At 37.3% G+C, this 57671-nt stretch carries 47 protein-coding genes and 5 pseudogenes (2 of these 52 cut by a window edge); 24 read left to right on the top strand and 28 right to left on the bottom strand.

Features of this window, described 5'->3' with window-relative positions; translation table 11 throughout:
• Positions 1-369, top strand: partial view of an Rpn family recombination-promoting nuclease/putative transposase gene (locus F6K18_RS14715; protein WP_287521838.1) — the 3' portion only. It extends 516 nt beyond the left edge of the window; only the last 369 of its 885 coding nucleotides appear in the window; the start codon falls outside the window, past its left edge; the stop codon is at positions 367-369.
• Positions 370-512: 143 nt separating this feature from the next.
• Here the strand turns inward: F6K18_RS14715 and F6K18_RS14710 are convergent, their stop codons facing one another.
• Complete coding sequence (locus F6K18_RS14710) at positions 513-1289, bottom strand: NAD-dependent epimerase/dehydratase family protein (protein ID WP_287521836.1); 777 nt, start codon at positions 1287-1289, stop codon at positions 513-515.
• 312 nt (positions 1290-1601) lie between these two features.
• On the opposite strand from F6K18_RS14710, the gene F6K18_RS14705 reads away from it, so the two are divergent.
• Positions 1602-1730: a hypothetical protein gene (locus F6K18_RS14705; RefSeq protein WP_275670290.1), complete on the top strand. Its 129-nt coding sequence runs from the start codon at positions 1602-1604 to the stop codon at positions 1728-1730.
• Between the two features lie 162 nt (positions 1731-1892).
• Here the strand turns inward: F6K18_RS14705 and tgt are convergent, their stop codons facing one another.
• Together tgt and F6K18_RS14695 are read right to left on the bottom strand one after the other, a co-directional pair.
• Positions 1893-2993, bottom strand: coding sequence for a tRNA guanosine(34) transglycosylase Tgt (gene tgt, locus F6K18_RS14700; protein ID WP_124143511.1), 1101 nt, complete (start codon positions 2991-2993; stop codon positions 1893-1895).
• A gap of 102 nt (positions 2994-3095) precedes the next feature.
• Positions 3096-3545, bottom strand: a complete 450-nt coding sequence (locus F6K18_RS14695) for a hypothetical protein (protein WP_124143512.1) — start codon at positions 3543-3545, stop codon at positions 3096-3098.
• Between the two features lie 463 nt (positions 3546-4008).
• Here F6K18_RS14695 and cobS point away from each other — a divergent pair, with 463 nt between their 5' ends.
• From cobS to F6K18_RS14670, 5 genes and pseudogenes are all read left to right on the top strand, one after another.
• Positions 4009-4776, top strand: a complete 768-nt coding sequence (gene cobS, locus F6K18_RS14690) for an adenosylcobinamide-GDP ribazoletransferase (RefSeq protein WP_240038789.1) — start codon at positions 4009-4011, stop codon at positions 4774-4776.
• 459 nt (positions 4777-5235) lie between these two features.
• Complete coding sequence (locus F6K18_RS14685) at positions 5236-5424, top strand: type II toxin-antitoxin system HicB family antitoxin (protein ID WP_124143514.1); 189 nt, start codon at positions 5236-5238, stop codon at positions 5422-5424.
• A 2-nt stretch (positions 5425-5426) separates the two neighbouring features.
• Entirely contained in the window at positions 5427-5723 is a 297-nt protein-coding gene (locus F6K18_RS14680) for a hypothetical protein (protein WP_124143515.1), read from the top strand.
• 82 nt (positions 5724-5805) lie between these two features.
• Positions 5806-5889, top strand: a pseudogene (locus F6K18_RS14675) (adenosylcobinamide-GDP ribazoletransferase); the annotation flags it as partial.
• A gap of 351 nt (positions 5890-6240) precedes the next feature.
• Positions 6241-6654 carry a hypothetical protein gene (locus F6K18_RS14670; RefSeq protein WP_124143516.1) on the top strand — a complete coding sequence of 138 codons (414 nt, stop codon included), beginning with the start codon at positions 6241-6243 and terminating at the stop codon, positions 6652-6654.
• Between the two features lie 102 nt (positions 6655-6756).
• Here F6K18_RS14670 and F6K18_RS14665 read toward each other — a convergent pair.
• From F6K18_RS14665 to F6K18_RS14650, 4 genes and pseudogenes are all read right to left on the bottom strand, one after another.
• Positions 6757-6894, bottom strand: a pseudogene (locus tag F6K18_RS14665) (zinc ribbon domain-containing protein); the annotation flags it as partial.
• Between the two features lie 214 nt (positions 6895-7108).
• Entirely contained in the window at positions 7109-8455 is a 1347-nt protein-coding gene (locus tag F6K18_RS14660; protein ID WP_287521834.1) for a hydrogenase, read from the bottom strand.
• Between the two features lie 226 nt (positions 8456-8681).
• Positions 8682-8882 carry a hypothetical protein gene (locus tag F6K18_RS14655; RefSeq protein ID WP_287521832.1) on the bottom strand — a complete coding sequence of 67 codons (201 nt, stop codon included), beginning with the start codon at positions 8880-8882 and terminating at the stop codon, positions 8682-8684.
• A gap of 227 nt (positions 8883-9109) precedes the next feature.
• Positions 9110-9250 (bottom strand): hypothetical protein, encoded by a 141-nt coding sequence (locus F6K18_RS14650; RefSeq protein ID WP_287521831.1) that lies wholly within the window; start codon positions 9248-9250, stop codon positions 9110-9112.
• Positions 9251-9328: 78 nt separating this feature from the next.
• Here F6K18_RS14650 and F6K18_RS14645 point away from each other — a divergent pair.
• Together F6K18_RS14645 and F6K18_RS14640 are read left to right on the top strand one after the other, a co-directional pair.
• Positions 9329-9526: pseudogene (locus F6K18_RS14645) on the top strand (transposase); the annotation flags it as partial.
• 617 nt (positions 9527-10143) lie between these two features.
• Positions 10144-12888 carry a bifunctional acetate--CoA ligase family protein/GNAT family N-acetyltransferase gene (locus F6K18_RS14640; protein WP_287521830.1) on the top strand — a complete coding sequence of 915 codons (2745 nt, stop codon included), beginning with the start codon at positions 10144-10146 and terminating at the stop codon, positions 12886-12888.
• A 636-nt stretch (positions 12889-13524) separates the two neighbouring features.
• Here the strand turns inward: F6K18_RS14640 and F6K18_RS14635 are convergent.
• From F6K18_RS14635 to F6K18_RS14620, 4 genes are all read right to left on the bottom strand, one after another.
• Positions 13525-14199, bottom strand: coding sequence for an endonuclease/exonuclease/phosphatase family protein (locus F6K18_RS14635; protein WP_287521829.1), 675 nt, complete (start codon positions 14197-14199; stop codon positions 13525-13527).
• Positions 14200-14441: 242 nt separating this feature from the next.
• Positions 14442-14774, bottom strand: coding sequence for a GNAT family N-acetyltransferase (locus F6K18_RS14630; RefSeq protein WP_287521828.1), 333 nt, complete (start codon positions 14772-14774; stop codon positions 14442-14444).
• Positions 14775-14889: 115 nt separating this feature from the next.
• Positions 14890-16743 (bottom strand): hypothetical protein, encoded by a 1854-nt coding sequence (locus tag F6K18_RS14625; RefSeq protein WP_287521827.1) that lies wholly within the window; start codon positions 16741-16743, stop codon positions 14890-14892.
• Between the two features lie 24 nt (positions 16744-16767).
• Positions 16768-17163, bottom strand: coding sequence for a hypothetical protein (locus F6K18_RS14620; protein ID WP_287521826.1), 396 nt, complete (start codon positions 17161-17163; stop codon positions 16768-16770).
• 479 nt (positions 17164-17642) lie between these two features.
• Between F6K18_RS14620 and F6K18_RS14615 the strand changes: the two genes are divergently transcribed.
• Positions 17643-18872, top strand: a complete 1230-nt coding sequence (locus tag F6K18_RS14615; RefSeq protein WP_287521824.1) for a damage-control phosphatase ARMT1 family protein — start codon at positions 17643-17645, stop codon at positions 18870-18872.
• Between the two features lie 87 nt (positions 18873-18959).
• Positions 18960-19226 carry a hypothetical protein gene (locus F6K18_RS14610; RefSeq protein ID WP_287521822.1) on the top strand — a complete coding sequence of 89 codons (267 nt, stop codon included), beginning with the start codon at positions 18960-18962 and terminating at the stop codon, positions 19224-19226.
• Positions 19227-19240: 14 nt separating this feature from the next.
• Here F6K18_RS14610 and F6K18_RS14605 read toward each other — a convergent pair.
• Both F6K18_RS14605 and F6K18_RS14600 read right to left on the bottom strand, forming a co-directional pair.
• Positions 19241-19327 (bottom strand): annotated as a pseudogene (locus F6K18_RS14605) (hypothetical protein); the annotation flags it as partial.
• A gap of 52 nt (positions 19328-19379) precedes the next feature.
• On the bottom strand, positions 19380-20159 hold the full coding sequence (locus tag F6K18_RS14600; protein WP_287521821.1) for a hypothetical protein: 780 nt from the start codon (positions 20157-20159) through the stop codon (positions 19380-19382).
• 260 nt (positions 20160-20419) lie between these two features.
• On the opposite strand from F6K18_RS14600, the gene F6K18_RS14595 reads away from it, so the two are divergent.
• Complete coding sequence (locus tag F6K18_RS14595; RefSeq protein WP_124143528.1) at positions 20420-21586, top strand: pyridoxal phosphate-dependent aminotransferase; 1167 nt, start codon at positions 20420-20422, stop codon at positions 21584-21586.
• A 214-nt stretch (positions 21587-21800) separates the two neighbouring features.
• Here F6K18_RS14595 and F6K18_RS14590 read toward each other — a convergent pair whose 3' ends face one another.
• Positions 21801-22097: an acylphosphatase gene (locus F6K18_RS14590; protein ID WP_124154917.1), complete on the bottom strand. Its 297-nt coding sequence runs from the start codon at positions 22095-22097 to the stop codon at positions 21801-21803.
• A gap of 213 nt (positions 22098-22310) precedes the next feature.
• Between F6K18_RS14590 and F6K18_RS14585 the strand changes: the two genes are divergently transcribed.
• A complete protein-coding gene (locus F6K18_RS14585) occupies positions 22311-23210 on the top strand; it encodes a hypothetical protein (RefSeq protein ID WP_287521820.1) in 900 nt (299 codons plus the stop codon).
• A 1302-nt stretch (positions 23211-24512) separates the two neighbouring features.
• Here F6K18_RS14585 and F6K18_RS14580 read toward each other — a convergent pair.
• Positions 24513-25739, bottom strand: coding sequence for a tetratricopeptide repeat-containing serine protease family protein (locus F6K18_RS14580; protein WP_287521819.1), 1227 nt, complete (start codon positions 25737-25739; stop codon positions 24513-24515).
• Between the two features lie 882 nt (positions 25740-26621).
• On the opposite strand from F6K18_RS14580, the gene F6K18_RS14575 reads away from it, so the two are divergent.
• Positions 26622-27110 (top strand): hypothetical protein, encoded by a 489-nt coding sequence (locus F6K18_RS14575; protein WP_287521818.1) that lies wholly within the window; start codon positions 26622-26624, stop codon positions 27108-27110.
• 252 nt (positions 27111-27362) lie between these two features.
• On the opposite strand, the gene F6K18_RS14570 is transcribed toward F6K18_RS14575, so the two are convergent.
• Both F6K18_RS14570 and F6K18_RS14565 read right to left on the bottom strand, forming a co-directional pair.
• On the bottom strand, positions 27363-28325 hold the full coding sequence (locus F6K18_RS14570; protein WP_287521817.1) for a pentapeptide repeat-containing protein: 963 nt from the start codon (positions 28323-28325) through the stop codon (positions 27363-27365).
• 209 nt (positions 28326-28534) lie between these two features.
• A complete protein-coding gene (locus F6K18_RS14565; RefSeq protein ID WP_287521816.1) occupies positions 28535-28870 on the bottom strand; it encodes a carbohydrate porin in 336 nt (111 codons plus the stop codon).
• On the opposite strand from F6K18_RS14565, the gene F6K18_RS14560 reads away from it, so the two are divergent.
• Entirely contained in the window at positions 28869-29036 is a 168-nt protein-coding gene (locus tag F6K18_RS14560; RefSeq protein ID WP_287239625.1) for a hypothetical protein, read from the top strand. The genes F6K18_RS14565 and F6K18_RS14560 overlap by 2 nt on opposite strands.
• Positions 29037-29625: 589 nt before the next feature.
• Here F6K18_RS14560 and F6K18_RS14555 read toward each other — a convergent pair.
• The gene (locus F6K18_RS14555; protein ID WP_287521814.1) at positions 29626-31272 is read right to left on the bottom strand and encodes an iron uptake porin; all 1647 of its coding nucleotides are present in this window, start codon (positions 31270-31272) and stop codon (positions 29626-29628) included.
• A 182-nt stretch (positions 31273-31454) separates the two neighbouring features.
• On the bottom strand, positions 31455-31580 hold the full coding sequence (locus F6K18_RS14550) for a hypothetical protein (RefSeq protein WP_287521812.1): 126 nt from the start codon (positions 31578-31580) through the stop codon (positions 31455-31457).
• An 896-nt stretch (positions 31581-32476) separates the two neighbouring features.
• Here F6K18_RS14550 and F6K18_RS14545 point away from each other — a divergent pair.
• The 4 genes from F6K18_RS14545 (at position 32477) to F6K18_RS14530 (ending at position 44471) form a co-directional block, all read left to right on the top strand.
• Positions 32477-34378 (top strand): efflux RND transporter periplasmic adaptor subunit, encoded by a 1902-nt coding sequence (locus F6K18_RS14545; RefSeq protein ID WP_287521811.1) that lies wholly within the window; start codon positions 32477-32479, stop codon positions 34376-34378.
• 376 nt (positions 34379-34754) lie between these two features.
• Positions 34755-37616: a CHAT domain-containing protein gene (locus F6K18_RS14540; protein WP_287521810.1), complete on the top strand. Its 2862-nt coding sequence runs from the start codon at positions 34755-34757 to the stop codon at positions 37614-37616.
• A gap of 539 nt (positions 37617-38155) precedes the next feature.
• Entirely contained in the window at positions 38156-41110 is a 2955-nt protein-coding gene (locus F6K18_RS14535; RefSeq protein WP_287521809.1) for a CHAT domain-containing protein, read from the top strand.
• A gap of 250 nt (positions 41111-41360) precedes the next feature.
• The gene (locus F6K18_RS14530; RefSeq protein WP_287521807.1) at positions 41361-44471 is read left to right on the top strand and encodes an efflux RND transporter permease subunit; all 3111 of its coding nucleotides are present in this window, start codon (positions 41361-41363) and stop codon (positions 44469-44471) included.
• A 537-nt stretch (positions 44472-45008) separates the two neighbouring features.
• Here the strand turns inward: F6K18_RS14530 and F6K18_RS14525 are convergent.
• The 5 genes and pseudogenes from F6K18_RS14525 to F6K18_RS14505 form a co-directional block, all read right to left on the bottom strand.
• Complete coding sequence (locus F6K18_RS14525) at positions 45009-46319, bottom strand: HEPN domain-containing protein (protein ID WP_287521806.1); 1311 nt, start codon at positions 46317-46319, stop codon at positions 45009-45011.
• A gap of 34 nt (positions 46320-46353) precedes the next feature.
• Positions 46354-46554: pseudogene (locus F6K18_RS14520) on the bottom strand (hypothetical protein); the annotation flags it as partial.
• A 24-nt stretch (positions 46555-46578) separates the two neighbouring features.
• The gene (locus tag F6K18_RS14515) at positions 46579-46767 is read right to left on the bottom strand and encodes a hypothetical protein (protein ID WP_287521804.1); all 189 of its coding nucleotides are present in this window, start codon (positions 46765-46767) and stop codon (positions 46579-46581) included.
• Complete coding sequence (locus tag F6K18_RS14510; RefSeq protein ID WP_287521802.1) at positions 46752-46970, bottom strand: CopG family transcriptional regulator; 219 nt, start codon at positions 46968-46970, stop codon at positions 46752-46754. The genes F6K18_RS14515 and F6K18_RS14510 overlap by 16 nt, the downstream gene beginning before the upstream one ends.
• 483 nt (positions 46971-47453) lie before the next feature.
• Complete coding sequence (locus F6K18_RS14505) at positions 47454-48092, bottom strand: peroxiredoxin-like family protein (protein WP_287521800.1); 639 nt, start codon at positions 48090-48092, stop codon at positions 47454-47456.
• Positions 48093-48164: 72 nt separating this feature from the next.
• Between F6K18_RS14505 and F6K18_RS14500 the strand changes: the two genes are divergently transcribed.
• On the top strand, positions 48165-48317 hold the full coding sequence (locus F6K18_RS14500) for a hypothetical protein (protein WP_287521798.1): 153 nt from the start codon (positions 48165-48167) through the stop codon (positions 48315-48317).
• A 248-nt stretch (positions 48318-48565) separates the two neighbouring features.
• Here F6K18_RS14500 and F6K18_RS14495 read toward each other — a convergent pair whose 3' ends face one another.
• The 4 genes from F6K18_RS14495 to F6K18_RS14480 all read right to left on the bottom strand — a co-directional run bounded on the left by F6K18_RS14495 (position 48566) and on the right by F6K18_RS14480 (position 54035).
• The gene (locus F6K18_RS14495; RefSeq protein ID WP_287521796.1) at positions 48566-49144 is read right to left on the bottom strand and encodes a TetR/AcrR family transcriptional regulator; all 579 of its coding nucleotides are present in this window, start codon (positions 49142-49144) and stop codon (positions 48566-48568) included.
• A gap of 1021 nt (positions 49145-50165) precedes the next feature.
• A complete protein-coding gene (locus F6K18_RS14490; RefSeq protein WP_287521795.1) occupies positions 50166-51272 on the bottom strand; it encodes an aldo/keto reductase in 1107 nt (368 codons plus the stop codon).
• 336 nt (positions 51273-51608) lie between these two features.
• On the bottom strand, positions 51609-52550 hold the full coding sequence (locus F6K18_RS14485; RefSeq protein WP_287521793.1) for a DUF3768 domain-containing protein: 942 nt from the start codon (positions 52548-52550) through the stop codon (positions 51609-51611).
• 1149 nt (positions 52551-53699) lie between these two features.
• Complete coding sequence (locus F6K18_RS14480) at positions 53700-54035, bottom strand: ribbon-helix-helix domain-containing protein (RefSeq protein WP_124144708.1); 336 nt, start codon at positions 54033-54035, stop codon at positions 53700-53702.
• A gap of 98 nt (positions 54036-54133) precedes the next feature.
• Here F6K18_RS14480 and F6K18_RS14475 point away from each other — a divergent pair, with 98 nt between their 5' ends.
• The 4 genes from F6K18_RS14475 to F6K18_RS36630 form a co-directional block, all read left to right on the top strand.
• Positions 54134-54385 carry a hypothetical protein gene (locus tag F6K18_RS14475; RefSeq protein ID WP_287521791.1) on the top strand — a complete coding sequence of 84 codons (252 nt, stop codon included), beginning with the start codon at positions 54134-54136 and terminating at the stop codon, positions 54383-54385.
• Between the two features lie 317 nt (positions 54386-54702).
• A complete protein-coding gene (locus F6K18_RS14470; protein ID WP_353735084.1) occupies positions 54703-55209 on the top strand; it encodes an HNH endonuclease in 507 nt (168 codons plus the stop codon).
• Between the two features lie 797 nt (positions 55210-56006).
• Positions 56007-56408 carry an alr0857 family protein gene (locus F6K18_RS14465; protein ID WP_287521788.1) on the top strand — a complete coding sequence of 134 codons (402 nt, stop codon included), beginning with the start codon at positions 56007-56009 and terminating at the stop codon, positions 56406-56408.
• A gap of 1139 nt (positions 56409-57547) precedes the next feature.
• On the top strand, positions 57548-57671 hold the 5' portion of the coding sequence (locus F6K18_RS36630; RefSeq protein ID WP_353735082.1) for a hypothetical protein. It continues 122 nt past the right edge of the window; only the first 124 of its 246 coding nucleotides appear in the window; the start codon lies at positions 57548-57550; the stop codon falls past the right edge of the window.

The raw sequence follows: 57671 nt of genomic DNA, 5'->3' as shown, positions 1-57671 counted from the left end.
AAATGGATATATTTTATTAAATCGGCTCCAAGTTTAGAAGTAATACCAGAATCATTAGAATCAGTATCAGAAATAGAAGCAGCATTAAATATAGCTAATCGAGCCAATTTAAACAATGCAGAATTAGAAGAATTAGAGCAACAGGAAAAATTGATTAGAGATAAGAAAGGACAAATTAGTTTAGCCAGAAAAGAAGGAATTGGAATATTAGTTAAACGTCAAATTCGTCGCAAGTTTGGCGAAATAGCTCCAGAAGTTCAGACTCAGATAGAGCAATTATCTTTGGAAAAATTAGATATTTTAGGTGATGAAATTTTTGATTTAGCAACAATAGCAGACTTGGAAAACTGGCTAGATAATAATGGATAATTGATCATGGATAATTGATCATGAAAAAGTTTTAAATCTCTAGTTTTCTATCTAACTCTCTAAAAAGGGGAACGGGCAAGATACCCATTCCACAAAACTACAAAACTATTAAAATCATCCCGCATTTTTGCAACGCCTAATAATCAAACAAACTTACTCCCTTTAGGCCAACCATACAATTGTAATCTGTAGAAAAAGTTGGGGAATAAAGCAAACAAATACTTAAAAATCTTAAATCCCAAAGGCTCATCGTAAGTTCCTACCCATTCCTGACTATTCTCAATCCAATTAACAATTTTCTCAGCTACCTTATCCCCAGACGGAGCAGAATTAACTCGATTAGCTCGAATCTTATAAGCTTTATCATTCAGACGATTCACTGGTGCCCAAGCAAACTTACCAGAAATAGCACCAGGGCGATACAACCGCAGGCGAATCATATTTTTACTGGAATGATAAACAATTGGCCCGACACCAGACCAATAATAATGCAAGGCAATTTTGCCAGAATGATAAACAGGTCCGAAACAAGAAGGACTTCCATCAGCAATTGACCCAATAGCAATCACATCCAAAGGTCTACTCCGGGGTAACTTAGCTGCTTCAGCACCTACAACCGCAGGCCAAGTATAATTCACCCGATTCATCGACTCTACCAACTCAACTATGGGAATTCCACCTTCTCCTACTTCCGTCTCAATTTGACCAGCATTCAAAATCACCACATCCGGGTCATACTCAAATAGTTTTCTGGCATCCTCAATAGTTTTCTGGGGAGAAACAAACAACTCATCAAAAAAATCTCCCTCTAAACTAGGTTGACGAGTCACACCAACAACCCGCCATCCCCGTGACTTATAAACTTTACCCATCGCACTACCCAAAGTGCCTGAAATTCCAGTAATTACAACAGTTTTCATTTAATTTGATCGTTAACTTGAGGACTTGCGCTCTCCGGTAACGGAATGTCGGGATGTTTCGTAGCATTCCGTAGGAAAACTAAAACCAGTAGATTATACAAAAAATATGTTAAAATATCAATATTTAGGGTTTGCTGAAAAAGTCTTTTAGTAGGGGTAGGAGACAGGAGACAGGAGACAGGAGGAACGGGGAATGAGCGAAGAGGTAGGAGCGGGCGTTTTGTAAGAATGATTTTTCTGCCACCATCATCCCAAAATACTAGCTTTTTGAGCTTTTTCCGCTGAAAAGCTGGCACTTTTTTAGACAAAAAAATGCTAAAACCTTTATCTGTCAATACTTTTAGATTTAATCAGCAAGCCCTATTTAGACATCTTTTATTTTTGATGGTTTGGGTACGTTACGCGATCGCGCTTCAACATCCTATTTTTCTCTATTATTGAGAACTACTAAGGGTCTCCAGGTTTTTTTATTCTGAAAAAGTGCAAGATTTGTAGATCTTTGTCGTCTCAAAATGCTAGTACCTTTCCCCTCCCCTGAGTATCAGACTTTTTCAGCAAACCCTAATAATAATTAATTATTAATTATTAATTATTAATTGTTTTTCAAAGCCAACCAGCAAACTCCGTAGTAAAGCGATCGCCCAAAATAGCATCTCGAATCCGCTGAGTAAAGCGAATTAATTCTGTGACATTATGAAGAGACAATAGAGTATAACCTAAAGACTCCTTCGCTCTTACCAAATGAGCTAGATAAGCTCGACTAAAATTTTGACAACAATAACAAGGGCAAGATTCATCAAGAGGGGTATAGTCTTCTCGAAACTTAGCATTTTTCAAATTCCACCTCTCCCCTCTAACCAAAGCCACCCCATGTCGTCCTAAGCGAGTCGGAATTACACAATCAAATAAATCTATGCCAGAAGCGATCGCTCTTACCATTTCTCGATAAGTGCCAACTCCCATCAAATAACGAGGTTTATCTTCTGGTAATAAAGGAGCTGTTACTTTAACTATATCATCTATTAGCTCACCAGGCTCTCCCACACTCACTCCACCAATAGCATAACCCGGTAAATCCAAATCTACCAACTGCCTTGCTGCTACAGAACGCAGATCGGGATAAACACCACCTTGAACAATACCAAACAAAGCCTGATCCTGACGCTGATGAGCCTCAATACAACGCTTCAACCATCGATAAGTACGATTTGTTGCCAACTCCACCTCTTCCCTACTCGCTGGGTAAGGTGGACATTCATCAAAAGCCATAATCACATCAGCTCCCAATTCATTCTGAATTTGGATCGAACGCTCTGGAGTTATATCAATAATACTACCATCACGAGGTGAGCGAAATTTAACACCTGTTTCACTAATAGTTCGGATTTCTCCTAAACTAAATACTTGGAAGCCCCCAGAATCAGTTAATATTGGCCCACTCCAGGCCATAAACTTATGTAGTCCACCAGCACCAGCTATAATACTTTCTCCTGGTTGTAAGTGAAGATGATAAGTATTTGCCAAGATCATCTGAGCACCCGCTTTCTCTAACTGAGTAGGTGTGAGAGTTTTGACAGTTGCTAAAGTCCCCACAGGCATAAATCTAGGTGTATCTACACTACCATGAGGAGTCAAAAAAACACCTGCACGAGCTTTTGTGTTGCTACAACAAGCCTGAAAATGAAAGGAAAAGTTTTGGGACATGATAGTTAGGTATTGGCAATTAAAAAATTCTAACTGTTTTCTCGAAACTGAGAACAAACAATTTATATGGTTTGCCTCATTCCCTATTTTTTTCCTTTCTGCTTAAAAGGGGCAATCATCATCATCAAACTGCATATCCCAATTAGATGACAAAACTTGATCCATTACTGCGTCAAAGGCTGCAGCATTTATATTTCTAGTAGTTTCTTCTTGAAGAGGGTTTGACAGAGGAATTAGTCTTAACTGACGTCCTTCAGTAATTAAATCAAAGTATGTTTCTTTCTTTGATGATTGTCCAAGTTCTAGGTAATCAAAACTAAGCACATTTAGGTATATTGAATGATTAGCAACTAAAGTTGACCGTTGACAATCCGCAAATACTTCTAGTATGTATCCTTCACCCCGGCTTTGAATCTGGCCATCTTGAGTATGGATATAGCGGACTCTACCTAAATCTATCAACAGTCTTTGCATATCACGTTTATTGACAACTATGCCAATGTCAATTATGCAAGGAGCAGATACTCTCTGGTCAAAATTATTGGAACTCATATAGCAAAAGCCTCTGAATTTGATAGAAATTTATCAGAACAGTTTTTTTTTATTCTGAGTTATTTAGATAGTGCTATTCTTGTTCCAATTCTGGCATAGTTTCTTGGAGTATGAACCAATAATATAGTAATCTGGTTTGGAATATGCACAAAATCTTATGTAAAAGGGAACAATTTATCTAACAACAGCTCATCTGGAGTAAGAGTTTCAGACTCTTAATCTATAGTTAAATTTTTTTATACATTCTATGAGTATATATATTTAACTATGTATGTATCCTGGAAATCTTTCAGGTCTATACAAAACTATTTTCCCAATATTAAATTTCTACCATACAAAACTCATTTTGTCTACTCCATTGTTGTTAATTTGATTTGAAACAAATGCAGCAAATATTATTTTTTTTGATACTATAGTTAACAACAAGAAGCCAAGCTCAGAAAATTTTGGGTGGTAAAAAATATTGCTCCAAGTAATTAGGAAAACTCTGACAAAACTCAGTGCTGGAATTGCATTTTACACCTGTTTACCGATTCCCCATACTTGGAACTTGGATTTTAATGGTATTGCTCGTTTCGCTCCTTTGATAGGATTGATAGTAGGGGGTATCCTTGGGGTAATCGATCTTGGATTACAAATTTTAGGAATGCCTATACTCACCAGATCTGCTGTAGCGATTATATCTGGAATTATTTTAACTGGTGGTTTACACTTGGATGGGGTGATGGATACTGCTGATGGGTTGGCAGTGCCAGACCAGAAACGACGACTGGAAGTAATGAGTGATAGTGCTACAGGAGCTTTTGGGGCAATGGCAGCGATCGCTCTATTGTTGCTAAAAATTACTGCTTTAACAGATTTAGATAGCGACCGTTTTTTAATACTAATGGGAGTAGCAGGTTGGGGGAGATGGGGACAGTTAGTAGCGATCGCTCGTTACCCCTATCTCAAACCTACTGGAAAAGGAGCATTTCACAAGGAGGCAAAATATTCGATTTGGGATTTTATCCAAAGTCTACTTTTATTAGTGAGTCTCAGTGGAATCCAAATTTTATTAAACCCTGAAAGTTGGTTAGTAGCTTCTGGGATGGCAATAGGAGGAATAGCGATCGCTCTGTTGACAGGTGCTTGGTTTAACCGTTGTTTGGGCGGTCATACTGGGGATACTTATGGTGCTGTGGTTGAATGGACAGAAGCGTTGTTATTGTGTTTATTGGTTACTTTAGAATAGCGATCGGTTATTAAATAAGGCAGCTATGCTGTTTGCGTAGCATTCCGTAGGAAAGGGAGAGAAAAGTTCAAAGGGAGAAGGTTTTTTGAGCACAGATTATCCGGACATGATATTACGTATAATCACCAGATATAGAACGCTATTGGTAGGGTGTATTAGCGGTAGCTTAACACACCAAAACCCTTATCTATTGTCAGTGCGTAAATCCTGTGTGTGTTTTAGTTGCTTTGGAATAGCGAACGGTATCAGTCCCCAAGCAAAGTGATCACAACCTGAAAAAAAACTGCTAAACTAGATAGATAAAAAAAGGCTTTTTAAAGATTAGACATCTCCAAAAACCAAAAATAAAATCAATTCTTATCCATAAATTATCAATTATTCCCCTCCTGGGAGGGGGAGGGGCGAGGGGTGGGTTGCCAGATGAGCTGTTGCCTCTTTTCTAGAGATGTCTATTGGAAAATGAGACAAATCAAACGACTAACAGCTATTATTGAGCGGGAGGGTGATGGATATGTATCTTTGTGTACGGAACTGTATATTGGCAGTCAAGGCGATACGACAGAAGAAGCGCGGTCTAATTTGATTGAAGCTTTAGAAATTTTTTTTGAGACTGCTGATGCTTCCGAGATTGAGCGTCGCTTGAAATAAAAATGTATAAAGACGTACAAACAATTTTCAACTCAATTCCTAATGAGGTTGCTTGGCAAAATATTGTACAATTTGAGCAGCTTGATGATCGCGTTGCTATAGCTAATGACTTTTATCCTAATATGGTTGGTGTCAATGATGGTTTTATTGAGTGGTGTCCTAATGATGAACCACCCAGCTATTTGGAAAGATTAATGTGGTGGTGGGTGGTTCGTCCAGATATGGGGGTGGCGTTTGCTCTTGAAGATCCTGTTGAATTGAAAAGAATTATTGGGAACTATATTTTGATAAATGAATAAAGTAATGTTGCATCCGCAACGCTTTCCTGCGGAATGCTGCGCAAACGCGAGCGCTTCTAAAATATGATTGCTTTGGGAAGGGGCGATCACTCTGTTGACAGGTGCTTGGTTTAACTATTGTTTGGGCGGTCATACTGGTGATACTTATGGTGCTGTGGTTGAATAGACTGAAGCATTATTATTGTGTGTGTTGGTGACTATGGAATAGCGGGTAGTGCATCAGTTTCTCACAAGAAGAAAATTATCGCTAGTGCTTTTCTCAAAAATATCAACGTGAAGAGTCTAGCAGTTGCTTTTTCATCTCATATAACATATAAGAGTTCTGATATTTGATACTTGTGCGGAATTTAAGCTATAGTCTGGAAGAGCCAAGGAAATAAAGGGTAAGCATTTCTACGGATTGAATAAAAACTATCTTGTTGATAGGGTAAATATGGATTTATGGAAAAATCGTGGATATCTTGGATCCATGGTGACAAAAAGTCTATGTTAAAGGACAACTCAAAGGTAAAGAACTATGAGTGATTTTCAGTCTTTAGATGCGGCTATTCCATTTTTTGGTCCTTTATGGACTGCGTGCTGGAAAGGAACATTTTCATGGTATCAATATGCAAGCAATCAACTTTTTACCTTTTTTCTTCCAGAAGGAGTAAAAGAGGGTAAGAAGGGAATTTATATGTACCATTTCGACAAGATGGCTGATGGTACTGAGTCAGTGAACAAATGTAATGTTGGTACAATAAGTGAAATCTCTTACCAAGATTCATCGCTGTCCTTTAGTGTTGGCAAAGGAGAGAATTACTATTGGCTTAATGTGTCGGTGAATTTAACGACGTATGAGACAAGTATTGAATTCCTGAATGAAAGTTCTAGTTCTCGTGAACCAATACAGGATGTTGAGATGTGTTACTTTTCTGGCAAGAAAGTTTAAGTACTGTCTTTAACCCTCATAAAGCTAATCAACGTCCTGTACAAGTACAATATTGGCATCAGAGATAGTGATAACGCCATCTCTGAGATCGAAGGCTACAGCCTACAAAGCTCTCAAGATTATGCTGAGAGCGCCTGCCCAATCTCCCAGTGCTTTATGACCGCAAGCCGGGCAAAAGTGAATTTTGGAGCCACCAAGTTTCTTGTGGATGTAAACACATTTGGGAGAAGTTTTGCTAGTATAAACCTCATTATATCATGTTCCCCCGGAGGGGGAGCTACGCTAACGGATAATCAGTTATCAAAAAACTTCTGGCCTTGAAGCTTTCTTTCCCTTCTGCCTTCCCCTCCTGGGATGGGTTAGGGGTGGGTTGCCTACTGCCTTCCTTCCTCCAAAGTGTAAGTATTCAGCCGAACATGATATGACAACGGATAACTGAAATAACTCCTGAGTGCTAATTTTTAGGCTCTATCCAAACTTTTATACCCTCCACTCTGAGAGCTTGGTTGCGAGTACCACAATATGCACCATTGGAATAAACTGGTAAATCTCCCATATTCTGAACGTGAGCTGTATAGAATACATCATAATTGGCAGCTTGAATACCTGTAAGACGAATCGCAAATCCTTCTATTCTTCTAGCTTTGCCGCGTTCTCCAGCTAATTTTCCAGCTTCTAACCAAGGACTATCACCTATGTCAGAAACATGAGCCATGTATTCAAGGTTTAACCCAGGAATAGGCGGTTCTATATTGATTTGAAAAGCTTCTACACGAAAACCTTGACCGCGAGTACCTGCATATTCTCGACCAGCAAAAATGCGATCGCCAATATTTTGTATATGAACTAAAACTTTCAACCCTACAGAAACTACTGATTTTTGATTAGTAGTTTCTCCAAACATCATATTTGGTCTTTCAACAGTGGGAAAATTTTTAGAGACTTCCACACCAGGAACAATAATGATTTCGTCTACAGGTTTTGTACCTCTAGGTGTTGGGTCTTCTAAAATCATCACATCTGGATCTTCAATAGCTGTTTCTGCACCACCAGAAGGTACTACTATTAAAGGTGGTAAACTTGGAACAGTTGATTTTTGCGTATTAGTTGGTTGAGTGGCAATATTTTGAGTTCGGTTTAGTTCTTCAAGTGCCGGAAGTTTAATTCTAGATGTTGTGGGTAAAGAATCATTAGGAATTGTCAGTTTTTCTCTAGATATAGCTAACATTAGTTTTTTGCCAAAACTGGCATTAACTTTTTCCTCTAATTCCAACCACTGCTCATCATCTAAATTTTTACCCTGTTTGACAAGTTTTAATACTGCTGAAAGTGGATGTGTCTCTGCGATTAAAGCTTGAGCTTCATCTGGTAATTTGTCAGATTTTGTATGAGAAATTAATTGATGTAGTTCTTTAGCTTTTGCTTTAAGTGATTGCAAAGGAGGAAATTCTGGTTGCTGTTGATGAGCAATCGCCAAGATTTGATTAAGAATATTTAAAACTGGTTGACTGCTTGATGATTCTGTGGTTGAAGCTAGTGCTTTAATTAAGTTTTCTAAGTCTGTGAAGGAAAATATTGCCCCTGCAGAAACTTGAGATGTTTTTGCCAACTCTAGTCCTTGCTCTTTAAGAGTAGCAAAATCTCTACCATAGGCTATCAATTCTTCTAGTAAACTTTCTGAAGGGGGAGTACCTGCATTTTGTAGTTCTTTAGCTGCCAGGGAGAGGCGAATACCCAATTTAGGAAAATTTTCTGATAGAGATGCTAGTTTTTCCAACAAGTTATGATCGGCTGTTTCCATATTGTTGTTAGAGTAAATTTATATAATTACAGTTTTATATATTACTTTAGTGGGTTAAAACCTACTATCAATCAACACAATTTAATAGAGGAAATAATCGCCTCAGAGCAAAAGCACAAGTTCGAGAATGGACTAAGTTAGTAAACCTTCCCGTTTGGCCTTTTTCCTGCTTCTCAGACTTGCTATTCAACTTGGCCTTGTGTTCTTCAAACTTGGCTTGAACTTCTCAGCCAACTTGAGAGACTAATCTTTTCTGAGTTACAGTTGTTCGACTCCAATTGTAAAGTTCTGTCTTTGCAATACTAGAGTCCGAGCTACTAAAACTTTCAACTTGAGCGGAATTAGCCAACTTAGCCCGACATCTATTTATAGTAGCCGTGTTATTATTGGCTTTTAAACCTTTTATATTCAGATAAATTTCATTCATCTGTGCTATTACTCCCGGCTCGAATCCGAGAAAAGCAGCTTCCTTTTCCCAGTTCTTGAGTGCCTAATACCAGTTTGAAAAAAGAATGCTATAAAAAGTGCATCTCGATCGGATATGCTTAAAAATAGCTTCTCCAGTTCATTTTAGATGGTTATATCTATCTTTTTTCAATATTTATCATTTTCTGTGTGGGTTTAATACCCCACCGTCAACGGGGGTGTTCAAAATTACTTGGGGGAGCGTAGACGCGGAGCGGCTTGTCCAAGACTATCCCCATGTAATTTTCCTCCTGTCTCCTGTCTCCTGTCTCCTGTCTCCTTCTTCAATCCTTCTTCCTTCTTGCTTCTTCCTTCTACTATTTGTAACAAAAATTGATCAAATTGGTATAAGTTGCCACAGCCAGCGCTTCGACTTGGTCGTTTTTGTCGGGGAAGCGTTCCGACTAGGGAAAAGAAGATCAAGAATTTGTCAAAAAACCTGATTTAGCACTCAAATTAGTTCAAAAAATATTGTTCAGAAAATATCGCCCTGGTGTAGCTTTAGTGGATGGAGGTTATGGCAATAATTCCTCTTTTTTAGAGGAACTAGAGAAATTAGAGCTGAACCATATAGGAGGTTTCGCAAAAAACCGAAAAGTCAATATTATGGGTGCATCTCAATGCAAGAATAAAGCCAAAAATTTCTTGCTTTTAGGCAACAGGCAACAGGCAACAGGCAACAGGAAATATATAGGAAAAAAGTATTTTTGCAAATATGAGATGTACCCAATATTATCAACCCAAAAATAGGAAAAAAACAGTGACAAAAAAGGTTAGATGAAATTATATGATCTTTAGCAGAAAAAGATTTTCAAGAAATTACTTTGTTTGATGTTACTGAATTTGATCAAATTTGTATTACAGTATCGTATTTACCAAAAATATCACACTCTGAAAGAAGGGATTTATTTTTTCTGGGGAAAAACTTGAAGAATGTGTGTCATTATACAATAATTTTATAAGAGTTTATCTGCCCAGATAAACAGGATGATTTCACATTATTTTAATTCTAGATTAATTTGACTAAGCAAAATTAATTTGATAAAATATTGTCGATGTTTAAAAGTAAAAAAAAAGACATTTTTGTCCATTGAAAAACGAAAATAAATTTTAATATTCCCTTAACCTTTTACAAATGAAATATCTAGACAAGTAGAGCAGCCTAAAAGTAATGTTAAGTTAAATATCGTTTCAAGTTAAAGTTGAAAAGAAGGGGAAAAATAATGTTACAAATACCTCAAAAAACAACAGACTCAAGCTATGATATTCTGAGGGCGGAGCGACAACCCCTAACCTCAATATTTGCCCCAGAAAATGTAGCAGTAATTGGTGCTACAGAAAGAGTCGGCAGTGTCGGACGCACAATTCTCTGGAATCTACTCAGCAATCCTTTTGGAGGCACAATTTTTCCGGTTAACCCCAAGCGTCATAGTGTGTTAGGAATTCCAGCTTATCCAAATATTAAAGCCATACCAGCACCAGTAGACTTAGCAATCATTGCCATACCTGCACCAATGGTCCCTGATGCTGTGCGTGACTGTGTAGAAGTAGGCATAAAAGGCGCGATCATAGTCTCAGCCGGATTCAAAGAAATTGGACCAGAAGGCATAGAATTAGAACGACAAATTATGGCAACAGCCAAGGGCAAAATGCGACTGATTGGCCCCAACTGTTTAGGACTAATGAACCCCCATAGTGGACTAAACGCCACCTTTGCTAGCACTATGGCAAACCCAGGCAACCTTGGTTTCATTAGTCAGAGTGGAGCATTTTGTACAGCCGTTCTCGACTGGAGTTTCCCAGAAAACGTAGGCTTCAGTGCATTCATTTCCATAGGCTCAATGCTAGATTTAGACTGGGGCGACCTGATATACTATCTTGGAGACGACCCCCACACCAAAAGTATTGTCATCTATATGGAATCCATTGGCAATGCGCGCTCATTCCTGTCTGCTGCTCGTGAAGTAGCATTGACCAAGCCAATAATAGTGATTAAAGCTGGTCAAACTGAAGCTGCTGCTAAAGCTGCTGCTTCACATACAGGGTCACTCACAGGTAGTGATGAAGTGCTAAATGCTGCCTTTCGTCGGTGTGGAGTGCTGCGGGTGAATCGCATCTCTGAACTATTTAATATGGCAGAAGTGATGGCAAAACAGCCACGGCTGCCGAAAGGACCGAAACTGACAATTATTACTAATGCTGGAGGACCAGGAGTGTTAGCTACGGATGCCCTAATTGCTACTGGTGGAGAACTTGCTCCTCTGGCAGAAGAAACAATTGCTCAACTGAATGAATTTCTCCCCACCCACTGGAGTCATGCTAACCCCATTGATATCCTTGGTGATGCTGACCCAGAGCGCTATCGCAAAACTTTAGAAGTAGCAGTTAAAGATCCTAACACCGACGGTTTGCTGGTAATTTTGACTCCTCAAGCAATGACCGACCCCACTCAAACCGCAGAACAGTTGAAGCATTATGCTCAAACTGCTAAAAAACCAGTATTAGCAAGTTGGATGGGAGGGGATGAGGTAACTACAGGTGAAACTATTCTTAATCGTGCTAGTATCTCAACTTATCGTTATCCAGATTCTGCTGCCAAGCTTTTTAACTTTATGTGGCAGTACAATTATAACTTGCAGGGTATTTATGAAACCCCAGTGCTAGCAGAAGAACAAGAAAGCGGTCCAAACTGTTCTATAGTTGAGCAAATTATCAAAACAGCTCAGAATACAGGCAGAAATATTCTTACAGAATCAGAATCAAAACAAATTTTAGCTGCTTATGGTATTCCCATCGTGCAGACTTTGGTTGCCAAAACTGAAGCAGAAGCAGTGGAACGTGCTAATATAATCGGTTATCCAGTGGTGCTGAAACTGTTGTCTGAGACAATCACCCATAAAACTGATGTGGATGGTGTGCAGTTAAATCTTAAAGATGCAGAAGCAGTGAAATGGGCGTATCAAAATATTCAAACATCTGTAACTGAGAAAGTGGGGTCTGAGCATTTCCTAGGGGTGACGGTGCAACCAATGTTAAGCTTAGACCGTGGTTATGAGTTGATTATTGGTAGCAGTGTTGACCCGCAGTTTGGTCCGGTATTAGTGTTTGGTACGGGTGGGCAGTTAGTAGAGGTGTTTAGAGACCGGGCGATCGCTCTGCCACCTTTGAATACAACTCTCGCTCGCCGGATGATGGAACAAACAAAAATTTATCAAGCTCTCAAAGGAGTAAGGGGAAGGAAAGCTGTAGATTTGGGAGCGCTGGAAAAGCTATTAGTGAAATTTAGTCAGTTAGTGGTAGAGGAACCTTGGATTAAGGAAATTGATATTAATCCTCTGTTAGCTTCTTCGGAAAGGTTGATTGCTTTGGATGCAAGGATAGTTCTTCATGATCAGAGTGTGGGTGTAGAGAAATTGCCATCATCAGCTATTCGTCCGTATCCTACTCAATATGTCAAACCTTGGCAAATGAGAAATGGGGAGGGGGTGACTATTCGTCCTATTCGCCCAGAGGATGAACCGTTGATTATTCAATTCCATAAAACGTTGTCAGAGGAAAGTGTGTATTTGCGTTATTTTAACTTTCTCAAGCTGAGTCGGCGCATTGCTCACGAACGATTAACCAGAATTTGCTTTATTGATTACTATCGGGAAATGGCATTGGTGGCGGATTATAAAAATCCAGAAACGGGAAACCATGAAATTTTAGGAGTGGGTCGCTTGAGTAAGTCACATGAGGTAAATGAGGCAGAGTTTGCGATGTTGGTGAGCGACCCCTATCAACGTCAGGGGTTAGGGACGGAATTGTTATTGCGACTGGTGCAAATTGGTCGAGATGAGCAGTTAGAGGGAATTGTTGCGACAATTTTAGCTGAGAATATAGCTATGCAAAGAGTTTGTGAGAAAGTGGGTTTTCAATTGCAGCGTAGTGCTGATTTAGTAGAGGCGAAATTGACAATCTGTCATTAAGTAGCACTCAGCGATCGGCCATCAGCTTCTCAAGGTGTATAATGGGGGTTTTAATCCCCCATAAAAGACACACTACGCACTTTTCAAATAAGTGTGGGGAACTTAAACCCTTGATTTTTTAGCGCTCCAGCTAAATGCTGTTTGCGTTTGCGTAGTATTTCAGACCGAAAGTATTCCGGAACGGAAAAGCTGATAGCTAGTTAAATCCGGGCGATCGGTAGCTTCGGTGCGAATATATTTTTAGTCAATGCTTTTTGGGGATGAATTTAGCTTTAATTCAACCACAACAGGTAAATGGTCTGAAGCGTCTAAGTCAAAAATATTGGCTTGCTGATTACTAAATTCTTTGGAGAAAAATAAGAAATCAAAGCGTTTTTTCAGTTCTTTAAAAGTTACCTGTTGATGAATTTCTTCGTTCGTGGATTGCTCATCAATAAATGCTTCTTGAATGCCCGGAATAGTTTGCCAAATACTGGCAAAAAAAGGTGGTAGTTGATAATCTTCTGGACGTTCGTTTGCTAAAGGAATATAAGCATGGAAATTGAAATCACCACCAATAATAATGTTTTCTGTCCAGCCCTCAGATTGAATCCAATCTATGAAATCATTATACTGGATAACTCGGTAGCTGCGTTGTCATACTTCAATATGAACATTAAATATATGTATGGGTGTATTCTGATATTCGACTGTGACGTGCTGCACAGGATTTTCCCAAACAAAAGGAAAGTAAATAAAATTGACTAATTTATTAGGCAAAGTTGGTTTAAATGTAAAGGTGCGATAGCTGTGGCTAGTAATGGGATATTTGGATAAAATCGCTCCTCCACTATGCATCTTTCCAATACCCATAAATGGCACAAATTTTTTCCATGTATCTATTTGAGCAACATAATTCCAGCCTAATTGTTCCTGTAAATAAGTAAGTTGGTTGAGATAATAAGTGCGCTGAGAATTAAAGTCTACTTCCTGCAAGAGTAGTATATCTACTTGTTGTTCTTTCACCAGTTGCACAATTTGATTGAGATTATCCAGAAAGAACTTCTGTGGATGTGGGTCATTTAGGCTTTTCTGTATGGGTCCGGAAGCATAACCCATATTATAAGTCATAACTGTTAAAGTTTCTTGCTCCTGGGGCACAGGATAGGAAGCAATATCAACGGGTGCATTTTCCACTATCTTTGCTTGTGGACGATTATGCCTTATATTGAACCAAGTAACATAAAGGGGAAAGGGTAAGGCGATAATTAAGGCTAAGGCTATAGTGAATTTTACTAAAGACTTAAATTTAAGTTGATTGAAAATAACCATAAGGATATTTAATAACCCAGTAACTATTCAATTATCCTATTACTAGGAAAACTTGACACCAAAAACAAAAGGAGAATTAGAGCGAAAAACAATTTTTTTTCTGACGATTTCTTGAATTCTATAGAAGTTCATCAACCACCCCAAAGTGTGCTTAACAAATAATAATCTATCCGGTTTCCACACTTTAGTTAACTCCAAGAATCTACTAAATTTTACAAATTCTGAATCTTCCATCATTTTAATCACAATGGTATTAGAGCTAATTGTATAGATGTTTTACCTCTTTGTACTGCATCTTCGACTGATTGATAAAATAAAGATTTACCAATTCCTTGTCCTCTAAATTCTTTGAAGACAAACAACGCTCCTATTTTATGCCAATCTTGATGAATATCATAATTTAAACAAGCTCCCAAAAGGTTACCTTTTTCATCTTCAGCAACCATCACATCTTCCACTTCAAGCCATTTTTTCAATGAGTACCCCATAATATTAGGAGTAGATTTGATAGCTTTGACAAGCCGTTCAGCTTCTAATTTACTCACTTTTCTTTTGAAAACTGCAATCGTATTCATCTTCTCCAATATTTAATATCAAGTCCGGGTAATAACTTACGATATAGCTTTAATCAACACTTTTGACTCAAGTAGAAATTAAGGCTGTGTGCATTCCTAGTTTTATCGAAACTAATCATCCAGACATGATATTTTTGACAAAAGCCCAAATAAATATTATAGCAGTTAGGAGTAGACCTAAATAAAGATTAGAATAATTATTAAAAGTCGTCTTGAGCAACATAATGACACTATTCTTATCTTGAAACTCTTCAAGATTGTGACAGTCCATTTCTAATAATAAATTGCCAGATTCTTGTAAAGATTTTTCATAATACCTATATGTCAAGAATACAATGAGAAGACCAACAGTCCATACAAAATAGCTAAGAACCAGCCACAAAATAGCCGCTGGTGCTAAGGTTTTAATTCCGACAGTAACTTCAAAGGCAATCCCTATATTAATACACAGAAAAACTGACGTATAGTTTCCTAATTTATTCACAAAAATATGAGAAAAATATGTAAAATTAAGTGCGACTTTTTTGCAAATACTACTTGTGTCAAAGAAGCCAAAGTAATGTTGTTTTAAGAGGGATATTTTTATTTGTTTATCTCTTATTTTTGTTTGATAAATTTTCAAAAATATAGAATCTTTTATTGAGGCATAAATGGTCACAAAAATCATAAGTAACCCAACAATAATATAATTAATTAAAGAGTAAGGGAGGTAATATAAATAAGGACGTTTATACGCATCATATCCTTCTTTACTATCAAGTTCAATATATATATCTTCTGGATGTTTTTTAGTCCAGTATTCCCAGAAATCTGCCAGTTTTTGTGGAGCATACTCCAAATGGTAATACGGTACAATTATAATAACTGCCACAGCAATTGCTAACATGATAATACGAATAAAATTTCTGGCTTTTCTATATTCAGCAGGTATAGTGTTTTCAAAGCCAAAAAATTCATTAAATTCCTGCCGGAAGACTATAAAAACTATATAAATTTCAGTTAGAGAAAAAATAACAGTACGAATAAATTCAATAATCCCACCGTAATCCGTGTACCTTGTGAGCCAAGGTTTACTGTCAGCCAAAATATAAGACATAATTAGTGATAATCCACTACAAATTACAAAGAAGATTATAGTGATTAATAAGATGTAAGGAAAATTTGCTTCATTAGAGTCATAACTGAAAAATTTTGTCAATTCCTCTACAGTACGACTTAAAAAGAGCGGCTCAAAACCTTCATCTAAAAAAGATTGTTCTAAGGAAGGTTGTGATGTGGTAATTAGTAACTTAAAATTTTGTTCACTGCGGGAAGGTAAATAGGATTTGACTTGCTGATAATCCCTAATATCATCGAGTACGACCAGTACATCACCTTCTAGCCAGTCCGACCAACAATAATCAATCTGACTTTGTAAATCTCTATCTTCAGGTGGCTGTAAACCTAACCTTGACTTTGCAAAGTTGACTATTTGCTGCCCTAAATTCGCCTTTTGTCCCTGTAACCAGCAAATTCCGCCTGGATAAATCTGTTTTTCCCAAGCAAGCAGTGCATATTGTCGCGCCAGTTCTGTTTTACCTGGGCTGTTTTCTTCAGAATAAACCACAACCCTACCCTTTTGCTTCAACTGCTGGTGTAAGGTTTCAAGTTCAAGCTCTCGTCCGATAAATTCAACATCACTAGGGGGAATGTTATGTGGTTCTACCTTTTTCGGTTCCGGTTTGGGTGGAAGAAATTGTACTACATTTGCTTTGGCAATATTGACTATATTGTCAACTGTACCACCCGAAATCTCTGTGGAGAAGTCTGTTTGTAGCCTATTTCTCAGAGCTTGATCTATGCTTGCATCAGTTGAAGTACTTGACTGTAATTGTTCGAGTAAAGCTTGACCTTCTTCATCCTGACGTAGGGATTCTATGAAACGCCGGGCGAGACGAAGATCTTCATCCTTATAAGAACTAGATTCCATATCAACTATTCTCTGTTTGAACTACTAAAAATTCATATCTCCAGCATTAACAACACTGACAATCTTCCCGACCTCTCCACCATAGACTTGAACCAAAAACTCACTAATATCTTGTCCTTGAGTAGTATCCTTCATCAATTGGTTTAACTCCTGAGCAAACTTTGAGTCAGCTTCAGCTTTTTCTGCCAACACATCAACCAATGCTCTTTGGCGACTTTCAGTTTTAGGCTTCTCTTTTAAGCGTTCTAGTGTTTGTTTTGCGTACTCATCTTCATTAAATTTACTAACAATAGCTTGGTAGATAGCTTTTGTTTTTTCCCAAGCAAACTCTCCAGCTTTTTGGGCTGCACCTTCACCAGCTTTAGCTAGATCAGGAACCAGTAGAGATACTACTGATGTGGCAATTTGAACAATATTCATGGCATCAATCACTTACAGTGAAAATACTTTCTTGGATAGCATCGTGCTGCAATCTATACGATATCGTTTTCCCAAATCTACAAAAATTACGATAGACCTAAACACATCTCCACTTTAACATAGCTTTTTATAGATTTGGTGATATGGTGCGGTTTTGTGATGGTGATTTTGAGATTCATCAAGTTAGCCACCCCGACACCCCTTGGGCTGAGAAGAATAAAATTTATTATATTGGAGTTTAGACTAAATAGTTGAAAATAAAATCAAATAAAGGATTGAAAAAATATGGACTATCAACAGATGTGAGAAAAAACATCGGTGAAGCAGATTGAGGATTTGTGTGATTTTCACCCCTACATATAGTGTCTAATTTAATAGACATCTGCCATAATAAAAAATTAAATCAATTATTGCACAGAAATTATCAATTCTTTCCCCCTACTGCCTACTGCTTACTCCCTACCCCCTTTCAAAAATACATGACTGAATTTGAAACCAGTGACTCACTATTGCCTTTACCTGTGATGCCTTCAGAAGAAAATACCTTTGCTCATTACACAATGGTCTGTAGACTACCGGGTGTCATCGAACAAGTTATCAAAGACAATAATTTTCCTCCAACTATTGTCCAACAGTTAGAGTCTCTAACTGTAGATTTATTTGAAGGATGGGTACGACCCCTGATCGATGACTCAGGACCAGATGTAGCAGCTTGGACATCCTACTTAGAGTCTTTTGAAGGTAGAAGTTGGTTTGATTTACCGTTTTATTTTGCTGAAGCTTATTTTTTCCGACGTTTGTTGGAGGCAACAGATTATTTTGTGCCTGGAATTTGGCAAGGAATAGACCCTTTTTGTTATCAAAAACGCTTAAGTTTAGAAAAATCAATGGATGCTATCCGCGAAATTGGCGATCGCATTAATGGTTTAAATACTGCTCTACCAAAACAACAGAGTTATCAAATTTGTCTAACAGCTCTGTTGCAAACTGCTTTGTGGGGTAATCAAGCTGATTTGAGTTTATGGCTAGTTGAAACAGAGGACCGGACTACTAGAGACCTTCAACAACAACAATCTCACATATTAGTAGATGATACTTACAATTTAATCGACTATTTAAGTCATATTCAGGGGCAACGGATAGATTTAATTATAGATAATGCAGGTTTTGATTTAGTTTGCGATTTTTTTCTGATAGATTTCCTTTTGTCTACTCAAACTGCCAATATTGTTTACTTGCATTTGAAAGCACATCCAACTTTTGTCTCTGATGCTATGAGTCAAGATGTCTTTTACACTCTGGAAATCTTAGCTAATGATGTCTCAGAAAATTTACAAATGTTGGCAGCTCGCTTACAAGAATATATTAGTACTGGTCGTTTAATTTGCCGAGATGACTTTTTTTGGAATGCGCCATTAGCTTTTTGGGAAATGCCAGAGTCTGTGAGAGAGGAATTAGCTAAGGCAAGTTTGGTTTTGATTAAGGGTGATGCTAACTATCGCCGTATCTTGGGCGATCGCCACTGGTTATTTACTACCCCTTTGTCAGATATTGCTTATTATTTTCCTACACCATTTGTAGCTTTGCGTACCTTAAAGTCAGAAGTAGCAACTAGCTTAGAACCCGATCAAATCGAAATATTAAATGAAGAAGATCCTTTGTGGTTAACAAATGGTCAGTGGGGTGTGATTCAGTTTGTCATGCCTTGAAGAAGGGAGTAGGGGAGTGAGGGAGTGGGGGTACCCACCCCTAACCCCTCCCAGGAGGGGAATTTGGGGGGGTGGAGAGATGGGGAGATGGGGAGTCTCCAAAAATCAAAAGTAAAATCAATTCTTATCAAGAAATTATCAATTACTTCTCCCTATTGCCCATTGCCTATTCCCTATTCCCTCTTTTCTGGAAATATCTATTACAGGCAGATACATCAAGCCCGGCAATTCCCGGTAAAAGTCGGGGAAACCGTTCATAGCAATGTGACGGCAGAACCATCGACACTGGCGGTATCTCGCAATGCTTTGAGGAATATCCCCAAAGCGCCATTCCCATCTCTCGGCATTGAATGACCGCAATGCGGACATTTAAAATGCTTTGAGCCTCCTAATTTTTGATGAACATGACCACATTTTGTACAAGTTTTGGAAGTATATTCCTCAGTTACATCTATTACGGTTGCGCCTCGTTTTCAACCGTGGAACTTAAGAGTTTGCTTGAAACGATCATGTGCCCAATTTAGCATTTAGCGAACTGACGCACGAGTTCAGTTTGCGTTTCTTCTTTCCTGACTTGGCAACCATCTGGGATGACTCAAAAGTTGGGAGAAAGATGACGCGATACTCAGTCGTTAACCATTTTGCTACTTTTTTATGGACTTCATCTATGAGGTTTTTTATCCTAATAAACAACCTATTAATTTTTTTGTTTAATCCCTGTCTTTTGTACTTATTTTGACGACCTTTTAATGCGGTCTTAGTAGAGATTAGTTTGTCAATATGTTGCCCCAATCGAAATATTCTGGTAATATCCCGATTGCCTATATCAATAAACTTTTCTCCATCAAATCCCGTTAGAAAACTGCGAACACCAGGGTCTAACGCTATGATGGATTGACTCTGAGAGTTTTCTGGTTTAAACTCTATTGGAAATACGGCAAACCAGCGTTTTTTCTCATAAACCAACTGAGTCTCTGCATTCCAAGATTGTTCCAAATCGCAAGTTTTATATGTCCCTCCTTTTTGCTTTTGTTGGTATTCGACATTAATAGTAGGAAGTGGCTCTGATGCCAGGATATTCAATCCTTTGGTTAATGATGGCAACCAAGTACCTTTTTTAAAGTCTTCGACCCTAAATTTAATTGATTGTATTCGATCTCTAATCGAACGAAATTTTCCGCAACTTGGCTGTTCAGTCCCACTTTTACGACTAGCTTTAAATGCACCACAAATTAGGTTCAGACTATTAAACTCATAAGGGAAAAGATAATTTTGAGTTTTTGACAAGTTCTGGACAGATTACTATATTGGCTCAATCTGATACTAAATTGATAAGTTTGAATGTGATTATTTCCTAATAGACATCTCCAATAATAAAAAATAAAATCAACTATCGTACAGAAATTATCAATTCTTTCCCCCTGCTCCCTACTCCCTACTCCCTACTCCCTACTCCCTCTTTTCTGAAGATGTCTAATAGTTTAGGTTGAACCGAATCATCTGTCCAATATAAAATGAAAGATTCAGTAGCTCAAAAAAAGTAAAAAATGAAACTGGCAGCAAGAGTCGGCAAAGTACCACCTTCCCTAACCTTAGTTATCTCAGCTAAAGCTAAAGCAATGCAAGCTGAGGGAATAGATGTATGTAGTTTTAGTGCCGGGGAACCTGACTTTGATACCCCAGAGCATATCAAAGCAGCAGCCCAAAAAGCACTGGATGCTGGCAAGACAAAATATGGCCCAGCGGCGGGAGAACCTAAACTCAGAGAAGCGATCGCCCAAAAGTTATCTAGGGAAAATGGCCTAAACTACAAAGCAGAAAATATTATTGTCACTAATGGGGGAAAACATTCTCTGTTTAATCTGATGATGGCACTGATTGAACCTGGAGATGAAGTAATTATTCCTGCACCCTACTGGTTAAGTTATCCAGAAATGGTCAAACTGATGGGTGGAGAGCCAGTAATTTTGACTACTGATGCCCAGACGAATTATAAAGTTACACCAGAGCAACTACGCCAAGCTATTACTAGCAAAACAAAATTATTCGTTCTTAATTCTCCTTCTAATCCAACTGGGATGGTTTATAGTCCAGCAGAAGTTAAAGCATTAGCAGAAGTAATAGTAGAAAAGGATATCTTAGTAGTTTCTGATGAAATTTATGAGAAGATTATTTATGATGATATTCAACATCTCAGTATTGGGGCAGTCAACTCAGATGTTTTGAACAAAACTATTATTAGTAGTGGATTTGCTAAAGCATACTCTATGACAGGTTGGCGGATCGGATATTTGGCCGCACCGATGGAATTGATTAACGCTACACTCAAAATTCAAAGTCATAGTACCTCAAATGTTTGTACTTTTGCTCAGTATGGAGCGATCGCTGCATTGGAGTCATCTCAAGACTGTGTGGAAAAAATGCGTCAAGCTTTTGCTAAACGTCGGCAGGTAATTTATGATTTATTGAATGCTATACCAGGAATTACTTGTAGCAAACCTGAAGGAGCTTTCTATATGTTTGTCAATATTAGTAAAATTTCTAGCAGTTCCCTAGAATTTTGTAATGCTTTATTAGCAGAGCAAAACGTCGCTGTTATTCCTGGTATTGCTTTCGGTGCAGATGACCACATTAGGATATCTTACGCTACTGACTTAGCAACTATAGAAAAAGGGATAGCAAGGTTGGAAAAGTTTGTGCAATCGCGTAACTAAACAGAAAAACAGGCGGGAGGAAGTTAGCCAGGGTGTTTTAATCCCTGGTTGAATAACGACACGCGGGTTTTAACCCATAGTTACTTTCCGGTCTGGTTTTCAATATACTTGATCACTGTTTCAGTGCCAGATTTCTCCTTGTTCCTTCTTCCTTTTTCCTTCTGCTATATATCTATGGTTATTTCCATTTTTTTTTTCTTTCTCTTTCCCTAGCTTAACGGTGAATTTCAAAACTTTGAAGTCCTTCGGGTTGCTCATATTTTATAGTCACATCATTGACAATAGCTGATTTAGGGCCTCTATAACACCAGTTAATAATTTTTTCCACAGCTTGATTGCTACCTTCAAAAACAGCTTCTACTTTTCCATCAGGTAGATTTTTCACCCAACCACTGACATTTATATTAACTGCTGTTTCTAATGTGGAGAATCGATATCCGACTCCCTGAACTTTTCCGGAAATAAAAACATGAGCACGAGTAGGAGTGAGAGATGTTGACTGGTTTTCCATTGTCATTTTATTTTGTATTGATTATACCAGGACTTACGGAGTAAAGCTGCATATAGTATATAGTTTGGTCATTATCGCTGATCAAACCACTATAATTAGTGCCGTTGCGTAAGTACTGTATATATAAAATATCTATAGTTTATGGTACGATAAAACTCAACATAAATTCAGTTTCTAGGAGTGTAATTTATGGGTACTCATCAGAGAAACTAAGTGGTAGTTAAAATTATGCTTATAACATCATTGATAGTAGTTACAGTTGTCAGTGTTATGCTAGGGATAAGTTGTGCTTACTGGTTATTTGAAAAGCGGTTAAAAAAACAAGCGAAAAGCTATGAAAAACAATTACGAGAAACCCATGAACAAATCTATGATCTTGAGCAAGCACAACAAGAAGAAATTAAATTATTAAATATAGATTATCAACAGAGAATTAAACAAAAAGAAGAACTTGAACAACAACTCAAACATAGCTTAGAAGAAATTAAAGTTTTAGAAGTAAAATATCAGAAAAAATTGAGAGAAAAAGTCAACTCCGAAAAACAATTAAATAAACACAACAAAGAATTGCAAGATAAAATTAAATTAATACAAGCAGAACATATACATAATTTAGAATCGGCTGAAGCAAAATCACAAGAAAAAATTAGAGAATTGACAGATAAATATTGTCAGCAGATAGTAGATTTAGAACAAGAACATCGACTTAAAAAACAAAAAATTAACAATTTTTTGCAGGTAAAATATCACAAAAATCTTCAATATTTATCAGAGACTCATCAGCAAAAAATTAAAGAAATTACCAGATATTTAGAAGAAAAAAATCAACAAGAAATTTTCAGGTTGAAGAAGTATCATAAACAAAAAGTCAGAGAAACTATTAAATATTTAGAAGAAAAACATCAAACTAAGCTCCAAGTTAAAATCAAAGAACTAGAAGAAATTCATCAAGAATCTATCTTAGAAGCAATAGGAGCGATAACTACTCAACATCAAAATCAGCTTCAGCAAAAAATCAAGGAATTAAAACAAAAATATGATACTGAGCTTCAAGCAACAATTAAATCTCTTAAAGCTAAGCATGAAAGTCAAATTAGAGAACTTATACAATAATATCAAATCCGGTAGCATCAGTGTAATTAGATTCATAGTGTAGGGAGTGTGGGGAGATGGGAAGATAAAAAAAGATGTGGCAATAGCGCTGTGATGAAACATTTTTTTATACCGAACCCGAGTGGATTTGATATAAATTCAAAATCGAACACTGCTCTATAAAACTGACACAAAGCGTCACATAACATGACAAATTGATGTTTACTTCCTGCTTCTTGTGAGGCCGTCGGCGGTTACTCATCCACAGGCATTAACGGTCAAGCCAACCGCATCTGTACAGTCTATACCTACATTTAAGTCTTTGTCAATCAACATCAGAAAAAATCCTCAAACCCTAACTGCGCCGTTCCTAGTAGGGAGCGGGATTTCTTCTGAGGTCTATGTCTATATAGATAGACTGCCAGAAATGTTTAAGTCGCGATTAGTGCAGAAGATACAAAGCGTCACCATCGGTTACTACTTGCCTGTGAGAACTAGCGTATTATATCGCGCTCCGTATCGCAAATTGTTAACTAAGTCCAAACTCTATCGGAGCATAAATTTGGGAGATTTATTCCAAATTGAGAGGTAATATCATGTCCGTTAGTATCGTTTGTGTAAACCCAAGGGTAAATATCTACAATGGAAATTTCGGTTTTTTCTTGCTCAATAGTCTTCCTCCCTCTTCCCTCTTCCTTGTTCCTTCTTCCTTTTTCCTTACCTTTGCTATACAATACCGATGCTACCGGACATAATATGAATGTTTTTATTATACCATTTTAAAAAAAGAAAGAATGTTACAAATAATCAGATCAATCAAAAGACTTTACAGGAGATATTCCTTTGACGACAAAGATAACTTACGACCTAATAAACTGTATTGAAGCTATTCATTCTGACTCCTGACTCCTGTACGTCGCCAATCCGACGGATCCCCTGCCTGACTCCTAAGAAATAACCTAACTATTTGTAGCAAAGATTTATAAAATTGGTATTACACTTAATCATCCGGACATAGTATAATATCAAATCCGGTTAAACAACCATAGAATGGTTAAGTTAGGAGGAGTCAGGAGTCAGGAGTCAGGAGTCAGGAGAAGAAAGAATTACAAAGATGAGCGTGGTTATGACGATTGAAGATTTTTTTGATGTCCAATTAAACGGATTTGATATAAAACCGAGAAAATACAGAATAACTCAATTCTCAACTAGGAATAGGTCTTCTATCACTTAGTAGTGAAGCGCGAAAGATGTTTGTTTGAGAGTCTAATTAAACTTTGATAAGATTAAATGAATATAGATAATTTCCCTACTGATTAACTCTCAATTCTTTAACTTTTTAATAAACATCAAGGTGTCTTGGTAAGATTGAATCCTACCACCTTGTTGATAAAGTTCTGCTGCTTTTTCTAAGTCTTTTATTGCTTTTTGAAGTTGTTCATTTGCTGTGGTTATATCTGCCATTTTTTGATAAATAAGACTATTTTGATAAAAAACATGAGCACGATTATAATAGGCATCAGCATACCCTGGATTCAGTTCAATTGCTTTAGTATAATCTTTGATTGAACTCGGATTTCGTGTTATTTCGTGAGGATTAACTAACAAACTCCGGGCGATACCCATATTAAAATATATTTCTGGGGTATTATTAGGTTGCTTTTCTAAAGCACGATTAAAATTAGCGATCGCCTCCCAAGCATCCCCTTGATCCAAATAACTTATACCTCTAAAATATAAACCTTCAGCGCTCTGAGGATTAATTGTTGAAACAGGAGAACTAACTGTAGGAGTATCATCCAAAATTAAGTCTGAAGGATTAATACCAGCATCAGATAATTTTCTGATAAAACTATTAATAGGAACCGCAGCATTAAACCCTGTTTTAATTGGCGCTACATCTCCAGAATTAGTTTGAGCAAAACCAAATTCTCCTTGTCCATGAATACCAATAACGCGACCATCAGAATCAAATACTGGACCACCACTCATCCCACTCCAAGTAACAGCTTGATAACGCAAAGTATAACCTTCCGGGCGACTTTTAGGGCGACTGGTTACTAATCCTGGAGATAATTCTGGTGCCCTTTCAGTGTTAAATAAACCGCCAGTAGCAGGATAACCAAATACATATATTTGGGAACCAATAACTGATTGTTCAGAATTACCTAAAGTCGCTACTGGATATGTTTCTGTAGTTTCAAATTTAAGTATAGCTAAATCGGGTTCTTCATCAGTTGTCTGTAAACTCACTACCTCTACTACTGAATAGTCTTTTTCTAGATTAGTTCTAATACTATATTTAATAGTAGAATCTTCTACTACATGATTAACAGTGAGGACAGTATAAATATTACCATTTTTAGCAATAATAACACCCGAACCATCACCTAAGTTACTATTGATTTGCACTGTAATTGGTATGGCAATTTCTGCCACTTCTTGAGCCGTTTTAGCATTTGCTGCTGTCGAAATATTAATAACAATTGCTGCTACTGTAGCAGTACCTAATAAATAAGTATTGAGAGAATTAAAACGAGACCAAATCATAATTTTATGATCCTAGAATCTAGACAAAGTGAATATTAGATGACTATTTACTACAAATGACGTAAATTAAAGAAATTTGTTCTCCATCTTGAAGCAGAGTATATAGTATTAATTTTTTAACTACTGATTATCAGCAAAATCTACTAATTGATGTTGACTACCATACTACAATTTATAGCGCTGTGCGCAGGCAACAGCTCATCTGGCAACAGCTCATCTGGCAACAGGGGGAATAAAAAACCGATAATATAAGACTTCTAGCTATTGGACAGTTATTGTAATTTGTCAATATGCCAGCGCACATTGCTATAGTATAGTAATCAATGCAGAATTTGTAAAAAATTAAAAAATAGATAATAAAATCTGAAACTCTGACCACTATTCTCTGATTCTAAAGTCCCTATAAATTTTATACACAACCACACTGAGAATAGCTCTGCATACCAATTATTTTTAATTTAGCTAAACTAAAAAAGAGGCGTTGCATATTTGTGGGATGAATTGTTTGCTTGGACAAAAAAGAAGTATGAAGTATTAAGGATGAGATTTACCTGTTCAAAAAAGATTCATCCCGCCTCTCAGCAACGCCAAAAAAGAAAATGTATCATCACAAAAAAACATTATCTCTCAAGAAATATGCATAGAAAATCCACAAATATTACTTGAAATATTGACAAAAACTTGATCTTTTTGACCTAAATATTAATAAAAAATTAATCCAAAATAAAAAATTATTGTTGATCATAAAAATATGAATATTGACTAGATATAAATAAATGTCGCCCAACTAAAATTGATTTCGGCTTTGATAATATCAAACCTAGAAATATTGTTTTGTAAAATCTCTGAACAAATTAAAAAATTACCTCAAGAAAAATAATAATGGCTAATATAAATCACAAACTCAGATCTACCAGCACAAGTCTAAGGCTTGGTTGTGCCATTATGAGTGAAAGTAATGAGACAAATACTATTAAATACGATTTTGAGGTATCTCCTCATCGTGGACCTGCTACCGGGAATAACTATTACGGGTCTTTCAGTTTTAATGGCTCGAAATTAACTGGCAAAGGCATAGAATTTATAAAACTTGATAACTTTGACTTGAGTTTTTTAAATTTTGACTATAGCAACGCTGATTTATTATTTGGAGAAGCTGTATTTAGAAATGGCAACTTTCTAGGATTAATTGCAAGTAGCGAAGAGTTTTCTTTTGTCTCTGGATTTTTAGATTTATCTGAAGCATATTTTGCCTATGATATTAACTCTAATTTTGGAGCCGCAGATCTAACATTCTGTTTAAGACAAGTTACTGATGATAATTTTGAAACTTTATATAGTTCTGAAGCTAGTTTTATAATGGGAGCATAGACTTAAATCTTGGAATAACAGTCTAATTTATGAAGTAGTATTTCTGTTGCCTATCTAAATGTTGCCAAATGCTATACTTAGGTAACACTTCAGTTATTAAGTAATTAACACTGGCCAAATGACTTTGTACTAATTAGCAGCCCAGTGAATGTTAATTATTATTATGTTTACTTCTCTCTAGGAAAGTTGCATATAACGTCCCTACCTACTCCCCAACTCAAGAAAATATAGAAAAGTTTTTGATAAATGGTATTATTCTTCTTCATCGCTCCTAATACTGCCGTCTGGCATAATTGTATTATCAAAAATTACCCCATTTAAGTTAGCATTTTCTAAATTAGCATTAGTCAAATTAGCATTAGTAAAATCAGCTCCATTTAAGTTAGCATTTTCTAAATTAGCATTAGTAAAATCTGTATCACTCAAGTCTGTGTCACTCAAATTTGCACCACTTAAATTGGCATTACTAAAATTAGCAGAATTTATTTCTTGTTCGGATAAATCTACATTACTTAAATCTTTGCCACTCAGGTCGCTGCCATAACCAATAAACATTAATCCTGCTTCATCAGGGTCAATTTCTGGTGGTATATCCTGTGGTTCTAAGTACCAAGCATTCTGAAAATTAACATTAGAATAGTTAGCTTTACTCCAACCAGACATAGCTTTAATTTGAGCATGACTGAAGTCAGCATTACTCAGATTTGAACCCTGAATATAAACATCATAAAAAGTGGTGTGACTAAGATTCGCATTGTTCAAATTACACTCATCAAAAGTAACTTCGCTTAAATCTGCATGACTAATATTTGTACTACTCAAATTACAGTGCATAAAAGTGGATTGAAAGCCCCCCATTTGAGTTAAATTAGCATTAGTAAAATTGGAATCATCTATGGTGCTATGGTCATAATTTGTATCTGTTAAATCTGCATTGGTTAAATCTAGATTTTGCCAAGATATTCCTTCTAAGTTGGCGTGACTGAGATTAGCATTTCTGAAAGTAGTATTTTCTACTTCCGTACTAACTAACTGAGCATTACTTAAATTAGCATTATCTAAATTCACATTTTGCAATTTTGCTCTGCTGAGATTGGCAGAACTGAGATTAATTTCCTCTAGAGAAATATTGCTTAATTCCAGGTATTCTAATTCCACACCAGAAAAATCTCTTTCTCCAGCTTGATAGCGTTGGATTAATTCATCGCTATTCATATTTTTTTCTCCAGTAGTAAATGGGAAAATAATATCATATAGCAGAAGGAAGAGGGAAAAGGGAAGAGGGAAGAGGGAAGAGGGAAGAAGGAAAAATATCGCTTTGTCTGAGTTTTAAGCTAAGGAAAAAGGAAGAGGGAAGAGGGAAGAGGGAAGAAGGAAAAATATCGCTTTGTCTGAGTTTTAAGCTTTTAATCTATCCTAACTTTTCACCTACCACCTAAAACCTTCTTCAAAAAGTAAAAAACAGTCCGTAACGTACCAGTAAAAGTCGTGCCATTACTCTTCTGATTGCTAGAATCAAAAACAACTTGCAAAACAGGAAAAATCTGAATATTATCATTCACGGCATAATTATAAAAAACTGCCAAATTTGTCTGAGTTGAATTACCGAAAAATTGTGGGTATGCGCCTCCCCTTTTCAGGGGATAATAAGCGGTCGTTAGCGCAGCTTCCCGAAGGGTGGGATGGCGTACTTCGGAGCGGGTCTGTAAGAACGGGTCTCCTCGCCATATCCAATCGACCAAGAGAAGAAAAATTTTCATGATTAGTCAATCCTCTTCTTTTCCAGGAGAGGTAATAATTAGGGTTTGCGCTCAAAAGTATTTTAGTAGGGGTAGGAGACAGGAGACAACCCACCCCCAACCCCTCCGGTGGAGGGGAGAAATGGATCGGGAGCGAGGAAGTAGGAGCGGGCGTTTTGTCCCTTGATTGTTCTGCCCAACTATGTGCCTAAAAGACCCTCCTTTTTGAGCGTTTTAGACTGAAACAGGCGCACTTTTTTCGTTCCCAAAAAGGCACTTGTCTTTATATGTCAATGCTTTTATATTTAATCAGCAACCCTAATTAATTATTAATTATTAATTGTTGAACAATTTAATTCACAACAAAAGTCTACTCCACTGCTACCCCAAAGCGATCGCCTTGTTGCAAAACATCTAATATCATGTCCAGTTAAATAGTTCTAATTACAGCTCGTAGTAGGGATTTAGCCTTTGAGAAACCTATATTAGGGCTAAAATATCTCATATATAGCAATGTGCGCTGGCATATTTACAAATGACAGGAACTGTCCAATAGCTAAAAGTTTTATCTTATCAGCTTTTTATTCCCCCTTCCGGAGCTGTTGCCTTCCGGAGCTGTTGCCTGCGCACAGCGCTATAGTTTTTCTTCAGTAGTATGGGCTAAATTGGACATATCTACAGCCATGAATTGCCATGGATTAACATGGTTTTAGAGCCGGAATATAAATATTATCATACCGATTAAACGAATATACTATTAATTATTTCTGACTACTTCAAAAGTAAAAAACAGTCCGTAACGTACCAGTAAAAATCGTGCCATTACTCTTTTGATTACTAGGGTCAAAAACAAGTTGCAAAACAGGAGAAATCTGAATATTATCGTTCACTGCATAATTATAAAAAACTTCCAAATTTGTCTGAGTTGAATTACCAATTTCATCCACAACAAAAGGCTGTCCAACTGCTACCCCCAAGCGATCGCCTTCTTGCAAAACATCTAATCCAGAAATACCTGCCATCCAATAGTTCGGATTGATATCCCCAAAATCTGTATCATCATAGCTGCTATAACCATAGCGACCAAAAACAGCAAACTTGCCAGAAAAACCCCACTCAAAATTCACTCCCACTGCATCAAAATTGCGAGCAAAAACTTTTCCTCCACTGTAAAGCAAACGTAGACTAAATCTAGAGGAAGGATTATATTCAAATTCCACCATTCCTTGATGAAAACCAAATAGACCCCGTGAACCCCTGCCATCAGAATAGAGTAGTGATGTAAACACAGAAACTGGCAACGGACCTTGACCATTTTGGGAAGGGTTAGCTGAATCTGGAGCAATATATAAAGCACGAAGGTTGAAAGCACTGCCACCAGGATTCCATTCTAATATTGCTCCACCACCAATGCCATTAACAGGAAATGCAACGTAGTTATAAACTAGGTTTTCTGTGGAAAAGTCGCGAAAGCTTAAATCGGCGTAACTGTTATTATCTATATAATCCAACGCTTCAATTAACGGTCCGATAGATAGAGACAAATTTTCCACGACCTGAAAACTGTAGAATACTCTCCCAATACCAACATCGTCATTTCGTGGGGGACGTTTGGAGAAATCTAGAATACTGCCAAAGTTGGGTTCGAGTATAGCTGTAGCATTATCAATAAAGCCATTACTACCAGTATCAACCCGTAGTTTTAATAAGTCTGTACCTCGGAAACTGGTATCAAAATCTAAAGCTACTCGATAGAGAAAGGTCGCTTGAGGGTTTTCGTCTGCAAGCTCTATTCCATTGGGGTCAATGAGGCGATCGCCGTCAAACCCACCAGCGTTTACTGCAAAAATTGTCTGACCGTTTAATTTGGTAGTAGTAGAAAACTGTTGTGCTTCTAAAGCATCTACTCGATTTTCTAAACCCTCAGCGCGTGCTTTCAGGTTAGCTATTTCTACTTGAAAATCTTGTATAAGTCTTTCGATAACTATCAGGTCATCTTGTTGAATTAATTCTGCTTGATTTTCTGCCAGGAAACTTTCGATGGTTTGCCAACAAGCATTTACAGCTGCGGCAAATTCATATCTGGTGATGGCGCGGTTGCCTCGGTAAGTATTGTCAGGATAACCGGAGAGACAGTCGTAGCGGTCGCGTAAACTTATTAATGCTTCATCGGCCCAGTCGGAGGGTAAAATATCATCTAGTTGGTAAACAGGTATTTGTTGAGTAATGGGGTCATTAGACTTAGAATTACTAAATTCTTCAGTATACTTTTTAATTTCTCCCATCAGCTCCTGTTTTTCTTCTGTTGCCAGAGTAGGGCGAGTGCTTAAACATGACAAATTGATTAAAATCAAGCTAATAACGATACATATTTTACGATTATGATTTTTTTTATAAATACCATGAATTTCAAATATTTGCAAAACATTTCTCCCTAAAAGTAGTCTATTGTGATGTCAGATTTTATCATTAATACGAGACAATTTAGTCTTGGGAGGCGGGAGAAATTAGGAAAAAAATCTTGTTGGAATTAACAATTTATACGCTGTTGGCAAACAAAATATTTAGGTAGTCCTGCATGGGTTTTGGTGAAGATATATATTTTTTAATTTCTCCCATACTCCCCTCCACGGTCGGGGTTAGGGGTGGGTCCCCATCTTCCCAAATTCCCCTCCACCGGAGGGGGAGGGGTTAGGGGTGGGTCCCCATCTCCCCACACTCTCTCTACCATTACTATGCACGGCATTGCTGAATTAAGGTATGAAAGAGGTTTATAGGGAACAGGGAACAGGGAACAGGGAAAAGTTAATATTAACAAGTAGTTCAAACCATCCAAAATAAAAAATTCCAAATATAGCAATGAGCGCTCAGGTATTTACAATGTCCAGCTCAAAGTGCAGTAAGCGAAAAGGTGTACAAAAAATAATGTGTAAATATGCCAGCGCACATTGCTATACAAAATTATCAAGTCATACCCAGAATCAGCAACGCCCTATGCACCACCACCAATATTTAGTAGGGTGTGTGACGGTACGCTTACCATTTTTGGAATAATGATAGAACTCCGTTCCGCTTCGCGATCGGTTTTATATCATGTCCGCTGGGGCGCGTTCGTGTAAACCCAAAGGTGAATATCTACAGGAAATTTAAGTTTTTTCTTGCTCTTAAGTATTCTTGCCTGTTCCCTGTTCCCAGCTCCGGTGTTCCCTACCCTTGCTATACAATACCGATGCTACCGGACATGATATTACACCTCACGCACCTCATACTTTAGGAGGCGTGGGTTACATTTCATTAACGCACCCTACGCGATCTAATATTTATTTGATATCAAATCCGTTTAATTGGACATAAAAAAAATCTTCAATCGTCATAACTACCCTCATCTTTGTAATTCTTTCTCCTCCTGACTCCTGTCTCCTGACTCCTGAGGACTCCTAACTTAACCATTCTATGGCTGTTTAACCGGATTTGATATGACTTCTGCCTTCTGCCTTCTGCCTTCCCTTTGCAATTATTTCAAACGTATGTTTTAATCTAAAGAAATCAAACGATTGTTTTAAATGTCCATTTGAATCTAACTTAATAAAAATTTTATAATCTCTACTTAAGCTAAATTTTAAAGCAATGACAGAGAATAATTTGCTAGACTCTAAACCCCATGAAATTAATGGCAAAGTGGAAATCTTAACTGAAAAGATGGAAACTTTACCAATTCAGTCAGAAGTCACTAATTTCAAACCTAAAGTCAAGGATAGAAAATTTCTTCGCGTTGGTCTCGTGTTGGTGACTCTAGGAATAGCTTTTGGCGGTCTAAAATTTATTCAGGAGCGGAATATTTCTGCCAAACCAAACTTAGAAACCACTCTTCCCAATATCCTATCCGTTCAAGCTATCCCAATTAAATTAGTAAACTCCTATTCCGTTTCCCAGAGTTACACAGGAATTGTAGAAGCCAAAAGAACCAGTGAATTAGGTTTTGAACAATCTGGTTTACTCACATCTATATATATAGAAGAAGGAGAAGAAGTAACCAAGGGAACAATTATCGCTCAACTCGACACTAGCCAAACAAAAGCTCAAAAAGCAGTATTAATAGCACAGAAAGATAGAGCGATCGCCACACTCAAAGAACTAGAAAACGGAGCAAGGCCAGAAGTAATTGCAGCGACCCGTGCATCCCTACTCCAAGAACAAGCCAAATTACGGGAATTGCAAACTGGACCGAGACCAGAATTAATTGCAGCGACTCGCGCATCCTTACTCCAAGAACAAGCCAAATTACAGGAGTTGCAAACTGGACCGAGACCAGAAGTAATTGCAGCGACTCGTGCATCCCTACTCCAAGAACAAGCAAAATTGCAGGAGTTGCAAACCGGACCGCGTACTGAAGATATTGAAGTTGCTCGTTCGGGAGTTTTGGACTTAGAAGAACAATTAAATCTCGCTCGCCTTCAGGAAAAACGACGTGAAGAACTTTATACCGAAGGAGCAATTTCTCAAGAGCAGTTTGACGAAGCTTCAACCCAAGCAGATACTTTACAAGCAAGACTGGAGCAAGCAAAGAGCGAACTAGAGAAACTGGAAACAGGTACTCGTAGGGAACAAGTAGAAGCTCAACAAGCGCGGGTACGTCAGGCACAAAGTCAGTTAGACGAACTTATTGCTGGAACTCGCAGCGAACAAATAGAAGCTCAACGAGCTAGGGTAGGTCAGGTGCAAAGTCAGTTAGACGAACTGATTGCTGGAACTCGTAGGGAACAAATAGAAGCTCAACGAGCTAGGGTAGGTCAGGTGCAAAGTCAGTTAGACGAACTGATTGCTGGAACTCGCAGGGAACAAATAGAAGCTCAACAAGCAGAAATTAGACGTTTCGAGGCACAAATTTCTGAAATTGATGTTGTTCTGAGAAAGAGTACTCTATTTGCACCTTTTTCTGGTACTGTTTCAGTCCGACATTTAGATGAGGGAGTTGTGGTTAATGCTGGTCAGGGTGTTGTGCGTTTGCTTGAGGGTGGTGAAAGGAAGGTTAGAGTTGGGGTGCCACCAGGGAAGACTTCCAGTCTGAGAGTTGGCAGTCAGCAGGAAGTTAGGGTGGGAGAGAGAATTTATAGTGCAAGAGTGCTGTCGATATTACCAGAAGTAGATTCTATGACTCGGACGCAAACTGTGATTTTGGCACTACCTCAAGCTATTGCTCCTGGTACTGTTGTTCGTCTGGGATTAAATCAGACTCATGAGATGGAAGGATATTGGTTGCCTACTTCTGCTTTAGTTTGGGGGGAGCGGGGGTTGTTGGCAAGTTATGCTCTTGTACCGCCTTCGCAGTCAGATTTGAATTTACCTGCGGGAACTTATCAGACTGAAAAACGAATGGTTGAGGTGTTGCATACTGAGGGAGAGCGGAGTTTGGTGCGCGGAGTTTTGCAACCGGGAGATTTGATTGTGACTAATGGAACTAATCAATTGGCACCTGGGCAGTTTGTGAAGTCAGAAGTCAGAAGTCAGAAGTCAGAAGTCAGAAGTTAGATGAAGTTTAGGCAACTTTGTAGATTGGGTTGACATCCGGAAACCTAACAAAAATTTGTAATTTTTGAGTTGCGAGATATGCTTAACCTGAATGATAACTTTGTAGGTTGGGTTGACGTAAGGAAACCCAACAAAGATTTGTAATTGTTGGGTGGCGCTATCGCTTAACCCAACCTACTGAATACTGTTGTGGTAACAAATATTGCTGGATAATTCACAAGCATTATAATGCACCAACACAAAGAGTTGTAATTGTTGGGTTGCGCTCCGACGCTTAACCCAACCTACTGGATACTACTGGATACTGCATATCTTTCTTCAAACAAGAAGTATAGTAATATGAAATTTTCTCATTGCTTAGAAAGGGATAATATCTATGGTTTCTCCAATGCGATGGTTGTCTATTCTCAGTGTTAATAGTCTGATGTTATTTAATATCGGTTTTCCTCTCTTAATATTGCCAAGTATTTTGAATGAGGGAGAAGTTGCTGCTCAAACCAACCCTAATGCTGAAGCAGAAAAAGTCTTTGATGAAGGAATGAAACTTTATCAGGAAGGAACAGCAGAATCTCTCAGGGGGGCGGTCCCAAAATGGGAAGAGGCACTATTACTATTTAGGAAAACAGGTAACTTGAGCAGGGAAGCAACTACTCTCAATAATATTGGTTCTGTCTACGATAGCTTAGGAGAAAAACAAATTGCACTCAATTTCTACCAGCAAGCTTTACCTCTAAGACGACAAGTAGGCGATCGGGGTGGAGAAGCAACCACTCTCAATAATATTGGGTTTGTGTACAATAGCTTAGGAGAAAAACAAATTGCACTCAAATTCTACCAGCAAGCTTTACCTATATATCAACAAGTAGGCGATCGCTTTGGGAAAGCAATTACTCTCAATAATATTGGTATTGTTTACGATAGCTTAGGAGAAAAACAAACAGCACTCAATTTCTACCAACAAGCTTTAATTCTGAGACAACAAGTAGGCGATCGCTTTGGGAAAGCAGGTTCTCTCAATAATATTGGTCTTGTTTACGATAGCTTAGGAGAAAAACAAACAGCACTTAATTTCTACCAGCAAGCTTTACCTATATATCAACAACTAGGTTATCGTCGTGGGGAAGCAACTGTTCTCAATAATATTGGCCTTGTTTACGATAGTTTAGGAGAAAAACAAACAGCACTTAATTTCTACCAGCAAGCTTTACCTATATATCAACAAGTAGGCGATCGGGGTGGAGAAGCAACCACTCTCAATAATATTGGTCTTGTTTACGATAGTTTAGGAGAAAAACAAACAGCACTTAATTTCTACCAGCAAGCTTTACCTATATATCAACAAGTAGGTTATCGTCGTGGAGAAGCAACCACTCTCAATAATATTGGCCTTATTTACGATAGTTTAGGAGAAAAACAAACAGCACTCAATTTCTACAATCAATCTTTAACTCTAGATCAGCAAGTAGGCGATCAAAGTGGGCAAGCAATTACTCTTTATAATATTGCTAGGCTCAAACGAGGCGAAGGTAAACTTACTGAAAGTCTAGCTACCATCGAAAAATCCCTAGAAATAATCGAAAACCTCCGGACTAAGGTTGCTAGTCCCGAACTTCGCGCCTCCTACTTCGCTACCGTTCAGGATAGATACGAATTCAACATCGACTTACTGATGCAACTGCACCAACAACAACCAAACCAAGGCTATGATGGTAAAGCCTTCCACGCTAGTGAACGCAGTCGCGCTCGTACTCTTATTGAACTCCTCAACGAAGCTAGTGTTAATATCCGCCAAGGAATAGATCCCCAACTAGCTACAGCAGAAACAGAGCTGCAACAACAACTCAATACTATCGAAACCCAACGTATCCAACTCCTAAGTGGAGAATACACCCCCGAACAAAAAGCTAATATAGAAAAAACAAGAGACAAACTTATAGATGAATACGACAAACTCCGCGCCAAAATTCGTACCGCAAGCCCAAATTATGCAGCCATAACCCAACCTCAACCCCTCACCCTCAAGGAAGTTCAACAACAGGTGCTTGATAACGACACCTTACTTCTACAATATTCCTTGGGAAAAAAAAGCAGCTATTTGTGGGCAGTCACCAAAGACAGCATCCATAGTTATCAACTTCCTACCGAAGCAGAAATTAAAAATGCTGCTATAGAGTTGATGGTGAGAATAACAAGTTCACGAGAACGCAACAACATAGCAAAAGTTGATAGTGCTGCTGATGCTCTGACAGAAATTATTCTCAAACCAGTTGCCGATAAATTCAACAAAAAACGTCTATTAATAGTTGCCGATCGCTTCTTACAAGAAATTCCTTTTTCTGCCTTATCAATACCAAATACCGATGGAGAAAGTGATGGTTATCAACCTTTAATAGTTAATCACGAAATAGTAAATCTCCCTTCAGCTACTACTATTGCGAATATCCGCAATAGCACAAAATCTCGGAAACTTGCCCCGAAGAAAGTGGCTATTATTGCTGACCCAGTATTTAGTCCGGAAGATGGCAGAGTTATTTCAGCGAAAAGCGATCGGTCATCAGTTATCAGTGGTAAAATCAACACAGCATCTACATCAGAAAACCGCAGTCGTGCTTTACCCCTAGAGGCACAACAATTAGATAGGGCAGCTAGAGATGTTGGTATTAAGTGGGATAGACTTCCTGCTACTCGCACTGAAGCAGAAGCAATTATGGCTTTATTACCAGAGTCAGAACGCACTCAAGCTTTCGATTTTCAGGCTAACCGGAAAACTGCAACCAGCAAGGAATTAGGCCAATATCAGATTGTCCATTTTGCCACTCATGGTTTTGCTAATGGTAAGCAACCAGAATTATCAGGGGTTGTCATGTCGTTAGTGGATAAAAATGGTAACTGGCAAAACGGTTTCCTCCGACTGAATGATATTTTCAATCTGAATTTGCCAGCAGAATTAGTAGTATTGAGTGCGTGTCAAACAGCTCAGGGAAAGGATATTAAAGGAGAAGGTTTAGTAGGGTTGACAAGGGGGTTTATGTATGCCGGGGCAAAACGGGTGGTAGGTTCGTTGTGGGTTGTGGATGATGCTGCAACGGCGGACTTGATGTCGCAGTTTTATCAGGGGATGTTAGAGCAGGGGTTATCGCCTGTGGAGGCATTGCGGGCAGCACAGTTACAGATGTGGGAGGGTGGGATAAGTCCGTATTATTGGGGAGCGTTTACATTACAGGGGGAGTGGGAATGATCTCAAATTCGGTGGCATTGTATTAGATAGAGAGTGTGGGGAGTGTGGGGAGGGTGGGAGGTGTGGGAAGCACAGGACTACAAAAAATATAGGGTTGTAATTCTCTGACGACCACTTTGTAGGTTGGGTTGACGTAAGGTTAGCGTAGCTTATCCGCAGGATAAACCCAACAAACAACAAAGATGTGTAATTGTTGGGTTGCGCTCCGACGCTTAACCCAACCTACTGGATACTATCAAAATATTTAGCTACTTTGTAGATTGGGTTGACATCCGGAAACCCCACAAAAAGATAGTCCTGTTCGCATAATGGTATACAGCAAAAAAGAATACCTAGTATGGGAGCATCTTGCTCCCACTGTTGTGGTCACAAATATTGCTGGACAATTCACGACCATTACAATGCACCAACACAAAGAGTTATAATTGTTGGGTTGCGCTCCGACGCTTAACCCAACCTACTGGATACTGCATATCTTTCTTGAAACAGGAAGTATATTAATATGAAGTTTTCTAATTGCTTAGAAAGGGATAATATCTATGGTTTCTCCAGTACGATGGTTGTCTATTCTCAGTATTAATAGTCTGATATTATTTAGTGTGAGTTTCCCTCTCCTAATGTTGCCAAGTATTGTGAATAAGGGAGAAGTTGCTGCTCAAACCAACCCTGATGCTGAAGCAGAAAAAGTCTTTGATGAAGTAATGAAACTGTATAAGCAAGGTACAGCAGAATCTCGGAAGCAAGCCATCGCTAAATGGGAAGAAGCGCTATTACTATTTAGGAAAATAGGTAACTTGAGGAGGGAAGCAGTTACACTCGTTTGGATCGGTTATGTCTACGATAGCTTAGGAGAAAAACAAACAGCACTCAATTACTTAAATCAAGCATTACCTATATATCAGCAAGTAGGCGATCGCCGTGGGGAAGCAATCACTCTCAATAATATTGGCTATGTCTACGATAGCTTAGGAGAACAACAAACAGCTCTTAATTACTTAAATCAAGCATTACCTATAAGACGGCAAGTAGGCGATCTCCGTGGGGAAGCAAGCACTCTCAATAATATTGGCCTTGTCTACAATAGCTTAGGAGAAAAACAAACAGCTCTTAATTACTTAAATCAAGCATTACCTATAAAACGACAAGTAGACGATCTCCGTGGGGAAGCAACCACTCTTACAAGTATTGGCAGTGTCTACGATAGCTTAGGAGAAAAACAAAAAGCTTTTAATTACTTAAATCAAGCATTGCCTATATATCAGCAAGTAGGTGATCACCGTGGGAAAGCAACCACTCTCATAAGTATTGGCAGTGTCTACAATAGCTTAGGAGACAAACAAACAGCACTTAATTACTTAAATCAAGCATTACCTATATATCAGCAAGTAGGCGATCGCCGTGGAGAAGCAAGCACTCTCAATAATATTGGCAGTGTCTACAATAGCTTAGGAGAAAAACAAACAGCACTTAATTACTTAAATCAAGCATTACCTATATATCAGCAAGTAGGCGATCGCCGTGGGGAAGCAAGCACTCTCAATAATATTGGCCTTGTCTACAATAGCTTAGGAGAAAAACAAAAAGCTTTTAATTACTTAAATCAAGCATTACCTATATATCAGCAAGTAGGCGATCAGGATGGGGAAGCAAGGACTCTCAATAATCTTGGCCTTGCCTACAATAGCTTAGGAGAAAAACAAACAGCTTTTAATTACTTAAATCAAGCATTACCTATAAGACGGCAAGTAGGCGATCGGGATGGGGAAGCAGGCACTCTTTTTAATATCGCTTGGCTCAAACGAGACCAAGGCAAACTCACTGAAAGTCTAACTTTCATAGAAAAATCCCTAGAAATAATTGAAGACCTCCGTACCAAAATTGCTAGTGTTGAACTCCGCGCCTCCTACTTCGCCACCGTCCAGGATAGATATGAATTCTACATCGACTTACTCATGGAACTCCACAAACAAAATCCAAACCAAGGTTACGATGCTAAAGCCTTTCACGCCAGTGAACGCAGTCGCGCCCGTGCTTTCCTCGAACTCCTCAACGAAGCTAGTGTCAATATCCGCCAAGGAATAGATCCCAAACTAGCAATGGCAGAAACAGAGCTGCAACAACAACTCAATGCCATCGAAACCCAACGCATCAAACTCCTTAGTGGAGAATACACCTGCGAACAAAAAGCCAACATCGAACAAACAAGAGACCAACTCATAGATGAATACAACCAGTTACGCATCAAAATTCGTACCACCAGCCCAAATTATGCAGCTCTAACTGAACCTCAACCCCTCACTCTCAAGGAAGTTCAACAACAAGTATTAGATGACAACACCTTACTTCTACAATATTCCTTGGGTGAAGAAAGCAGCTATTTATGGGCAGTCACCAAAGATAGCATCCACAGTTATCAACTTCCTCCCCAAGCAAAAATCAAAAATGCTGCTATAGAGTTGATGGTGAGAATAACAAGTCCACGAGAACGCAACGACATAGCAAAAGTTGATAGTGCTGCCGATGAGCTGACAGAAATTCTGATCAAACCAGTTACCGATAAATTAAACAAAAAACGTTTATTAATAGTTGCCGATCGCTTCTTACAAGAAATTCCTTTTTCCGTCTTATCAATACCAAATACCGATCAAGAAAGTGATGGTTATCAACCTTTAATAGTTAACCACGAAATAGTAAATCTCCCTTCAGTTACTACTATTGCCAATATCCGCAATAGTACAAAATCTCGGAAACTTGCCCCGAAGAAAGTGGCTATTATTGCCGACCCAGTATTTAGCCCTGATGATGCTAGGTTTACAGGTAAAACTACCACAATATCTACAGCAGAATCTCGGAGTCGAGCTTTCCCCCTAGAGGCACAACAATTAGATAGGGCTGCTAGAGATGTTGGTATTAGATGGGATAGACTTCCAGGTACTCGCACTGAAGCAGAAGCAATTATGGCTTTAATACCAGAGTCGGAACGCACTCAAGCTTTTGATTTTCAGGCCAACAGAGAAATAGCAACCAGTCAGGAATTAGCCCAATATCAGATTGTACATTTTGCCACTCACGGTTTTGCTAACGGTAAGCAACCAGAATTGTCAGGGGTTGTCATGTCGTTAGTGGATAAAAACGGCAACTGGCAAAACGGTTTCCTCCGACTGAATGATATTTTTAATCTTAACTTACCAGCAGAATTAGTAGTATTGAGTGCGTGTCAAACAGCTTTAGGGAAGGATATTAAAGGAGAAGGTTTGGTAGGTTTGACAAAGATATTCATGTATGCAGGGGCAAAACGGGTAGTAGGTTCGTTGTGGGTTGTTGATGATTCTAGAACAGCAGATTTAATGTCGCAGTTTTATCAAGGAATGTTAGACCAGGGGTTATCGCCTGTGGAGGCATTGCGGGCAGCGCAATTGCAGATGTTAGAAACTGAGATAAGTCCTTATTATTGGGGAGCATTTACGTTGCAGGGGGAATATGATTCAAGATAGTTTAGAACTGATACAGCAAATTCCATCAGGCGAGAGGTACGCTACTCCTCCCTAGCTGTAATATCATCTCCAGATAATTAGTGATGAAAATACTTCTGTCTCCTGTCTCCTGTCTCCTGTCTCCTCCCTAAGTGATGAAAATACTTCTTTCTCCTGTCTCCTGTCTCCTGTCTCCTGTCTCCTGTCTCCTGTCTCCTGTCTCCTGTCTCCTGTCTCCTGACTCCTCCCTATTTATAACTGATAACTGAAAATGACTACTTTATTTTATCGAAACTTTAGATTATTAATCCTGGCAATATTGGTAATTCTCACCTGGGGAATTTCAGCTTTTTTCACATTGCCACGACTTGAAGACCCTGAATTAGTTTCTCGTCAAGGGTTTGTCACAACTTTTTTGCCTGGAGCTGATGCTGAACGAGTTGAAGCTTTAGTTACAGAAAAAATAGAAGAAGAATTATCTGAAATTGAGGAAATTAAAAGCTACGAATCAGACTCTAGAGCGGGTAGTTCGATTATCGATATTGAACTGTTAGACTCCGTTGAAGAGGCAGATGCTGATGCGGTTTGGTTAAGAATTAGAGAGCGATTAAATAGAGCTGCTCCTGAATTACCTGTGGGTGCGAGTCCACCACGACTAGAGGAGGTAGAAGTTAAGGCTTATGCTTTGATTGCAGCTTTAATTTGGGAACAAGATAGCGAACCTAATTATGCAATTCTTAACCGTTTATCTGAATTGTTGAAAGATGAATTTTTGGGATTATCGGGCACAGAAAAGGTTGATATTTTTGGCAAGCAAGATGAAGAAATTGTAGTAGAAATTGACCAGGTACAGTTAGCTAGTATTGGGCTAACACCTCAACAATTATCAACGCAAATTCAACAGAGCGATGCTAAGGTTTCAGCAGGTATAATGCGCAGTCAAAATAATGATTTACTATTAGAAATAGAATCAGATTTAGATTCTTTAGAAAGGATTCGGAGTATTCCAATTAATTTTAGCGAACAAGGACAATTTGCTCTCCTTGGCGACATTGCTGAGGTGAGGAAAACTATTATTAAACCGCCCAGAGAATTAACATTAATTAATGGTCGTCCTGCTGCTGCATTAGGGGTATTTGTCGAATCAGATTATCAAATAGACCTTTGGGCAAAAACAGCAGAAACAGAAATTGATAAATTCCGCGAACAACTAGGCAAAGGTCTGAAACTAGAGATGATTTTTAATCAAAGTAATTATATTGAAAATCGTCTAGATAGTCTGATTTTAAATTTGTTTATTAGTGGCTTTCTAGTATTTGCAATTACAGTCTTTTTAATGGGTTGGAAATCTGCAATTGTTGTTGGTTTAGCCCTACCTCTATCAACTTGTATGGTGTTAGGTTCGATGGGATTGTTAGATATACCTCTACATCAAATGTCAATAACTGGAATAATTGTAGCTTTAGGGCTATTAATTGATACAGCAATTATTGTGGTTGATGAAGTTAGTCAAGGTATAGCTTCAGGTCTAAAATCAGAAGTAGCAATTACTAAAGCAATTCATCATTTATTTATGCCTTTAATGGCATCAACTTTAACTACAGCTCTGGCGTTTTTACCAATTGCAATTATGCCTGGTCCTTCTGGAGAATTTGTTGGTAGTATTGGTATTAGTGTGATTTTAGCTGTTCTTTATTCACTATTAATATCAATTACAATCAGTTCAGCAATAACAGCAAAATTATACCACAATCCAGACCGTAATTCCTGGCAAAAAACTAAACAGCTATGGTGGAAAACAGGATTTTCAAATTCTTATTTAACTCAAATTTATCAACTAAGTTTACGCAGCATATATAGTTCTCCTTTGTTAGGAATATTATTAGGTTTAATATTACCAATAACTGGTATAGTTCAGCTGGGAACTCTGCCCCAACAATTCTTTCCTCAAGTAGATAGAGACCAAGTACAAATTGAATTAGAATTGCCAGCTATCACCTCAATTGAAAAAACAAGAAATACTGCTCTAAAAGTCCGAGAGCTAATTTTACAGCACCCAGAAATTGATGAATTACAGTGGTTTTTAGCCCGTAGTTCGCCCAGGTATTACTACAACTTAAAAGCAGGTAAAGAACGGTATCTCAATTATGCTCAAGGATTTTTGCAGCTAAATACGATCGCTAAACCAGAATTAGTTAACAGAATTCAAGCAGAAGTTGATAGCGCATTTCCTAAAGCTCAAATTTTAGTGCGACTATTGGAACAGGGACCTCCTTTTGATGCACCAGTGGAACTACGAATTTATGGTCCCAACTTAAACCGTCTACAACAAATAGGAGAACAAGCAAGAGCGCTATTAGCTCAAACTCCGAAAGTAACTCATACCCGTAGCACCTTAAACGACGTTCGACCTCAACTAAAACTGCTAGTGGATGAAGAAGAGATTCGTTTAGCAGGACTAGATCGCGCTACTGTTTCGGAACAGTTAGATACTTTACTAGAGGGAAATTTAGGAGGTTCTATCCTCGAAGGTGTTGAAGAATTACCAGTGCGGGTGCGAGTATCAAATACTCAAAGAGGAGACTTTAGCCAAATTAAATCCCTAGATTTACAACCGACTGGTTCCAGTCTCAATCAAAATCGCCAGAATGCAACAGACACAATACCTCTATCAGCTTTAGCAGAAGTAGAATTAGAGCCACAATTTTCAGTCATTAAAAGGCGTAACGGTAGAAGAGTAAACTCAATTCAAGGTTTTCTCGCTGCTGGAGTTTTACCTTCAGAAATTTTCACAAAATGGCAGCAAAAGTTAAATGATGCAGATTTTGAACTACCATCTGGGTACTGGTCTGAAGTTGCTGGAGAAGCAGAACAACAAGGGAATGCTCAAACAAATCTTTTCTCTACTCTGCCACTTATATTATTGTTATCAGCCTCAATTTTGGTATTATCCTTAAATTCATTCCGAGCAGCTTCCATCATTGGTTTAGTTGCTATTTGTGCCGCAGGATTAGGATTCTTTAGTTTATGGTTATTTGGCTATCCCTTTGGGTTTATGAGTCTGATCGGCACATTTGGTTTAGTGGGAATTGCTATTAATGACTCAGTTGTAGTTATGGCTGCCATCCTGGAAGACCCGGAAGCATCTACAGGCAACCGTCGAGCTACCCGAAAAGTAGTCCTACGTTCAACTCGTCATGTAATTGCTACAACCTTAACAACAATGATTGGTTTTGTACCTTTATTATTAGGAGGCGGTAGTTTTTGGCCTCCTCTAGCTGTAGTGATCGCTGGTGGTGTTGGGGGTTCAACGTTGGTAGCTCTTTATCTTGTTCCTTGTTCCTATTTACTTCTGGCGAATTTTGGGAGAAGAAATAATTGATAATTGATAATTAGATTTAGGTTGGGCTTTCGCTTCCTCAACTCAACCGACATCTAATACATATTGGTGTTTTTCTAATGGCAAAATACGCCATTTATTGAGTAATATTTGTTCGTTTGGATTCTATATAATACCAATTTGAAAAAAGAATGTTACAAATAATAAGGAGTATGAAAATAATTTATAGGAAATATCTATTGGATGAAAAAGATAAATTACTATATAAAAAATGGTGTAAAACTTATTTCTTCTGTTTCCTGACTCTTGTCTCCTGACTCCTAAGCAGTAACCTAAATATTTGTAGCAAAGATTTATCAAACTGGTATAACTCATCTGTCAACACGAAATAAGAAGTCATAATTTATATCAAGGCATTTTTCATAAATTTTCTTTAGGACAATCAAAACAGTTCTTTTTTCTTACTCTATCGAGTGTATATTGATATCGAAGATTTATGTTAAGTAACTGGTAACATTTATCTGAAGTAAAACCTAGCTCTTCTGTCAAAAAGCAAGCTTGCAAAATGAAAGAAAGTAATTATGTCAAGCAATACAAATATTTTCCTTTAGCTGCCTTTTCCTTTAAGGATTCCCTGTAGTGAGTTAAATAGTTTCTGGTGTGTACAACTTTAGTAATAAATGAATCTTTGTCCTGAATTAATTCGTTAGTTACATCTAGAATTAATTCAAATTTAAGTAAAGCTTCCAATCTTTCTCGTAAAAAAGGCTCCTTTTTTTTCTTTTTTTTGATTAGACAACAATGATAAGATTCTGCTCTTTCTTGTAAAGAAGAATTCTTTTCTTCATTTGTTTCGATTCGACGGCGATGATAAGATTCTACAACCTGAACAAGATTGAGAAATTTATGGTTTAAATACATATCTGGTTTGTACCAGATACTGAAGAATAAATTAAAAGTACTATCTAATTCCTTCCTAGAATCAAACCATCTTTCCAGAGTCGAGGAACGGTTATCAATGTCAGATACAGAGAAGAGCATTTCATGTTGAAAAAGTAATCTATTTTGCTCTTTTATGTCAGGATAGTTGGTTTTATAAAGAGCTTTTATAGGAAGTTGTTCTATCGTGTAAGGAATCTTTTCTATATCTACATCTGCATCACCGTAATAGGAATACAATTTTAATTCAGCAATGGAGTTTGCTCTATCAGTTGCAAAAGTGATAAAATCCTGAATAGGACCTATGAATTTAGAGCGAAAATCTTGAAATTTAGAGTTAAAATCTTGAAATGGAAGTTCTTTATTTGGTTCAATAATTAATGATACATATTGTTTTAAGTCAATACTTTCACGCTTACCTGCTTCACGACCACCATAAAAGACAGAAATTTTTGCATCTTTTGTAGTTACTTCAATATTTTCAGCAACAGTATATGTAAGTCTTAATTCTTTGAGTTTATTATTGTCTTGATAATCTCTTTCTTTTTTTATTCCAGGCAATTCACCCCAGTAAGATAGATAGCTATATTGTACTTCAGCTTTATGAAACAATATTTCGTTTGGGTTAGTAAAATGTCTACCTATTAAAGCAAGTTTTGGACAACATTCTTCGATTGAAAAACGACGGCTACTTCTCCTTATATCAAGATAAGTACTACAATCATAAAGAGTAATAATCTCTTCATGTGTAACTCCTAAAATAATTGGAACATTAATAAATTGTTCCTTTCGAGAAGAATAATTATGAAGTGAACCCATTAGTCGCAGTTTAATTCCCTCATCATTTGTAAATGTCAGAGTACCAGCTATTTTTTTCTCTGGCTTTCCAGCTATTTTTTCATCTTCCTTTAAGGGCAACCACCAATATCCTGAATATTCTATATTTTCCATTTTTCAACCTCTAATTAATTAAGTATCCGTAAAATTATGGCAATATTTCTAGGTATTTAACTTGTTCCGATTGAATTAAATTAAAATGTCTTCTATCTAGAGTTAAAATTCTTTTTATTTGATGATGTTCTGCTAAAATAACTAAACTAGCATCAACAAATCCGAGAGGTAAATCTTTATACTTTTTCATAAGTTTTGTAATTTTATTAATATCTTCTAACTCAAGAGTAAGATAATTAAAATATTCATCTCCTAAATCTTATATAAAACTTCTAGCGACTTTTTCTCCGAGATATTTAGTGGCTAAATAATCAACTTCTGGCAAAACAGTTATAGGGATATAAATTTGATAATTGGTGACAATATCAACCGCTAGGGAATGGTAGCGATCGTCCCTATCTAAAAAAGCAATAATTCCACTGGTATCTGCTATTACTCTTCTATCCATAATAATTCTTCCGCTTTAGAAGATAAGTCCGATCTGCCACTTGAACCCATTCCAACTGATTTAGGTAATTTTTGAGTTTTTTTAGTAAGATAATCAGTGATTAATTCTTGGATAATTTCAGGAATAGATTTTCCTGTTTGAGTAGCTAATTTTTGTAGATTAGCTTCAGTTTCTTCTGGCAAATAAATCGTTGTTGATTTCATTAGTAAGATTCTCAATAAAAACAAATACTTTAATTATAGATCATTATTGAACACTATCTTCAATTATCCTAATTTCTTCCTCTGTTAACCGATACATTCGTATTTATTTATGGCTAATTTTGGTAGAAGTAATAAGGAGTAGTGTGGGAAGTGTGTGGTAGGTGGGAAGTTTGGAGAAATAGCGGGAGCAAGATGCTCCTTGACGTAAGCATTCAGCAGTCAGCTATTAGCTAGCCTCCTATCGGAGGAACTGCGTTAACAGCTATTAATTTTGAGGAAGGTAAAAATAATTGAGAAATTGAGACAGAATAAAAGTTACTGTTAAAGTCCCCTTCCTAACCTAAGTTATTTCCCAACAACTCTAATGAATAATTACTAATTGCTGAATGCTTACCTATTGACCACTATAATTTACTTCTTACTTCTTACTTCTTACTTCTTACTTCTTACTTTTGACTTCCGCGTAGCGGCACTGACTCCTAATTAATTTAACACATTAATAATCTCTTCTGGGTCGAGACGTTGTGTATAATATGGGTTAACAAAAGCATGAATAATTGTACCATCTGAGGCAATTACATAAGTTGCAGGAATTGGTAATTCAAAACTTTCATCACCATTGTAAGCTGGTAAGTCAATGCCAAAACTTTGATATATTGGGCGTAATTCTTCGGGAAGTTGAAATACTAAACCAAATTCTTTAGCAACTTGATTTCCCCGATCGCTTAAGACTTCAAAAGTTAATTCGTTTTTCTCTGTTGTGGAAAGAGAATTATCTGGTGTTTCTGGAGAAATTGCGATTAATCTTGCTCCTAATTCTGTGATTTGTGGCAAGTACTTTTGTAAACCTCTTAATTCCATATTGCAATAAGGGCACCATCCGCCACGATAGAAGGAAATTACTACAGGACTTTCTACAAGTAATGAATTTAATTCTACTATTTTACCTACTGCATTTGGTAAGCTAAAGTTAGGAACTTTTTTCCCTACTTTTAAGCTATTGTCAACAATATCGGAGTTGGCTAAATCAACTACAGCTTTATTCATTTTTGCTTTTGCATCTTCTGGTAGTTGGGCTTGTATTTCAGCTTGGAGTTGTTGTAAGTTTTTGGTTAATTCCATGGGATTTTCTCCTATTATTTAGAATGATTGTTCCAATTAAGGCAAAAAAAATTGGCGTTGGTAAATTAGGGCATGATATTAATCTTAATTACTGAGGAGTCAGGTAGGGGAGCCGTCGGATTGGCGACGTACAGGAATCAGGAGTCAGGAGGAAAGAAAGAAGAAAGAGGAATAGAAGGAGAAAGTTTTTTGTTTGCTGGCGTACAACGCATCCTATCGGAATGAAGGGCGCAAACTTTAACACGGAGCGCAGAAAGGAGTTCTATCGACCTCTTACCCGGACATGATATCATACCTCAAATCACCAATGCCAAAAAATTAAAAGTCGGTAAATTAATCTATAGCAACGAACAAGTTACTTAGGATATAGACTGATAATGAACCTCAGACAGGGAAATGTTTTCCCCCTGTTCCCTGTTCCCTGTTCCCTGTTCCCTGTTCCCTGTTGCCTGTTCCCTGTTCCCTGTTCCCTGTTATAAAACAGAAAGAGCAATTCTAGCTATATCTTGTAATGCTTTTCGGTCAGGATTAACTTTAGAAATTACCCGTAAACCTTGTAAGCAACAAGTAAGAAATCTGGCTACGGTAGTGCAGTTATGTTTCTGACTAATTTCACCTTTCTCTTGAGCTGTAGTTAAAGCTTTTGTAAGTGCATTTTCAATCTGTTGGATCTTGGCAGCAATTTGTTTAGCACTGTCTGGGTTATTGCCACCAAGTTCAACAGCAGTGTTTGTAATTAAGCAGCCTTTATGATCTTCATCTGTTACTGCAGAATCAATCATACCATAAAAGATATCTACAATGGTTTGTTTAGAAGCATCATGTGCTTCTAGTTTACTAATCATCGGTGATACAAGTCTAGAGTCGTAATAGGCGATCGCTTCTTGAAACAGAGATTGCTTATCGCCAAAAGTATCATAAAGACTGCCTCGGTTGATACCCATCTTATCAACTAAGGTTTGTATGGAAGTCCCCTCATAGCCATAACACCAGAAGGTTTGCATTGCCTTCATTAATACTTCATCCCTATTGAACTCTTTCTGCCTGCCCATCACCTTTGATTTTAACTGCTCATATTTTTAAGATAGCAATTCTGGAATGATTAGTCAAGTATTGTGGTAAAATCTAGAATCTAAAAAAAATGTGATGGCAATTTGATAAATGACTAGGTTCTTTATTACACATCTCCAGAAAATAGGGAATAGGGAGTAGAGAGTAGGGAGTAGGGAGAAAGAATTGATAATTTCTGTGCAATAGTTGATTTGATTTTTTATGATCACCAGATGTCTATTAGATATCTCCAGAAAATAGGGAATAGGGAACAGGGAAGAATAATTGATCAAGAATTGATTTGATTTTTTATTTTTGGAGATGTCTATTTAAGAGTCAGGAGTCAGAATGAATGGTTTTATAGCCAGTAGTGGACTGACACGCCTAAAATGGTGCAATAGTAGGGGCGGGTTTCGCGCTATTCTTAATGGTGTTACAAATTATCTTATGAACCCGCCCCCAACCCAAGGATATAATATCAAATCCGGTTAAACAGCCATAGAATGGTTAAGTTAGGAGGAGTCAACCCACCCCTAACCCCTCCGGTGGAGGGGAAGTCAGTCGGACCGAGTCAGGAGGAGAAAGAATTACAAAGATAAACGTAGTTATGGCGATTGAAGATTTTTTTATGTCCAATTAAACGGATTTGATATAATGCACTATTTTAGATGAAACAGTCCAGTAGGGTGCGTTAATGGAATGTAACGTACCATCTAGATTTTATAGCGGTTTTCACAAAGGTAGACTACAGACAAAATATAAGTATGTTTTAAGTTTAATAAGTCACAGACCTGACAGCTGTATTCTATGTTAATGAAAACCGCTATAATTTTCGGTGCGTTACGCTACCGCTAACACACCCTACTGGACTATATTTTACAGCGGTTTTCCTGCACGGTAGACCACAGTAGAGATGTTCTATGGAACGTCCCTACAGAGTTTTGATTGTGACGTGAGTTCATCAATATGAAAAGCACTGTACTAATAACTGAAATGACAGAGCGATCGCCACAACAGCAAAATTCATCCAACAAAGTCTATTAACTGGTTAAAGTCCGCAGCATCTAATAGAGGAATGCTAGTTAAGGCCAGATTTTCTGCTATATGCTTAGGAGATTTCATTCCAACTAAGGCCGAAGATAAACCAGGCACACTGCGGGTAAATTGGAGAGCGCGTACTGCATCTGTTTTCAGATTTTCAATGCTATGAATGATGTTTTGAGGAAGTTGCATGAGGTTTTTAGCTTGGGCAATGGACGCACTGGCGATCGCATTAATACCCAATTGGTTTGCTGCGGTAATGGCAGGTAAAATTTTGCTGTCTATAGGTTGAGTAGGAGTGATAACTGCTTCTGGCATTGTCAAGTTTACTGGCAGTTGAATGAATTGGAAGCGATCGCCTTTTCCACCTGCTACTTGTTGAGCGATAGATTTAGCTTTAGCTAAGTCTATATGTTTTGCATCTGTTGGTGGCACTCGAAAACCTTGCCAAGTAGCTATTCCATAAGCAGTTATTTTGCCAGCATCAGCAGCTTTTTCTAACACTGCAAAAACAGCTTTCAGACGACGATAAAATTCATCCGGAGGAATAATTCCCAGTTGAGTTTCTGGATTATGTAAATAATAAATATCAATGGTTTCCACTCCCAAATTTATTAAGCTGCGCTCTAGTTGGTCTTGAATATATTCTGGGTGCATACAGTGAATTCCTGCCACCATATCTGTCATTTGAATATTAAATTTGGGGTGATCTACATACTCTTGTTTAAACCATTTTTCTCTTTCTCGGTTAGGAATAAAACCGCCCTTGGAACAAATAATTAATTCTGCTCTCGATACTGTTTGTGATTCTATTAAATGAACAAGAGCTGCTTTAACACTCATTTCTCCATGTTGAGACCGATAATTAATAGCAGTATCTATTAAATTTATTCCGCTTTTTACCGATTTAATAATTGCTTCTGTGACTAAATTATCTGTTGTGGCATCTGATTTTCCAAGATATGTGCCGATACCTATTGAACTCATTGTTAAGCTATTAATTTCTCGGAAGTGTTTTTGAAGACATTCTGTTTGATGGAGTTGAGCATAAGACTTAGTTGCCGCTATTGTTGCTTTTCCTGAAATCACTATTTTATTCCTTGATTTTTTTTTCAGTTATTAATATCTTGAATACTGTTTTGCATTTATTAAAAAATCTATGTTCTCCATCAATTAAACGCAAAAATAAGCCCCTAAATTTATTGATAGCACAGGGAAAGAATTGGTGAGGAAATAAACTGAATAATGAACCTTAGAGAGGGAAAAATATTTCCCACTGTTGCCTCACACCGAGTTCGCTACCAAGTGCGTCTAACGTGCGTTGTGCGCCAGCTAAACAAAAAAACTTTCTCCTTCTATTCCTCATTTCTTATTCTTTCTTCCCTTCTGACTCCTGAGGACTGACTCCTGAGGACTGACTGATGTCTAATATTCATCAGCTCGTATTACCAATAATACTCTGGTAGTTTTATTGATATCTTCTGGTGCATCTGACAGCATAATCATACTTGTATCTAGATAGTCAATTTTCCAAACGTATTCTACATCATCCATTATAACTTTACCCCCATTATGTTCACCTTTAGGATCGTTTTCTGATGTAAAATTAGAAAAATCTTGAATTTCTTTAAACAGTTGTTTTTGCTTTTTTCTGGGTAATGCTAATACTTGCCTACTCATTTTGTAATCTCCTAAACTTTTATCCCCATTTCTAAAGCGATCGTTTAACTTAGCTATTGTTGTTTTTTTAACTTGTTCTTCTGTAGTTCTATTCCACAATTCTTGAGCAGAATATACTAAAGAATTGAATTTCTCAAAGACACTTCTATCCCAACATGAAACTGATTCAATTTTTGTTATTAAACTTGACCAATTTATTTGATTCTCAATTTTGATTGCTCTTTCTGGCTGAAATTTATCTTCTATTAAGAGTAGAGTTAAATATGGCATTTTTTGTAGTTTGTATAGAGGAGAAGGTAAAATATCTCCACCATAATGATTAATCCAGATGTGATAAATATAATCATTTCCAGATAACCTGAAAAGTACATATAGTGGTGCAACAAATACAGGACCTACTTTTGTGATAAAAACTCCTGCTTTAGCAGTAACCTTTACAGAACTTTCTAAACTCCAACTTTTCCCAGGAGACACTTTTAATAAAAATAATGGTTCATAATCTGTTGTTAACCCTTTTCCTGTAGACAGAGGTAAAAAAATTTGATTTGTTCCAGAACGAGAACTAGTTAAAATCCAATTCCAAGTTGACGTACCTACTGGAGACTGACTAAATATCTTCAAAAAATCATCTGGTTGAGATTCAGGGCATTGTTTACGTTGATTTAAGAGTTGTTTATTTCTGCTCATTTTTTCTATAATAGTTTGATTTTAAAGATTTTTTTAAGTTTCCAGATTTTTATAGTTAATATTAACTGTGCATTAATTTTTCGACTTTTATTGGCACTTGAACTAAACTATAGAATAGCAATTTACTTCTTAAATTTTATAATAGCTTAACTACAGAAGAAAGAAGAAAGTAAAAAAATTAATTAAGATTTCAGTTGATTTTGGCTACTAGATTTTACGATGACCAGTTTTCTACCTGACTCTATGTTGAGTGTTTTGGCCAGAAGTTCCTGTTGATGAACTTAGTTGAAGTAGTAAAATTTTCTCTTAGTGTAGGTATTAAGTATTACACAGTTGATGGTAAATGAAAAATATGAAAATTTTGGAAAAATATGGGTTCAAATTTATTTGGTTGATTTAGGTCAGTAACACAACTTAAAACTTGATATTTTTATACATAGCTAAAACTTATAACTACAATTTCATTTAATCATTTATAAATCATGGTATTTATTAATTGATTTTATGATTATTTGCATATAACTATTTTCAACTTATTTGTTTGATATATAATTTTTGATAAACTAAGATAAAAAAGTTTTTTGCTAAAGATAATTGCCAAAAACTTACTGGGATAAGTAAGTAATGTTTCAAAAAAAATCTATATTTTCTTAATGTAAACATTCAGTCGTCAGCTATCAGCTATCAGCTATTTTTTAGTTTTAGATCAAAGCTTTATTAATTAAGTCAGAATTAAATCTGACTACAAAAGCTGACTTTAAAGTCTATATTAATTTCAACTCCCTCTTTAAGGTTAGGATATCATTGCGGAAAGCTGACAGCTAATAGCTGTTTGCGCAGCAGTCCGCAGGAAATGCTTACTTCTTAATAGATTGGCGATCTAGCAATCCTAAATAATTCGTGATAAGTACTTGAGTGATTGTAGCTATTGACAAATTAATTCTTTCTCCCTACTCCCTACTCCCTACTCCCTACTCCCTATCTTTCTCCTCACTCCCCTACTCCCTCACTCCCTCACTCCCCTACTCCCCTACTTCCCCACTCCCAACTTACAGAGGTGATGGGCAAACAGACAAATAAATAAATTTGGGCATCGTCATCTTTTATACTTCTCAATTGCCGATCACCCATCACCAATATAAATTTTAGTTAATCATCCATACTATCAATACTGAGGGGCACCATATCACCATTATTCGTAAGTCCTAATAACATCGATTCATTTGCTCGTATCACTTTGCCAGTAAGCACACATCGTTCCTCCTGTTGGGCCGTTGCAGGAAGACTAGCTCGAATATCCGAATGAGAAAACTGTGGCCGATAATCTCCAGACTTTTGCTGGACATAGTTCCAGAGGATATCTCGAATCAAAGCTTGATAGCCCTTATTATTAGCTAGTCTTTTCAACCTATCCTTTAACTCCCTTTCCAAACGAATGCTAGTAACTTCCATATCAGTAGTTGAAGTTCTAGGAATTGTGTACATGATTTTTTTTCTCCTTAATTTTTAGGTAGACATCTCTGTAATATTAGTGTAGTATAAAAAAGGTTAGATTTGAAACCCAACTTTTTGAGAGCCTTCCTGTGAACTATTCATTTATTCAAGCCATCCCTCTGTCAGAAAACAACCTATTTGAAGGTTGTAGGACTATTTCATGGCTGATGTTGGGAGAAATATTATCTGATAGAAATGATTTTGGCATTGATGATGGAGGTTTGGAGCTACTCGAAAAATTTAATCATATTTTTCAAATTGAACGGCCAAACATTAGGTCAAATCAATTTCTCAGAAGCGGGAGGTACAGACCAAAAAAATCTGTACATAAGTCAGACTAAAAGGTATAAAAATCTTTTTTCTAGCCCCCGCTTCCGAATAAGTAGAAGCAGGGGTTGTTAGTTTTAAATAGGACCGGGAAATAGAAAAATAAAATTAATTTTTGAATTCGGACAATTAAAAAGCATTAAGCATTTCAGTAGTTCAGCAATCAGCGGTCAGCTTGGCGCGGACTGCTCCGTAAACAGATACCTAATTATATTCACAAATTTTTAGGCTGAAGTGCTGAAGTGCTAATAGCTGATAGCTAATTAATTGAAAAACCAGTTGCTATAAAAAATCTAAAATTTTAAATTTAGGAGGTAAAGCAGTGACCAGCATGACTCAAGTATTAAACCAATCTGTAGTCGTATTTTCTCAGAACTACTTACCCATGACCCGCGTAAATATCAAGCGGGCGATCGCTCTGTTGGTTACTGGCAAAGCTGAACCTCTAGATTTTGATAATGGCAGTGGTTGGCCTGTGCGTTCTCCTAGTTTGGTCTTATATGTGCCGGAACAAATTCGTCTAACGATGGCCTCCCAAGAACGGGAGTGGAAAGTTCCTCCAGTCAACCGCAAGGAAGTGTTAAAGCGGGATCATCACCGTTGCCAATATTGCGGGACTACTAAACGTCTCACCTTAGATCATGTTATTCCTCGGTCTCGGGGTGGTAAACATAGTTGGGATAATGTAGTTACGGCTTGCGAAAGGTGCAATGCGATGAAAGGTAGTCGTACTCCTAATGAGGCAGGGATGAAATTATTAAATCAACCGAAAACACCAATACATCCGACTATTGCATTTGCTGAACAGTTCTGGCGCGAACGACAACACGAGGTTTAGAAGGTTTTATTTTTTTACTGAAGCAGACCTAAAAAGTTGTCTATAAGTTTCGTTAGTTCTAGTGAAGTAACTAGAGCTAAATTTTGATGTCATTATTTTGAGCAGAAAATAGTCAAAATAATAGACATCTCCAGAAAAGAGGAAATAGGGAATAGGGAATAGGGAATAGGGAGAAATCATTGATGATTTCTGTACGATAATTGATTTGATTTTTTATTTTTGGAGATGTCTAATGATCCGATACCAATTCACTTTAAAAATGTCACAAATAGTTTCAAATTACATAAGTGAAATAATTTACTGAAATTACTGTGGCATAAAAGTTTGGGGTCTATAAAATCTTATTTTTGACTTTTAAGTAAAGTTTGGAGTCTATAAAATCTTATTTTTGACTTTTGACTTTTGACTTTTAAGTAAAGTTTGGAGTCTATAAAATCTTACTTTTGACTTTTAAGTTCCGTGAAACGGTATTTTGACTTTTGACTTTTAAGTAAAGTTTGGAGTCTATAAAATCTTACTTTTGACTTTTGACTTTTGACTTTTAACTTCCGTGAAACGGTATTTTGACTTTTGACTTTTAAGTAAAGTTTGGAGTCTATAAAATCTTACTTTTGACTTTTGACTTTTGACTTTTAACTTCCGTGAAACGGTATTTTGACTTCTGACTTCGTTAAGCGCCAGATGTTGCTAACAAAACTAATTTCAATAACTGCAAAGAGTTTTGAGTTTTGAGTTATAGATTAATTACTCAATAACATCCGAAGCTCTTCCAATTAAAAAAGGAGAGACCACCGGGAATGCTAAAATTAACTTATACTGAATCTGGCTTTTATATGGAGCGTTTGGCTCAATCTCCCGAACAGTTGATAGCACTACGGGTAATCTTGGCTATGCGAGTTGGTCAAAAAATTGTAGTTGAACCAAGTTCTGCAGCTTTTTTGCTACCTGTAAATTTACCTGAGTTGTCGATGTTGGAGATGGCTATGCAAAAGGAGGGTGGAGAAGATATTGCCTTTTGTGTTACTGATGATGAGTTTGTGGAAGTTAGTTTAGGAGGAACTTGGATAACAGTAGATCCAGAATATGAGAATGGGATTTTTATTACTGCGTTGAGCGATCGGATTGAATTGTTACTTTTTAAGTTGTGGCAAGCGACTGAGGCGAATGCGTCAGTGAGTCAGGAAGCCAGTGATTGTTGAAATTGTCAATAGGCAATATATAGAACCCATTTGGTATCTATTTAAAAATAGAGGAGGAGATGGGGGGATGGGGAGATGGGGAGATGGGGAGATGAGAGAATTTTTCTACCTACTTACGCTATCGGGTGGCGCGGGGTCGCATTAGCTTTTTCCCCTATTCTCGTTCCTGAATTTCCACAACTTATGATGACTGAGGACTGCAACCAAAAGCATATACCGCGTCCAAAGCTCCCACTCAGGGGTTCTATATAAGTAATAATGTAGGGATGCTCCATGGAACATCTCTACAAGAATTTCAGGCAATATTCTCTTTTTTGTCAGGAATGCGATCGCTAATTATCCAAAAGTAGTTTCAAATTAAAAATTAGACAAGAGGGATAAACTATAGATTTAACTTATCGCGTCAGTAATTAAAATTATTTATTTTAATCAAAAAATATCTGATTTTCCCCCAATTATTACAAAATATTTCACGCACTTGCGTTGTTTCAGCGATTTGGTATCATAGTTTGTACATAGTATATAATGCTATTTTTATAGCTAAAAGTAAAAAATCCTCTATTTAATCAAGCTAAAACTTAGTATTTACGTTAATATCATCTCCAATATTCACATTGTTTGTCTGGTTGGATAACTTGAAAAAAACAAATTTTAGATAAGTAGAAGTGCTTAAGTAATCATAGCCATTGACGGATTAATTTTTATAAGGTAGGAAAGTAGTGATTCAAAACCGAATATTTCAGGAATCGTCATTTCAGTTGTCAGTTATCAGTTGTCAAAAATAATAGGTGTTGCTGAATTAAGGGATGAATATAAGTGGGGTGGGTATCCTGCCCATCCGAAAATATAAAGAACGGGAAAATATAAAGAACAGGAACGGGCAAGATGCCCATTCCACAAAACTATTAAAATCATCAGAAATATCCTAGCTATTTGTAGCAAAAATTTATCAATTTGGTATTACCAAATAATTAATAATTAAATAATTCTGGTTTAAAGCCTCCTCTTTTAAGGGGAAAAAAAGTGCTAGGATATTTCCTTATATTCAATCAAGAACGGTTTTAACCAGAAGTAATTATCAATTATCAATTATCCATTATCAATTATCAATTAATGAATTCTTCTTTCCCTCTTATAATATGTCTTACAGCGAATTTACTCTCTCACAATTAGAAGTTGAATTTAATTTGATACTTCAGGAGCGAGTTGAATTATTTAAGTCTATAAAATCTGTAAATCCTAGTGCCTTATTGAGAGAAATTT

The sequence above is a fragment of the Okeania sp. SIO2C2 genome (genome assembly GCF_010692625.1).
GTDB lineage: Bacteria > Cyanobacteriota > Cyanobacteriia > Cyanobacteriales > Microcoleaceae > Okeania > Okeania hirsuta.
This window is presented reverse-complemented; position numbering and strand designations above follow the sequence as displayed.

Excerpts from the sequence above, each read along its gene's own strand:
- F6K18_RS14625 (WP_287521827.1), bottom strand. The coding sequence starts at position 16,743 with ATGGAATCTAGTTCTTATAAGGATGAAGATCTTCGTCTCGCCCGGCGT.
- F6K18_RS14695 (WP_124143512.1), bottom strand. The coding sequence starts at position 3,545 with ATGAGTTCCAATAATTTTGACCAGAGAGTATCTGCTCCTTGCATAATT.
- F6K18_RS14620 (WP_287521826.1), bottom strand. The coding sequence starts at position 17,163 with ATGAATATTGTTCAAATTGCCACATCAGTAGTATCTCTACTGGTTCCT.
- F6K18_RS14710 (WP_287521836.1), bottom strand. The coding sequence starts at position 1,289 with ATGAAAACTGTTGTAATTACTGGAATTTCAGGCACTTTGGGTAGTGCG.
- F6K18_RS14525 (WP_287521806.1), bottom strand. The coding sequence starts at position 46,319 with ATGGAAAATATAGAATATTCAGGATATTGGTGGTTGCCCTTAAAGGAA.
- F6K18_RS14465 (WP_287521788.1), top strand. The coding sequence starts at position 56,007 with ATGCTAAAATTAACTTATACTGAATCTGGCTTTTATATGGAGCGTTTG.
- tgt (WP_124143511.1), bottom strand. The coding sequence starts at position 2,993 with ATGTCCCAAAACTTTTCCTTTCATTTTCAGGCTTGTTGTAGCAACACA.
- F6K18_RS14595 (WP_124143528.1), top strand. The coding sequence starts at position 20,420 with ATGAAACTGGCAGCAAGAGTCGGCAAAGTACCACCTTCCCTAACCTTA.
- F6K18_RS14575 (WP_287521818.1), top strand. The coding sequence starts at position 26,622 with ATGGCTAATATAAATCACAAACTCAGATCTACCAGCACAAGTCTAAGG.
- F6K18_RS14485 (WP_287521793.1), bottom strand. The coding sequence starts at position 52,550 with ATGAGCAGAAATAAACAACTCTTAAATCAACGTAAACAATGCCCTGAA.
- F6K18_RS14540 (WP_287521810.1), top strand. The coding sequence starts at position 34,755 with ATGGTTTCTCCAATGCGATGGTTGTCTATTCTCAGTGTTAATAGTCTG.
- F6K18_RS14480 (WP_124144708.1), bottom strand. The coding sequence starts at position 54,035 with ATGTACACAATTCCTAGAACTTCAACTACTGATATGGAAGTTACTAGC.
- F6K18_RS14705 (WP_275670290.1), top strand. The coding sequence starts at position 1,602 with ATGCTAAAACCTTTATCTGTCAATACTTTTAGATTTAATCAGCAAGCC.
- F6K18_RS14515 (WP_287521804.1), bottom strand. The coding sequence starts at position 46,767 with ATGGATAGAAGAGTAATAGCAGATACCAGTGGAATTATTGCTTTTTTA.
- F6K18_RS14495 (WP_287521796.1), bottom strand. The coding sequence starts at position 49,144 with ATGGGCAGGCAGAAAGAGTTCAATAGGGATGAAGTATTAATGAAGGCA.
- F6K18_RS14470 (WP_353735084.1), top strand. The coding sequence starts at position 54,703 with ATGACTCAAGTATTAAACCAATCTGTAGTCGTATTTTCTCAGAACTAC.
- F6K18_RS14685 (WP_124143514.1), top strand. The coding sequence starts at position 5,236 with ATGAGACAAATCAAACGACTAACAGCTATTATTGAGCGGGAGGGTGAT.
- F6K18_RS14640 (WP_287521830.1), top strand. The coding sequence starts at position 10,144 with ATGTTACAAATACCTCAAAAAACAACAGACTCAAGCTATGATATTCTG.
- F6K18_RS14670 (WP_124143516.1), top strand. The coding sequence starts at position 6,241 with ATGAGTGATTTTCAGTCTTTAGATGCGGCTATTCCATTTTTTGGTCCT.
- F6K18_RS14615 (WP_287521824.1), top strand. The coding sequence starts at position 17,643 with ATGACTGAATTTGAAACCAGTGACTCACTATTGCCTTTACCTGTGATG.
- F6K18_RS14590 (WP_124154917.1), bottom strand. The coding sequence starts at position 22,097 with ATGGAAAACCAGTCAACATCTCTCACTCCTACTCGTGCTCATGTTTTT.
- F6K18_RS14610 (WP_287521822.1), top strand. The coding sequence starts at position 18,960 with ATGGGGAGTCTCCAAAAATCAAAAGTAAAATCAATTCTTATCAAGAAA.
- F6K18_RS14580 (WP_287521819.1), bottom strand. The coding sequence starts at position 25,739 with ATGATTTGGTCTCGTTTTAATTCTCTCAATACTTATTTATTAGGTACT.
- F6K18_RS14530 (WP_287521807.1), top strand. The coding sequence starts at position 41,361 with ATGACTACTTTATTTTATCGAAACTTTAGATTATTAATCCTGGCAATA.
- F6K18_RS14505 (WP_287521800.1), bottom strand. The coding sequence starts at position 48,092 with ATGGAATTAACCAAAAACTTACAACAACTCCAAGCTGAAATACAAGCC.
- F6K18_RS14510 (WP_287521802.1), bottom strand. The coding sequence starts at position 46,970 with ATGAAATCAACAACGATTTATTTGCCAGAAGAAACTGAAGCTAATCTA.
- F6K18_RS14560 (WP_287239625.1), top strand. The coding sequence starts at position 28,869 with ATGATTAGTCAATCCTCTTCTTTTCCAGGAGAGGTAATAATTAGGGTT.
- F6K18_RS14500 (WP_287521798.1), top strand. The coding sequence starts at position 48,165 with ATGATATTAATCTTAATTACTGAGGAGTCAGGTAGGGGAGCCGTCGGA.
- F6K18_RS14635 (WP_287521829.1), bottom strand. The coding sequence starts at position 14,199 with ATGGTTATTTTCAATCAACTTAAATTTAAGTCTTTAGTAAAATTCACT.
- F6K18_RS14660 (WP_287521834.1), bottom strand. The coding sequence starts at position 8,455 with ATGGAAACAGCCGATCATAACTTGTTGGAAAAACTAGCATCTCTATCA.
- F6K18_RS14570 (WP_287521817.1), bottom strand. The coding sequence starts at position 28,325 with ATGAATAGCGATGAATTAATCCAACGCTATCAAGCTGGAGAAAGAGAT.
- F6K18_RS14630 (WP_287521828.1), bottom strand. The coding sequence starts at position 14,774 with ATGAATACGATTGCAGTTTTCAAAAGAAAAGTGAGTAAATTAGAAGCT.
- F6K18_RS14545 (WP_287521811.1), top strand. The coding sequence starts at position 32,477 with ATGACAGAGAATAATTTGCTAGACTCTAAACCCCATGAAATTAATGGC.
- F6K18_RS14550 (WP_287521812.1), bottom strand. The coding sequence starts at position 31,580 with ATGGTAGAGAGAGTGTGGGGAGATGGGGACCCACCCCTAACCCCTCCC.
- F6K18_RS14680 (WP_124143515.1), top strand. The coding sequence starts at position 5,427 with ATGTATAAAGACGTACAAACAATTTTCAACTCAATTCCTAATGAGGTT.
- F6K18_RS14565 (WP_287521816.1), bottom strand. The coding sequence starts at position 28,870 with ATGAAAATTTTTCTTCTCTTGGTCGATTGGATATGGCGAGGAGACCCG.
- F6K18_RS14655 (WP_287521832.1), bottom strand. The coding sequence starts at position 8,882 with ATGAATGAAATTTATCTGAATATAAAAGGTTTAAAAGCCAATAATAAC.
- F6K18_RS14535 (WP_287521809.1), top strand. The coding sequence starts at position 38,156 with ATGGTTTCTCCAGTACGATGGTTGTCTATTCTCAGTATTAATAGTCTG.